Source organism: Streptomyces sp. NPDC002835, from assembly GCF_053591995.1.
The window spans coordinates 111,067-167,573 of record NZ_JBSFUW010000002.1; the positions used below are offsets into that span (position 1 = coordinate 111,067).

The 56,507-nt window shown below is 68.9% G+C and carries 56 protein-coding genes and 1 tRNA gene (2 of these 57 only partly in view); 45 read left to right on the top strand and 12 right to left on the bottom strand.

Annotated features, from left to right (window positions below):
* Positions 1-3,779: the 5' portion of a ricin-type beta-trefoil lectin domain protein gene (locus ACWD01_RS03275; protein WP_451157560.1), read on the bottom strand. Its footprint begins 988 nt before the window's first position; the window shows 3,779 of its 4,767 coding nt (coding positions 1-3,779); the start codon lies at positions 3,777-3,779; its stop codon lies beyond the left edge, outside the window.
* Positions 3,780-4,453: 674 nt separating this feature from the next.
* On the bottom strand, positions 4,454-7,054 hold the full coding sequence (locus tag ACWD01_RS03280) for an NACHT domain-containing protein (protein WP_451157562.1): 2,601 nt from the start codon (positions 7,052-7,054) through the stop codon (positions 4,454-4,456).
* A gap of 350 nt (positions 7,055-7,404) precedes the next feature.
* On the opposite strand from ACWD01_RS03280, the gene ACWD01_RS03285 reads away from it, so the two are divergent.
* Positions 7,405-8,415 carry an NERD domain-containing protein gene (locus ACWD01_RS03285; protein ID WP_451157564.1) on the top strand — a complete coding sequence of 337 codons (1,011 nt, stop codon included), beginning with the start codon at positions 7,405-7,407 and terminating at the stop codon, positions 8,413-8,415.
* Positions 8,416-8,534: 119 nt separating this feature from the next.
* On the top strand, positions 8,535-9,125 hold the full coding sequence (locus ACWD01_RS03290) for a hypothetical protein (protein ID WP_451157566.1): 591 nt from the start codon (positions 8,535-8,537) through the stop codon (positions 9,123-9,125).
* Between the two features lie 214 nt (positions 9,126-9,339).
* Here the strand turns inward: ACWD01_RS03290 and ACWD01_RS03295 are convergent, their stop codons facing one another.
* The 3 genes from ACWD01_RS03295 to ACWD01_RS03305 all read right to left on the bottom strand — a co-directional run bounded on the left by ACWD01_RS03295 (position 9,340) and on the right by ACWD01_RS03305 (position 11,850).
* Complete coding sequence (locus ACWD01_RS03295) at positions 9,340-10,572, bottom strand: outer membrane protein assembly factor BamB family protein (RefSeq protein WP_451157568.1); 1,233 nt, start codon at positions 10,570-10,572, stop codon at positions 9,340-9,342.
* A gap of 223 nt (positions 10,573-10,795) precedes the next feature.
* Positions 10,796-10,993 (bottom strand): DUF397 domain-containing protein, encoded by a 198-nt coding sequence (locus ACWD01_RS03300; RefSeq protein WP_451157570.1) that lies wholly within the window; start codon positions 10,991-10,993, stop codon positions 10,796-10,798.
* Positions 10,990-11,850 (bottom strand): helix-turn-helix domain-containing protein, encoded by an 861-nt coding sequence (locus tag ACWD01_RS03305; protein ID WP_451157874.1) that lies wholly within the window; start codon positions 11,848-11,850, stop codon positions 10,990-10,992. Before ACWD01_RS03305 ends, ACWD01_RS03300 begins: the two co-directional genes overlap by 4 nt.
* Positions 11,851-12,269: 419 nt before the next feature.
* Here ACWD01_RS03305 and ACWD01_RS03310 point away from each other — a divergent pair, with 419 nt between their 5' ends.
* Positions 12,270-12,692: a hypothetical protein gene (locus tag ACWD01_RS03310; protein ID WP_451157876.1), complete on the top strand. Its 423-nt coding sequence runs from the start codon at positions 12,270-12,272 to the stop codon at positions 12,690-12,692.
* Between the two features lie 49 nt (positions 12,693-12,741).
* Positions 12,742-13,179, top strand: coding sequence for an Asp23/Gls24 family envelope stress response protein (locus ACWD01_RS03315; protein ID WP_451157572.1), 438 nt, complete (start codon positions 12,742-12,744; stop codon positions 13,177-13,179).
* A gap of 123 nt (positions 13,180-13,302) precedes the next feature.
* On the opposite strand, the gene ACWD01_RS03320 is transcribed toward ACWD01_RS03315, so the two are convergent.
* On the bottom strand, positions 13,303-14,373 hold the full coding sequence (locus ACWD01_RS03320) for a restriction endonuclease (RefSeq protein ID WP_451157574.1): 1,071 nt from the start codon (positions 14,371-14,373) through the stop codon (positions 13,303-13,305).
* A 370-nt stretch (positions 14,374-14,743) separates the two neighbouring features.
* On the opposite strand from ACWD01_RS03320, the gene ACWD01_RS03325 reads away from it, so the two are divergent.
* Both ACWD01_RS03325 and ACWD01_RS03330 read left to right on the top strand, forming a co-directional pair.
* Positions 14,744-15,955, top strand: a complete 1,212-nt coding sequence (locus tag ACWD01_RS03325) for a Shedu anti-phage system protein SduA domain-containing protein (protein WP_451157576.1) — start codon at positions 14,744-14,746, stop codon at positions 15,953-15,955.
* A complete protein-coding gene (locus ACWD01_RS03330) occupies positions 15,952-16,275 on the top strand; it encodes a hypothetical protein (protein ID WP_451157578.1) in 324 nt (107 codons plus the stop codon). Before ACWD01_RS03325 ends, ACWD01_RS03330 begins: the two co-directional genes overlap by 4 nt.
* Positions 16,276-16,325: 50 nt before the next feature.
* Here the strand turns inward: ACWD01_RS03330 and ACWD01_RS03335 are convergent, their stop codons facing one another.
* The gene (locus ACWD01_RS03335) at positions 16,326-17,726 is read right to left on the bottom strand and encodes a DNA cytosine methyltransferase (RefSeq protein ID WP_451157580.1); all 1,401 of its coding nucleotides are present in this window, start codon (positions 17,724-17,726) and stop codon (positions 16,326-16,328) included.
* 123 nt (positions 17,727-17,849) lie between these two features.
* Between ACWD01_RS03335 and ACWD01_RS03340 the strand changes: the two genes are divergently transcribed.
* Positions 17,850-19,223 (top strand): ATP-binding protein, encoded by a 1,374-nt coding sequence (locus tag ACWD01_RS03340; RefSeq protein WP_451157582.1) that lies wholly within the window; start codon positions 17,850-17,852, stop codon positions 19,221-19,223.
* Positions 19,223-20,134, top strand: coding sequence for an O-methyltransferase (locus tag ACWD01_RS03345; RefSeq protein WP_451157584.1), 912 nt, complete (start codon positions 19,223-19,225; stop codon positions 20,132-20,134). Before ACWD01_RS03340 ends, ACWD01_RS03345 begins: the two co-directional genes overlap by 1 nt.
* A 378-nt stretch (positions 20,135-20,512) precedes the next feature.
* Here ACWD01_RS03345 and ACWD01_RS03350 read toward each other — a convergent pair whose 3' ends face one another.
* From ACWD01_RS03350 to ACWD01_RS03365, 4 genes are all read right to left on the bottom strand, one after another.
* Entirely contained in the window at positions 20,513-20,728 is a 216-nt protein-coding gene (locus ACWD01_RS03350; RefSeq protein ID WP_451157586.1) for a hypothetical protein, read from the bottom strand.
* 57 nt (positions 20,729-20,785) lie between these two features.
* A complete protein-coding gene (locus ACWD01_RS03355; protein ID WP_451157588.1) occupies positions 20,786-21,271 on the bottom strand; it encodes an NUDIX domain-containing protein in 486 nt (161 codons plus the stop codon).
* Between the two features lie 19 nt (positions 21,272-21,290).
* On the bottom strand, positions 21,291-22,505 hold the full coding sequence (locus ACWD01_RS03360; RefSeq protein WP_451157590.1) for a helix-turn-helix domain-containing protein: 1,215 nt from the start codon (positions 22,503-22,505) through the stop codon (positions 21,291-21,293).
* A 235-nt stretch (positions 22,506-22,740) separates the two neighbouring features.
* Positions 22,741-23,109 carry a winged helix-turn-helix domain-containing protein gene (locus tag ACWD01_RS03365; protein ID WP_451157592.1) on the bottom strand — a complete coding sequence of 123 codons (369 nt, stop codon included), beginning with the start codon at positions 23,107-23,109 and terminating at the stop codon, positions 22,741-22,743.
* Positions 23,110-23,255: 146 nt separating this feature from the next.
* Here ACWD01_RS03365 and ACWD01_RS03370 point away from each other — a divergent pair, with 146 nt between their 5' ends.
* From ACWD01_RS03370 to ACWD01_RS03435, 14 genes are all read left to right on the top strand, one after another.
* The gene (locus tag ACWD01_RS03370) at positions 23,256-23,612 is read left to right on the top strand and encodes an SCO3933 family regulatory protein (protein WP_451157594.1); all 357 of its coding nucleotides are present in this window, start codon (positions 23,256-23,258) and stop codon (positions 23,610-23,612) included.
* A gap of 2 nt (positions 23,613-23,614) precedes the next feature.
* On the top strand, positions 23,615-24,973 hold the full coding sequence (locus tag ACWD01_RS03375; protein ID WP_451157596.1) for an FtsK/SpoIIIE domain-containing protein: 1,359 nt from the start codon (positions 23,615-23,617) through the stop codon (positions 24,971-24,973).
* 82 nt (positions 24,974-25,055) lie between these two features.
* Positions 25,056-25,223 carry a hypothetical protein gene (locus tag ACWD01_RS03380; RefSeq protein WP_451157598.1) on the top strand — a complete coding sequence of 56 codons (168 nt, stop codon included), beginning with the start codon at positions 25,056-25,058 and terminating at the stop codon, positions 25,221-25,223.
* Positions 25,224-25,245: 22 nt separating this feature from the next.
* The gene (locus ACWD01_RS03385; RefSeq protein ID WP_451157600.1) at positions 25,246-25,926 is read left to right on the top strand and encodes a DUF2637 domain-containing protein; all 681 of its coding nucleotides are present in this window, start codon (positions 25,246-25,248) and stop codon (positions 25,924-25,926) included.
* Positions 25,927-25,944: 18 nt separating this feature from the next.
* Complete coding sequence (locus ACWD01_RS03390; RefSeq protein WP_451157602.1) at positions 25,945-26,139, top strand: hypothetical protein; 195 nt, start codon at positions 25,945-25,947, stop codon at positions 26,137-26,139.
* 1 nt (position 26,140) lies between these two features.
* Positions 26,141-26,332, top strand: coding sequence for a mobile element transfer protein (locus ACWD01_RS03395; RefSeq protein WP_451157604.1), 192 nt, complete (start codon positions 26,141-26,143; stop codon positions 26,330-26,332).
* Between the two features lie 13 nt (positions 26,333-26,345).
* Positions 26,346-26,540 carry a hypothetical protein gene (locus ACWD01_RS03400; protein WP_451157606.1) on the top strand — a complete coding sequence of 65 codons (195 nt, stop codon included), beginning with the start codon at positions 26,346-26,348 and terminating at the stop codon, positions 26,538-26,540.
* A 15-nt stretch (positions 26,541-26,555) separates the two neighbouring features.
* Positions 26,556-26,867, top strand: coding sequence for a SpdD-like protein (locus ACWD01_RS03405; RefSeq protein ID WP_451157608.1), 312 nt, complete (start codon positions 26,556-26,558; stop codon positions 26,865-26,867).
* 91 nt (positions 26,868-26,958) lie between these two features.
* Positions 26,959-27,141: a hypothetical protein gene (locus tag ACWD01_RS03410; RefSeq protein ID WP_451157610.1), complete on the top strand. Its 183-nt coding sequence runs from the start codon at positions 26,959-26,961 to the stop codon at positions 27,139-27,141.
* A complete protein-coding gene (locus ACWD01_RS03415) occupies positions 27,134-27,832 on the top strand; it encodes a DNA methylase (protein WP_451157612.1) in 699 nt (232 codons plus the stop codon). The genes ACWD01_RS03410 and ACWD01_RS03415 overlap by 8 nt, the downstream gene beginning before the upstream one ends.
* The gene (repSA, locus tag ACWD01_RS03420; protein WP_451157614.1) at positions 27,829-29,208 is read left to right on the top strand and encodes a replication initiator protein RepSA; all 1,380 of its coding nucleotides are present in this window, start codon (positions 27,829-27,831) and stop codon (positions 29,206-29,208) included. The genes ACWD01_RS03415 and repSA overlap by 4 nt, the downstream gene beginning before the upstream one ends.
* 11 nt (positions 29,209-29,219) lie before the next feature.
* The gene (locus tag ACWD01_RS03425; protein WP_307710490.1) at positions 29,220-29,393 is read left to right on the top strand and encodes a helix-turn-helix transcriptional regulator; all 174 of its coding nucleotides are present in this window, start codon (positions 29,220-29,222) and stop codon (positions 29,391-29,393) included.
* The gene (locus ACWD01_RS03430; protein WP_451157616.1) at positions 29,390-30,763 is read left to right on the top strand and encodes a tyrosine-type recombinase/integrase; all 1,374 of its coding nucleotides are present in this window, start codon (positions 29,390-29,392) and stop codon (positions 30,761-30,763) included. Before ACWD01_RS03425 ends, ACWD01_RS03430 begins: the two co-directional genes overlap by 4 nt.
* Before the next feature lie 243 nt (positions 30,764-31,006).
* On the top strand, positions 31,007-31,303 hold the full coding sequence (locus ACWD01_RS03435; protein WP_031077045.1) for a GYD domain-containing protein: 297 nt from the start codon (positions 31,007-31,009) through the stop codon (positions 31,301-31,303).
* Positions 31,304-31,554: 251 nt separating this feature from the next.
* Here ACWD01_RS03435 and ACWD01_RS03440 read toward each other — a convergent pair.
* A tRNA-Arg gene (locus ACWD01_RS03440) sits at positions 31,555-31,626 on the bottom strand.
* Positions 31,627-31,856: 230 nt separating this feature from the next.
* Here ACWD01_RS03440 and ACWD01_RS03445 point away from each other — a divergent pair.
* The 23 genes from ACWD01_RS03445 to atpD all read left to right on the top strand — a co-directional run.
* Positions 31,857-32,348, top strand: coding sequence for a response regulator (locus tag ACWD01_RS03445; protein ID WP_451157878.1), 492 nt, complete (start codon positions 31,857-31,859; stop codon positions 32,346-32,348).
* 125 nt (positions 32,349-32,473) lie between these two features.
* On the top strand, positions 32,474-33,511 hold the full coding sequence (nrtL, locus tag ACWD01_RS03450) for an ArgS-related anticodon-binding protein NrtL (RefSeq protein ID WP_451157618.1): 1,038 nt from the start codon (positions 32,474-32,476) through the stop codon (positions 33,509-33,511).
* 21 nt (positions 33,512-33,532) lie between these two features.
* A complete protein-coding gene (gene lysA, locus ACWD01_RS03455) occupies positions 33,533-34,924 on the top strand; it encodes a diaminopimelate decarboxylase (protein WP_451157620.1) in 1,392 nt (463 codons plus the stop codon).
* 100 nt (positions 34,925-35,024) lie between these two features.
* Positions 35,025-36,314 (top strand): homoserine dehydrogenase, encoded by a 1,290-nt coding sequence (locus ACWD01_RS03460; protein ID WP_451157880.1) that lies wholly within the window; start codon positions 35,025-35,027, stop codon positions 36,312-36,314.
* A gap of 7 nt (positions 36,315-36,321) precedes the next feature.
* Entirely contained in the window at positions 36,322-37,392 is a 1,071-nt protein-coding gene (gene thrC / locus ACWD01_RS03465; protein WP_451157622.1) for a threonine synthase, read from the top strand.
* Between the two features lie 322 nt (positions 37,393-37,714).
* Positions 37,715-38,632 (top strand): homoserine kinase, encoded by a 918-nt coding sequence (thrB, locus tag ACWD01_RS03470; RefSeq protein WP_356892608.1) that lies wholly within the window; start codon positions 37,715-37,717, stop codon positions 38,630-38,632.
* 401 nt (positions 38,633-39,033) lie between these two features.
* Positions 39,034-41,142, top strand: a complete 2,109-nt coding sequence (rho, locus tag ACWD01_RS03475; protein WP_451157624.1) for a transcription termination factor Rho — start codon at positions 39,034-39,036, stop codon at positions 41,140-41,142.
* A 315-nt stretch (positions 41,143-41,457) separates the two neighbouring features.
* A complete protein-coding gene (locus tag ACWD01_RS03480; protein ID WP_451157626.1) occupies positions 41,458-42,585 on the top strand; it encodes an LCP family protein in 1,128 nt (375 codons plus the stop codon).
* Between the two features lie 185 nt (positions 42,586-42,770).
* Positions 42,771-42,989, top strand: coding sequence for a 50S ribosomal protein L31 (gene rpmE, locus ACWD01_RS03485; RefSeq protein ID WP_451157628.1), 219 nt, complete (start codon positions 42,771-42,773; stop codon positions 42,987-42,989).
* A gap of 137 nt (positions 42,990-43,126) precedes the next feature.
* Positions 43,127-44,206, top strand: a complete 1,080-nt coding sequence (gene prfA, locus ACWD01_RS03490) for a peptide chain release factor 1 (RefSeq protein ID WP_451157630.1) — start codon at positions 43,127-43,129, stop codon at positions 44,204-44,206.
* 53 nt (positions 44,207-44,259) lie between these two features.
* Positions 44,260-45,105 (top strand): peptide chain release factor N(5)-glutamine methyltransferase, encoded by an 846-nt coding sequence (gene prmC, locus ACWD01_RS03495; protein WP_451157632.1) that lies wholly within the window; start codon positions 44,260-44,262, stop codon positions 45,103-45,105.
* 40 nt (positions 45,106-45,145) lie between these two features.
* A complete protein-coding gene (locus tag ACWD01_RS03500) occupies positions 45,146-45,793 on the top strand; it encodes an L-threonylcarbamoyladenylate synthase (protein ID WP_451157634.1) in 648 nt (215 codons plus the stop codon).
* Positions 45,790-46,449 carry an arsenate reductase/protein-tyrosine-phosphatase family protein gene (locus tag ACWD01_RS03505; protein ID WP_356892623.1) on the top strand — a complete coding sequence of 220 codons (660 nt, stop codon included), beginning with the start codon at positions 45,790-45,792 and terminating at the stop codon, positions 46,447-46,449. Before ACWD01_RS03500 ends, ACWD01_RS03505 begins: the two co-directional genes overlap by 4 nt.
* Before the next feature lie 227 nt (positions 46,450-46,676).
* Positions 46,677-47,936, top strand: coding sequence for a serine hydroxymethyltransferase (locus tag ACWD01_RS03510; protein WP_451157637.1), 1,260 nt, complete (start codon positions 46,677-46,679; stop codon positions 47,934-47,936).
* A 117-nt stretch (positions 47,937-48,053) separates the two neighbouring features.
* Positions 48,054-49,376 (top strand): MraY family glycosyltransferase, encoded by a 1,323-nt coding sequence (locus ACWD01_RS03515; RefSeq protein ID WP_451157639.1) that lies wholly within the window; start codon positions 48,054-48,056, stop codon positions 49,374-49,376.
* Positions 49,377-49,698: 322 nt separating this feature from the next.
* On the top strand, positions 49,699-50,136 hold the full coding sequence (locus ACWD01_RS03520; RefSeq protein WP_451157641.1) for a hypothetical protein: 438 nt from the start codon (positions 49,699-49,701) through the stop codon (positions 50,134-50,136).
* Between the two features lie 225 nt (positions 50,137-50,361).
* Positions 50,362-51,183, top strand: a complete 822-nt coding sequence (gene atpB / locus ACWD01_RS03525; RefSeq protein WP_356892631.1) for a F0F1 ATP synthase subunit A — start codon at positions 50,362-50,364, stop codon at positions 51,181-51,183.
* 68 nt (positions 51,184-51,251) lie between these two features.
* Positions 51,252-51,476, top strand: a complete 225-nt coding sequence (gene atpE, locus ACWD01_RS03530) for an ATP synthase F0 subunit C (RefSeq protein ID WP_018521144.1) — start codon at positions 51,252-51,254, stop codon at positions 51,474-51,476.
* Positions 51,477-51,515: 39 nt separating this feature from the next.
* Positions 51,516-52,070, top strand: a complete 555-nt coding sequence (locus ACWD01_RS03535) for a F0F1 ATP synthase subunit B (RefSeq protein WP_264247214.1) — start codon at positions 51,516-51,518, stop codon at positions 52,068-52,070.
* Positions 52,067-52,882 (top strand): F0F1 ATP synthase subunit delta, encoded by an 816-nt coding sequence (locus ACWD01_RS03540; protein ID WP_451157644.1) that lies wholly within the window; start codon positions 52,067-52,069, stop codon positions 52,880-52,882. The genes ACWD01_RS03535 and ACWD01_RS03540 overlap by 4 nt, the downstream gene beginning before the upstream one ends.
* 134 nt (positions 52,883-53,016) lie before the next feature.
* Positions 53,017-54,609 (top strand): F0F1 ATP synthase subunit alpha, encoded by a 1,593-nt coding sequence (atpA, locus tag ACWD01_RS03545; protein WP_356892637.1) that lies wholly within the window; start codon positions 53,017-53,019, stop codon positions 54,607-54,609.
* A 21-nt stretch (positions 54,610-54,630) separates the two neighbouring features.
* Positions 54,631-55,548, top strand: coding sequence for a F0F1 ATP synthase subunit gamma (locus ACWD01_RS03550; RefSeq protein WP_356892639.1), 918 nt, complete (start codon positions 54,631-54,633; stop codon positions 55,546-55,548).
* A protein-coding gene (atpD, locus tag ACWD01_RS03555; RefSeq protein ID WP_356892641.1) for a F0F1 ATP synthase subunit beta crosses the window boundary here: on the top strand, positions 55,548-56,507 show its 5' portion. 483 nt of this gene lie beyond the right edge of the window; the window shows 960 of its 1,443 coding nt (coding positions 1-960); its start codon is at positions 55,548-55,550; its stop codon lies beyond the right edge, outside the window. The genes ACWD01_RS03550 and atpD overlap by 1 nt, the downstream gene beginning before the upstream one ends.

The window sequence follows — 56,507 nt, forward strand, 5'->3', positions numbered from 1 at the left end:
ATGAAGTTGGACGCCGCCCAGGCGCAGCCGCTGGCGCTGCCGTGCCAGCAGTCGACGAAGTCCTGGACCAGGACCGCCTTCAGAAGCTGGTAGACGACCGTCTGCTGGATCAGGTCGAGCTTGCTGAAGTACCGGGTGGCCTCCTTCTTCAGACCCGGGAAGGTCTTGCTCTCGAGAAGCAGCGTGTCCTGCGCAGGGCAGCCGGACGCGGAGGCCGGCACCTCGGGGTTGGTGCAGAGGTAGAAGTCGACGGTCGCCGTGAACGTCACGTCGAAGGTGACGGTGCAGCCTTCGAAGCCGATCTCGATGACGCAGTCGTTGAGCTGCTTGGCGTCGGTGACCTTGACGCTGTCCTCGTCGACGACGTACCAGGTGCCGCCGATACCGGTGCCCGCCCCGGCCGAGATCTGCTGGTTGGCCTGCTTCCGCTCGGCGGACTCGGCGGCCTGCTGGGCGGACTCGGCGTACTTCTGGGCGTCCTTCGCGGCCTTTTCGGCCGCGGTGGCTGCCGCGTCGGCGCGGGTGGCTGCCGCGCGGGCGTCCTTGGCTGCCTGTTCGGCCGCGGCCGCGGCGGTGCGGGCCGCTTCGGCGTCCAGCGCGGCCGCGTCGGCGGATGCGCGGGCGTCGGCGGCGTGACCCTCGGCGCGGCCGGCCGCCTGGTCGGCGGCAGCGGCGTCCGCGGTGGCCTTGCGGCCGTACTCGATCGTGCGGGCCAGCGACGCCGATGCCTTCGAGGCTGCCAGGGCGGCGCCGGCGGCGTAGCCGAGAGCCTCCTTGGAGTAGGTGCGGGCGTTCGCCGCGTGCGCGGCGGCGTTGGCCGCGTGCTGGTAGGCGATCTTCATGTCGCCCTTCGCCTGCTGGGCGAGGTCCTTGGCTGCGGCTGCTTCCGCCTGCGCGTTCTTGGCGTGGGCGTCGGCGACGGCCTTCTGCTGCTCGGCGATCGACTTCGATGCCTGCCCGGTCAGCACGACCAGGCTCGCGGCCGAGTCCGTGGTGACGTAGGGGGAGCCGAGCTGGATGGCGTCGTTGGCGGGCTTGGCGACCTGTGCGGCCGCGTTCCCGGCGTCGACGGCGGCCTGGGCGGTGATGTGGGCGAAACCCGCGGCCTTCGCTGCCGCGGCCAGGGCCTTGCCGACCTCTTTGCTTGCCGCGTCCGCGTGGGACTTGGCGGCCTTCGCCTCCTTCTCGGCCTCGTCGGCCAGCTTGACCGCCGCCGCCGCCTCCGCCGAGGCGTGCTCGGAGGCATCGATGGCATCCGCGGCGGCGCTCGTCGCGGTCCGCACCGCGGCGTCCGCCTTCAGCTTCGCCGCCTGCGCCGCGTCCGCGTCGGAACGCGCCCGCTTGGCCGCCGCCTCCGCGCGGGTCGCCGCAGCGTCCGCGTCGGCCGCCGCCTGGGTCGCGGCGTTCGCGGCCGTACGGGCCCGCCCGGCGGCCGCCTCGGCGTCATCCGCGTGCGCTGCTGCGGCGTCTGCAGCCGCCCGTGACTCCTTCGCGTTCGCGTCGGATTCGTGAGCCTGCGCGAACGCTTCCTTGGCCGCGGCCTTCGCGCGCGCGGCGTTCGCCTTCTGCTCGGCGTCCCAGGCGTCGTCCCGCAGGTCGCGCGCCTTGTCGCGGGCCTTCTCGGCGGCGTTCTTCTTCGCGACCGCGGTGCCTTCGGCGGACTCCGCCTTCTCCTTGGCCGACTGCGCCTTGGACGCCTCGGCCTCAGCGGTCTTGCGGTGCTGGGCCGCCTCGGCCTGCTTGGCTGCGGCGGTGGCCTTCTCCGCCTTGGCCGTCTTCTCCTCGGCCTCGGCCGCGAGCCGCTTGGCGTGCGCGTCGGCAGCGGCGGCCTTCGCGTCGGCTTCGGCCTTCAGCGTGACCGCGAGCTTCGCCTCGGCGATCTCCTTGTCCTTCTTGGCGCTGTCCCGGTGCAGCCTGGCCGCGTCCGCCGCGGCCTTTGCCTGCAACTCGGCCTTGTGCGCGGCCTCCTTGCGGAACTCGGCGTTGACCTGGGCGGCCTGAGCGAGCGCGCGCTGGGCGATGGTCTTGCTGTCACCGGCGGCGGCACGGGTGGCGGCCTCGGCGGTCTCGCCGGCCTTCACCATCGCCGTCAGCGCGGCCACCGAGCCCTTGGTGACCTGCGCCTTCTGCTGGCCGACGAGAAGACCACGACCCCGCGGCGCACCAGCGGCATCCGCGACACCGTACGCGGCCTGCTCGGCGGCGTCCGACGTGGTGGCCGACTTCTTGGCGCTCTCCAACTGGGTCCTGAGCGCGGCCAGGTGCTTCTTCGCCGCCGCCTGGGCGGCGGCGATGCTCTTCTTCGCCCGGTCGAACTGCGCCTTCTCCGGGTACGAAAGGCTGTCGGTGCCCTTGTGGCCGGAGGGCTTGATCAGGAACTTCTGCGCACTCGCGTCCTTGCAGTCCCACAGCCGCGCGTCCGTGCTCTTGGTGAACGCGCGCAGATCCAGGCACTTGCCGGTGGACACGCTCTTCAGCGGCGAGGTCGCACGGACGTCGCCCTTCCACGACTGGCCCTTGGACTTGTAGCAGTCCGAGATCTGGATCTTCGTGCCGTTCGCCGACGCGTTCCCCGCCACGTCCAGGCACTTCTGCGAGCCGACGTTGCGCAGGTGGAGGTCGTCCTCACTGCCCTCGAGCGTCCACTGCTGCGCCGCGCCGCCGTTGCAGGTGTAGATCTGGACCGGTGTGCCGTTGGTCTTGCCACCGCCTGCCACATCGAGGCAGCTGCCCTTCGCGCCGGGCACCTCGATCGTCACCTGGCTGTCGCCGATCCAGCCCACACCGCCGGCGGCCCAGTAGTCCTGCCAGCGGGTGTGGTAGTCCGCGAGCCACGACTGGCCGACGATCTGCCCCAGGGTGAACGTGCCGTCCCGCAACGCCTTCGTGGCAGTCGCGCCGGCCGCAAGGATCTGCTGCCGCTGCGTGGCCTGTGCGGCGATCTCCCGCTGCCACTCGGCGGATGCCTGCGCCACCTCCTTGCCGAGCACCCGGTTCGGGTCGATCGGGTCGTGCCACGCGCACGACGCGAAGCGGGCCTTCAGGTCCTCGACCGCGATGCGGAACTCCGGGGTGCCCGTGGCCGGTGCCGTGCGGGGGAAGCCGCCGGAGGCGAGGAAGATGCGGGCGTCATCGGCGAACACCCTGGGAACGAAGAACTGGTTGGGCTCGACCTTCCCGGAGTTCTTCTTCCACAGCTTCCACGCCTCCTGCTCCTTCGGCGTCCCTCCGGTGGCGTACTGCGGGTCGCCGATCGCGAGCGCGGCGGCCTTCGTCTTGTCGTCAGCGGCCGGCGACGGGTCCCAGAACGGGTTGAGAACCCCCAACTCCGGACTGGAGTACGACTGCCACAGCCACGGCAGCAGCCCGGTCCGGTCGTAGATCTCGTTCGCGTCGCGCGGTTCGCCCGGGTAGGACTCCAGGCCGCTCGTGGCACTCGACCATGCGTACCCCTGCTTCTGGACCTTGTCGACCCACTGGTCCTTGCTGGCGCTGTCAGCTCTGTAGGCCTGGTGCAGCGGGGTCTTGTCGCTGAAGATGTCCCGTTCGAGCTTCTCGTGAAGCTGATCGGGCGGCAGCGCGATCACCTCCTGTGCGAGGGCGTACATGCTGGGTCCGCCCGTGCGCAGGGCTTCGCCGGCCAGGCACTGGTCCTCACGCAGCCGTTCGGCCGCCTTGGCGTCATAGCCGTCGTACGAGTCGGCCACCAGGTCCACGGGCAGTTCGGCGCTTCGGGCCGGCGGGCCGGGCTGGACGGCCAGGCCACCGAGGACCGCCAAGGCGGTGACGGATGTGACGGCAGAGGTGAGGGCCGCGGATATTCGGGATCTGGGGTTGAACAACCCTGGTCCAAGTCGCAAAGGATCATCCTTCGTAGCGAGCGAGGGCAGGCGGGGGTGACCGCCCAAGGAGGCGGTGGTGTCGAGCTGTTGAGCCGGGTCAGCCCGCTGTCCCGGCGCGGGGACGGCGGGTGCAGTCAGCGGCGACCAAGGCGGCGTTCACAGTGAGCCGGTATCGCGGCATGACGAAACATCCCTCCCCCACGGCGGCACTGTTCCCCCGGCCGCCTACTGATGTGTGCGTGTCTGGTGGAGTGGTCAAGATCCACCGCGTGCGGGAGCACCATAGACATGGACCAACTGGTCAGTACAAGAGGATATTTCGGCGAAGAGGTCCAATGGCGCGAACATGAGGGCGGTAAGAATGTCGACATCGCGATCCCTCGCCCTGTGTTCATGGTTGGGACAGCCTGTGCGCCAGCTGTGAAGGCGGGTGGGAGGTGCGGTGTCTGTTGGCCGGAAATCGACGGGATGGCCCTCGCTCTCCCCCCGGCTGACCCTCAGCTACCGCACCACCCGGGAATCCTCCGCGACGGCGGCTCGCCGCCCGCCGTGGTGTGCGCGGTCGGGGGGCTGCCGATGTACCCCGCCTCCCACCGCCGGCCCGCCCCGCCTCACGCCCCGTCGCGCTCCACCCGTACCCCCTCCGGCACGCCCCGCACCGGCCCCACGTGCCGGCCCAGCCGAAGCGTGGTCAGCCGGGGGAAGGCGCTGAGCGGGCCGAGGTCCTGGCGGGCGTCGTGGACCAGCAGATACAGGTGCGTCAGGCGGTCCGCGACCAGGCCCTCGACGAGCTCGCCGGGGGTCAGCGGTTCGGCGACCTGGATGCGCTCGCGGCCGCCGAGGCGGCGCAGTTCGGCCATCTCCTCCGGGCCGGTCACCGTGAAGTACAGCTCCTCCGGGTCCAGATGGGCGATCACCTCCTCCGCGTACCGCTCCGTGTCGAACCGCCGCCACGCGCCCGCGAGTTCGGCCCGTACGGCGAGCGAGCGCCGGTCCCGCAGCCGGACCAGGTAGTCGATCGCCGCGTCGTCCCGTACGCCGGCCGCGGTCGCGGCGAGCAGCAGGGCCCGGTCGTCGGAGACCTTTTCCGGGTCCGGCATCAGCTCCAGGGCTATCGGCCCGATCCAGCCCAGTCCGCGCGCACTGTCGAGACTGTCCGGCTGGGCGATGAAACGGGTCCGCTGGCGCACCATCTCCCGCGTCTCCGGGCTCATCTCCGTGGCGTGCTCCAGGCACGCGGAGGCCAGCAGTTTGCAGTACTTGGCCTCCGCCGCCGTCAGCCCCGGCCGGGCGGAGACCAGCTCCTCCATCATCTGCGCGCACTCGTCGGGCCGGGCGAGGGAGACGGCCATGCGGATCACCTCGTCCCAGTCGGAACGGTGCGCGTTGTTGACCAGGAAGCGAATGTCGTGCCGTTCCACGGCCTCCTTGGCGCTCAGATAGTCCTGGAAGGTCCGGTGCACGAAGTCGACCACGCCGGGCGTCGGCATCCGCAGCAGCCCGGTGCGGTGCAGGAGATGGTCGAACAGCTCACCGGACGTGCCCTGCCGCCCGGCGCTGGGGATGGCCGGCAGATAGAGGTCGAGAATGCTGACCGCCGTGGTCCGGTCCACCTCGGTCAGGTCGTTCAGCAGCATCCAGTGCGCCAGCTTCTGCAGCAGCCGTTCCTTGGCCTCGCGGTCGATGACGATGCCGTCCGCGTCGACCTCGCGTTCCGGATCGCGGCGCTCCAGCAGCATCGCCAGCGCCGCCTTGTACAGGGCCTTGCGCCCGCGAGGCAGGATGCCGCTGCGGTCCCGGTTCAGCGCGCAGATCAGGCTGCACATCAGCGGATTGGTGGCCAGCCCGCGCAGTTCCCTGATGAGCCGCACCGAGTGCAGCAGCCGCTGCTCGTAGCGGGGGAGACGGGAGTGGTCCGTACCCGGGTCGGAGGCGGCGGCCGCGTGCCAGGAGCGGATGAACCGCGACACCTGGTCGCGGGTCATCGGCGCGAGCGTCAGCTCCGTGAATCCCTGGGCCGCGAGCCACCGTTCGCGTACGGCCGTCGGCCGGGACGTCACCACCCAGCGGTTGCCGGGGAACGTGCGCTGCAGCGCGTCGATCTGCCCGCGCACCAGCTCGCGCCGCTCGGCGGGCGCCTCGTCGATGCCGTCGATCAGCATCAGCGCCCGCCCGGAGGAGAGCACCCGTACCGCCCAGCCGCTCGGCTCAGACCCGGCCATCGGGTGGTGCGCCGCGGACAGGAACTCGGCCGGAGCGGGCACGTCCTGGTCGGAGAAACGGCGCACCGGCAGGACGAACGGCACCAGCCCGCGCAGCGCAGCCAGCTCGTCCGGCAGCCGGTCGGCGGCGGTCGACACCGCCAGCCACTGCATCAGCGTCGTCTTCCCGGACCCCGCCGTCCCGCGCACCAGCACCTGCGGCTGCCCCGCGAGCGCGTGATCCACCGGCACCGGTACGGGCGGGCGCGGCCCGGAACCGTCGAGCGGCCCCGCCGGCTGGTCCTCGTCGGCGATCTCCGCGCCGAGCCCGATGTACGTCGCGTCCAGCGGCCAGCGCCCCGGGGAGTTGATGAAGTCGACGCCGACGATGGTCACCTGGCTGTAGAGCTGGACCAGGCTCGCCAGATAACCGGACTCGAACCGCGCGTCGACACCGTCGGGCGACGGATGCCGCTCCAGCAGCCGTACGACCTCCTCGATCCGCCGGCTCTGCTCGACCGCCGTCCGCGCCACGAACGTGGACCGCTGCGTGAAGAAGTGCAGGACGTGCACGCTCGCCGTGTCCACCAGCCGGTCGTGGAACCACGACGCGTCCGCCGACAACTCCCGGCAGGCGTCCGGCACATGGCGGCGCAGCCGCCGCGCGAACTCCTCCGGTCCGAGACCGACCGCCTGGACGTCGTCCATGTCCAGCTCGCCCAGCCCGTAGAGGGTCCGTACGACCGCGTCCACGACGGCGTAGTGCTCGTCCTCCGGGTAGCGCTCACGCGGACCGGCCTCCCGCCGTGCGCGGCGCACCAGTTCATCGGTGAGCCTGCGGAGGTCGTCGTGGGAGAGCGCCCGTTTCTCCCCGCCGAAGGACACCAGCCCGGACAGCCGCACGCCCCGCTCGACGAGCCCCGCGCCTGCCCCTTCCCGTACGAACAGCCGCTTGACGAGGGGGGTGACCACGCTCGCCCCGATGCGTAACCCGATGCCGGCAGGATCCATCGTCCCGACCGTAGGGGAGGGCAGAGCGCCGCTCAAGGGGTGCGCCCCGGGGGCCGGTTCGGCGCGTGCGCCCGGCGGCCGCGGTTCGGGCGGTGCGCCCGGGGGCGGTTCGTACCGGCCATGCGCCAGGGGAGCGGTTCCTACCTGCCGTGCGCCCCGTCGCGCCGGGCCATCGGACCACGGCACGTACCCACGGCATAGTCCCAGGTCCTGCCCGGTAACGGCGCCCGTCGACCAGTGCGCCCGCTCTGCGCCCTTCTGCCGGGCGCGTCGGCGGGTGAGCCTGGGACACACGGGGGCCGGTGCCGCCTTACGGCGGCACCGGACAATACCGCGAAGGAGGCAGGGGCATGCTCGAGGAACTGACGGTCACCGCATGGCAGTACTTCGGGCACGACCGGCTGTACGTGAACCTGCCCGACGGCACGCCCATCGGCTGGGCCGACCGCAGGACCGGCGGCATCACCGTCGTCCACGCCCGCTACCGCGACGACGTGACCGACATGCTGGCCCGCCGCGCGCCCGAACTGCTGGCCGGTGCCCTGCCCGAGGTGCGGGTCCACCCGGGGGCGTTCGACGACGAGCCGGACGACATCGGGGGTGCCGCCGCCGCGAGCCGCCCGGTCGCGGGACCGCCGCCCGCCGACCGGGCCCGCAGCACCCCGGACCCGGCCGGGACCGAGCCGCCCGTACGCCCCGGCAGGCGGGACCGGCTGCCCCTGCTGACCCCGGAGAACGACCTCGCCTCCCGCCGCCCCGGCGCGACGCTGCGCGAGAACTCCCCGCCGGCCGGCGCCGGCACGGCCCCCGACTCGGGCCGCCTCGAACGCCTCAGCTCCCGCATCCTGCGCCGCCGCCCCATGCCCGAGTCACGCCGCAAGGAACTCCTCGGCGAACGCAGATCCGGCGCCGAACTCGGCCGCCTCACCCGCCACGGCTGGCGCGTCCTGCACTCCATCCCGCTCGGCGACGGCACGGACATCGACCACCTGCTGATCGGCCCGGGCGGCGTCTTCACCGTCCGTACCGAGTACCACCCGCAGCAGTCCGTACGGGCCGACGACGACACCGTCCGCATCGACGACGGCGACCCGCTCCCGTACATCGCCGAGTGCCGGGCGGAGGCCGCCCTCGTCCGCAAGACCCTGGAGAGCCACTGCGACTTCGCGGTCCGCGTCCAGCCGGTGCTCGTCTTCGTGGACGCGGCGTCCCTCGATGTGGCAGCCACCCAGACCGACGTACGCGTCTACCGCGAACGCCAGGTCTCGGCCCTGGCCCCGCTGTCCGGCGAACTCACCGCCCGCGAGGCGGACCGGCTCTACGACGTGGCGCGCCGGGCGGAGGTGTGGATCGGGGCGTGACCGCGCCCCGCTTCCCACCGGACCGGCAGCATCCGGCAGTCGGCGATCACATCTACCCCGAGGCCGCCGAATTTGGCACTGTGTCCTCGACCGTTCGTGCGAGGCGCAGGGGGATCGGCATGTGGGATCAACTACCGGCACTGGCCGGTGTCGTCGTGGGAGCCGCCGGCTCGTACGTGGCCACCAGCCTCACGGAACGAAGCCGTTGGCGACGGGCCAAGGCCGAACGCTGGGATCAGAAGAGGCTGGACGTCTACGCCTCCTACGCCAACGCGCTGAAGCACCAGCTGAACATCGCCCAGCGGATGGGGGCGGCGAGAGGGTTCCAGCACGCGGTGGACCCGCTGGACCCGGACGAGGGCCTCGCACAGCTCGTCGAGGCCGAGGCGCGCCGAGCGGCGGAGTGGGAGTCCGTGCTGCTCATCGGCGACGCCGAGACCATAGCGGCGGCCCGTCAGTGGCACGAGGCCGTATGGAACGTCGAGTTGTACGCGCGCGGCCAGAAGCACGACCCGGCCGGATGGGAGAAGGCGGTCGGGCGCATGAGCCTGGCCCGCGACGCCTTCTACGCCCTCGCGCGGCGCGACCTCGGCATCACCGGACCGCCGCCGCCGTCCGGCAGCTGGCCGAGAGAGTGGCAGTACGAGGACGATGCGGACGGTGGGGAGGGTGCGGCCGTGGTGGCGTCGGCCGACGGGGTGCGCCGCTGACCGGAACCCGCGGCGGGGCACGTCACCGGACCGCGCCGGCATCACGCCCGTACGGTCCAGGGCCCGCAGCGGCGACCGTCGTGCGCCGCTGCGGGTCGGGGCCGGCCCAGACGTCGCGGCAGTCGTTCGTGCACCGCCACTACGGGTGCGGCGGGGAGCCGCCGGACCCGTGATCTCTGCGCGGCCCCCGCCCCGCGCAGAGGGCCGGACCGGGTCAGACCGCCGGGAGGGCGTACAGCCGCTTGGCGTGCATCGTGATGAGCCGCTTGCCCGCACCGACCACGTACCACTTCTGGATGGCCTTGGTGCCGTCGTTGTACGTCCAGCGCAGCTCGCCCGTCTTCGCGTCGAAGGCGTGGACGCCGCCGTCGTCGTCCAGATTGCTCGCCCCGTACACGGTGTTGCCGACCTTCGTGAACTGCCAGGCGTGGGCCGCCTTCTCCAGTAGCTTGTCGTTGCGCCAGATCTGCTTGCCGGAGGCGGGGTCGACCGCCCACATGTTGCGCAGCCGGTCGGAGACGTACAGCACGCCGTCCAGCACCTGCGGGTCGTTGAAGAAGGTGAAGTCCCCGGTGTTCAGCGTCCAGCGCTCCGCGCCGTCGGCCAGCTCCAGGGCCCGCAACTGCTTCCCGTCGGTCACGATCACCAGACCCTCGTGCACGGCGAAACGCTGGTTGTTGAACTCGTCGATCTTCTTCGTCCACACCTGCTTGCCGGTCGCCGTGTCCCGGACGGTCACGTTCTTGCGGAAGTCCGTGTAGACGAGGCGGTCGCCGGCGACCTGGGCGGTGATGCCGTTGTCGTCCGTGCCCGTGTCGCGCTGCTCGCTCCAGACGACCTTGCCGGAGGTCGTGTCGATCGCGGCGATCACGTTGTTCGGCGTCGTGAAGTCCTTCGCGAGGATGCCGGCGAAGACGTAGACGTGCCGGTCGTCGGCGGCGACGGGGCGCGGCTGGCTGTACTCCTTGCCGAGCCGGCTCCGCCAGGTCTCCTTACCGGTGGCCGGATCGATCCCCACCACGTTGCCGTCGTACTGCGCGCTGGCGAGGTACAGCGTCCCGCCACCGAGGGTCAGCCTCGCGCCGGGCGTGGTGATCCCCTCACGCGACCACTTCTCCTCGCCGGTGACGACGTCCCACGCGACGAGCGGGTCCCCCGACACCAGGGCGAGGTTCCCGACGACCGCGAGGGCGCTGATGCCGGCCAGGTCGTCGTTCACGGTGTCCGCCTGCCACAGCGGCTCGGGCGCCTCACCGGGCGGCGGGGTGGCGAAGTCATCACCCTTGTCCCCGCGCTTGTCCCCGCCCGTGGTCGGGCTGCCCCCGACCGACTCGTCCTCGGGTGCGCACCCCCAAGCCCCCGCCCCGAGCAGCGCCAGTCCAAGCCCGGTCCCGGCCAGCCGCAGCGCTTGCCTGCGCGACACCACGTTCCCGTCGCGTCGTCCCATGTCCGCCCCCGTCTCTCCGTGTCCAGTGCTCCGCCGTCACCCATGGACGCCGTGGACGCGGCCACACTAGCCGCCACTTTTCGGCCGCCTCGGGGGCGGGACGCAACCACGACAGGGCCGTGAACGATCTGTCACACGATGACCGGCCCGGACCGCACGTACGGGAGCCCTGCCGCGCGGTTCGGTGCGGCAGGGCTGGCATGGCGGTGAGGAGCGGGCCGCGTCAGGCGGAGGCGACGAACCCGTCCCAGGCCGCGCGCGACACGGTGAGCACGGGGCGGGTGACGTCCTTGGAGTCCCGTACGTGCACGGCCGCGGTGCCGGCCGCGATCTCGACGCAGTCACCGCCCTCGGCGCCGCTGTAGCTGCTCTTGAACCATGCGAGTTCCGAAGTAGCGGCCGAGGCCTCTGCGTTGGTCATAGCTCTCCCAGCAACTTCTCGACGAACCTCAGGGACTCTCGCGGACTGAGAGCCTGCGACCGGATAATCCCATAGCGCGCGGCGGCAAGCACGGTCTCTTCCCGCTCGGTGAGCAGGCTGCTGCGGCCCTGCACCTCCATGTATACGAACTGGCTGCCGTCCCTCTTGGTGATCACCGTGAACGGCCCGTCGACTCCGGCGTTGTCCTCGCGGTCGAGAGGCATGACCTGGATCTCGACGTTGCGCTTCTCTCCGATGAGGAGAAGGTGCTCCAACTGGCCTCGGCGGACTTCCTTGCCTCCCCACCCCTGGCGCAGCACCGACTCCTCGAGTACGAAGCTCAACAAGGGAGCCGGCCAGCGATTGAAGATCTCCTGACGCGCCAGTCTGGCCGTCACCCGTTGCTCGATGGTCTCCTCGTCGAGCAACGGCCGCCGCATACGCAGAATGGCCCGCATGTACTCCTCGGTCTGGAGCAGACCCTTCATGGCGTGAGTGTCGTAGGAGAGGAGCTCCACAGCCTCGGCCTCCAACCTCGCCGCGTCGCGAAAGAATGCCGGGTACTGGGCGCGGGCGACCTCGCCCTTCAACGCAGAGAGGACGCCGCCGGCGTCCAAGATCTTGTCCGCCTGATCGATGAACTTCGGGGAGGGGATCCGGCGGCCCTGCTCGAACGAGGCGATACTGGATGCCGAGTAGCCCAACTGGGAGCCGAACACTTCTCGTTGCATGCCGACCCGGGTCCGCATCAGCTTCAGCATGCGCCCGAAGGCCTGTACGACGCCCTGCCCGGGATCGTCCTCGGGCCGTGGCCCGGGCACGCGACCCTGCGTGTTGTCTTCGGCCTCGTCCCCGATGCCCGTTGTCGTCCCGTCCGCCACGGCCTCCACCGCCTTCCCTTGCCCGCCCCAACGCGCTCGGTGGATCCAGGTCACGCCGCGCGGCCCGTACACGTACGACTGCGACGCGTACAACACCCGGCCTGCGCCGTTGTGTCACGGTCTCATCACGCTATGCGACGAGCATCGACGGCGCTGCCGAACCCGGAATACGCCACCCACGGGCCTGGGTACCGCAGCCCCACGTACCGCCGGCCCGACGAACACGTACAGAGCCGCCCCGTCGCGGCGTCGCCCCTGGTCACAGGACTGCCGGGGCCGCCACGGTGATGGCTGTGACCGACAAGACCCTTCCCGACGCCACCGCCCCTCCCGAGCCCCTTCACTTCGCGATGCGCTTCACCTCGACACCGCGCGGCGCCCGCCTGGCCCGCCGCATGGCCGAACACCTGCTGGACGCGTGGGGTTTCACGTACGACTCGGAGCCCCACGACACCCTCACCCTGATCGTGGCTGAACTCTGCGCGAATGCGGCCCAACACGGCCGCGTCCCCGGCCGGGACTTCCATCTGCGACTGTCCCTCACCCCCGTCGGCACCGATGCCGCCGCGACCGTACGCGTGGAGGTCACCGACACGAGGACCGAAAAGCTCCCTGCCCTGACCCCACCCACCGGACCCCGAGGACTCGGGCCGCGGCCTCCTCCTCGTCTCCCACCTGTCCGACACCTGGGGCCACCACCCCCGCCCCGACGCGCCCGGCAAGACGGTCTGGGCCCAATGCACCCGTCGTACGCCCACCGTTCTCACAGGTGGAAGCGCCGTGCCTCCCCAGCGGCGGTGGTGAGCCGCCGGCGTTAGCGTGAAAGAAGTGACGCAACCTCTACCTTCACGTGGGAGGGCGACCGTGATGATGGCTGCCGACGACCGGAAACAGCCCGGGGCGAGCGACCCGGGATCGCGGGGCAGGACGACGATCGCCGACGGTGTGGTCGCGAAGATCGCCGGCATGGCCGCCCGGGAAGTCCCAGGCGTCCATGCGATGGGCGGCGGGCTCGCACGGGGCATGGGGGCCATGAGGGAACGCATGCCAGGTACGAGTAAGTCGGTCACCACCGGGGTCAAGGTCGAGGTGGGCGAGAAGCAGAGCGCCGTCGACCTCGAGATCATCGTCGAGTACGGCCCGGCGATCGGCGATGTCGCGGGTGATGTACGCGAGAACGTGATCTCCGCCGTCGAGCGGATGACGGACCTGGAGGTCATTGAAGTCAACATCACAGTCAGCGACGTGCATCTTCCTGACGACGAAGAGGAAGAAGAGGGCGAGTCCGGAAGGCGAGTCGAATAGCCCGAACCTGCGCACACGGCTCCGGAGGCCCTGTGCGTCTCGTGCATTACCCCTAGTCAGAGGCCTGCGATGGATGCAGTGTGCCGCTGCCGTCCACGAATAGGCCGTGAGTCGAAGAGGCGGCTACTCCAGCAGAATCTCTTCGGGGCGCCGGTTCGTGACCGCGGTCTCTCGCACCGTCAGTATGTGCTCAATGCAGGCTTGGATGTCTCCGCCGTGGTCGTCCCGGGCCATGCTCCTGAGCTGCCGAGCCAGGTCCAGCCCGTTGATCAGGACGATCGGGTACTGGTCTTCGACCATCTCCGTCTGTGCAGGCACGGAGTAGGCCCCGGTCGTGACGTACACGCCGATCCAGCCACGTCGAAGCCGCGCGACGACGCGAGCGATCTGCTCAGCAGTCACCAGGTTGTCGAGCTTGACGCACTTGGCCTGCCCCAGGACGACGAGACTGGTGCCGGCCAGTCCGCTGCCGATGTCGAGTCGTCCGACGAAGTCTGCGCCTCCGTCGCCGGACCTTCGGGTCAGCCACCCTTCGACGTAGCTGTTGCCGGCACCGCGCAAGACACGCGCTGCGACCGCGGAGGCGACAGCCTCGAAGTCGTGTTTGCGTCCGTCGAAGTGCTTGTAGATCAGCTCCAGGTCCTTGGCCTCGGTCGTGCCCGGCGTGGGCCGCTGCTCGGGCACCTTGGTCACCTTGGCGCGAGCAACGCGCCGGCGAAGCCTGGGCAGCGCCGAGTGTCCGTGTTTGACCCACTCGCGCCAGGCCCGTGGGGCGGGTTCGAGCGTGGTCGCGTCGCTCACCGACTTGTCCCTGCGGGAGTCGATCCACTCCCACGCGACCTTGTCGTCTTCGTCCGTGAGGTCGATGAGAGCGATGTCGTAGACATAGTTCGTGAACGTCGTGTGCTCGCTGCCGCCCCACTGCACTAGTCGCTCGGCCCGTTCGATGATGCCCAGCCCACAGAACTCGACGTGCCCTTTGACCTTGCCGTTGCGCGAGACCGCGCGGAACAGCAGCAACGGGATGGCGCTGGCTCGCTCCTCCGGCGTGGGCCCCTGGTGTCCGGCGAAGGCATCCAGCAGGGCGGCATTGCCGTTGGTCTTTCCCGGTTCGACGGTGGTGGTGGCCTTGTGGTCGCCGAAGTAGCGCACGTGTCCGTTGTCCATGTCGAACGCGTCGTGCTGACCACCCACGTGTACCCCCCAGCAGCACCGGCCTGACAATCTTCGATGACAGTAGTGGCTGGCACTGACACGAGGGCCGTGCCAGGCCATGCGCTTGGGAAGCTGCGATCATTTCCGGGTGGCCTCGACCACTGACCTGGGCGAATGGCCGGGCTGTGGCCTCGTTGATACGGCCTCACTCACCGCTGTTCCCCCTGCTTCTCCACCCAACTGGCGCGTTGTGGTGCACCGGGTGGTCAGCACTTTGCCTGTTAGCCCCGGGAGCGTCGGTGATCGCTACTGTCCCGCCAGGCGGCATCGTGGTGATGCCACTCCGCCGGCCGCCAACTCCCCGACTTCACCGAGTGTGATTGTCAGTGCACGGTTCTAGGGTGCCCGCATGGCAAAGTATCGATCCGGCTTCACTCTCTGGAGCATGGTCAAGTCGGCGCAGGAACTCACCGAACACGCGACCGTACGGGAACGCATCGAGGCGGTGCTGCGCATCATGGGCGGCCTCGGCGGTACGTACGGCAAGGGAAGACCCTTGGTAGAAGCCTTGGAGGATGTAGCTCAAGAAGCCATCCTTCATGGAGACTTCGATCTCGCCCAGCGCTTCCAGCGCTTCGGCGCGTACGCCGGAGGCGAACTGTTCCTTGAGATCCTCGAGAACTATTACGACGAGGACGCACGGAAGCGCAGCGAGGAAGGGATGCGGCGGATGATCGCCATGGGCGCCGACCGAGCGGTCGCCGCTTTGGAGGTCATGTGCCGCGACAAGCCCGATGCGACCATTGGTGACGCCCGTGACCTCTTTCGCGGGATCGCTCAATCCGCCGACTACCTGGGCCTCGGCACCGGTGAGGGCGGGATCCAGCTCTCCACCCGGGAGGCGAGGCGACTCCAGCAGTACGGGCACATGGAGATAGTCCTCCGAAACTTGCCCCGCCCCGCGTCCGCCGAGACCGCGCGGATGATGAGTGATGTCCTCTCCAATGTCGACGCGGGACTGCTGGCCCAGCTGCTCGAACTACGGGCCAGGGAAGCTGGCCTGGCTGCCCTGCGTGCCGCCGTGGAGGACCCGAACAGCTCTGAAAGCGCCCTGCACGCCTGTCTGAAGAGCCAAGAATGGATCTTCGGCGGGGCCTACGTGACCGAGTTGGCCCGCAGGCAGTACACCCCGGACACCATCCTCGACATCCCTCTGCTGCGTGGCGACGGCTCCCTACACGTGGTGGAACTCAAGCGCGCCAACATTAAGAACCTTGCCATCCGGCTCAACGGCCACCTCATGCTGGGCGCCCCGGCGCATCACGCGGTCTCCCAAGCGCAGAACTACCTCCGAACCATGGACGAGAATCGCCCAAACATTCTGGCCGAGCACGGCGTTGACACCCGCCGGGCCTCGGCGACGGTCGTAATCGGGCACTCGCGCTACGTGACCGGGGACGTCACACCCCAAGAGATCGCGGAGACGCTGCGGACCTACAACACGCATGCGGCCCGCATAGAAGTGATCACATACGAGACCCTGCTGGAGTCGGCGTCCCGAATGCTGGCCCTTTCGTCGGCGCGGCAGGACTCCGACTCCGATGAGGAGACCGCCGTATGACCGTCACCCCGCCGGCGATCGAGTCGCTCCTGGCCCGCCTGTGCGGCGGCCAAATTACCGACAAGGACTACGTCGGCTACTTCATGAACGAGTGCGGAGAGGAACTTGTTTTCGCCCAACGCATGGGCGAGAAGACCGCCCGGCTCTGGCATAGCGATGCGGACTGGAAGTTGTACCGCGTAGGCGACCACTCGATTCGGCTCGACGGTCCGATGAACGGGATGATCACTGTCGACGGCCTGATCATCCACCGCGCGGAGGCGACATGGCTGTCATCCTGCCTGGCAGCCTCCCGCCACCTGCGCCAGGGGCGCGCCTGACGACTCCCCTGAATCGCAGATGCACGAACTTGTGCAGCCGGGCAAAAGTGCTAGCTCGCAACCCACAGCTCGGCCGGTTCGTCGGCTTCTTGCCTTCTGACGCTCGCTCGCGCTCGTTGGGCCGGAATCTCTTCCGGCAGTGCCCTGAAAAGTGGGGCGGCTTCTCCCATAGATACCTGAAGAAGAGAGTCGCTGCCAAGGCGAATCTCGGATCGTCCACGCACGGGAGATGCCCCTAGCGCTTGGGCTATGCACCGGCCTGCTGCGCGAGCCAAGAGTGGGGGTACGGAATTTCCGATCTGGCGGTGGCCGTGCCAGTTAGTTCGATGGAAGCCGAACCAGTCAGGAAAGGAATGCAATCGAGCTGCTTCCCGGACAGTGATGACTCGGTCTCTAACTGGATGCAGAGGCCGGGGTGAAGTGAAGGCCCCACGTTCCCTTCCTGTTCCAGCCCGCAAGGTTCTCGATTGGCCGGCGAGAGATAGCCGATAAAATCGGCTAACGGGTTCGACCGAGCCCTGTGCTGTACGGGAGAACCGCCGCACTGATTCTATGCTATGAGCTGAAAGCCGCGAATTGGCCAGGATTGAGGTATCCCATACCCGAGGGCGTGACAGATCTGCAGGATCCTTCCTGCTGTCTTCCATATATTCGGCATAGGTGGAGCTGTCCAAACCCCAAGAGGCCCGAGGGAATTCTGAAATTGGCGCTCTGTCGGTGTCCATCAGCCCGGCGTTATCTGAGGCGTCGGGGAGCCGCGCAAATGATTCAGCGACCGTGACGAGATCTGGGTGCGTAGTCAAAGGGGCCACCTCAACATCGAGGGCGCCCATGATGACGACGCGTTTGCGGTTCTGTGGGACACCGTAGTGCGCCGCATTTACTGACCTATCGAAACCAGAAACGCGGTAGCCAGCAGACCGTAGTCGCGTGAGAGCAGCCTCGCGCACGGCGGAGTATCTGTCCTGCAACAGCCCTGGGACATTTTCAAGACAGAAGGCGCGAGGGCGCACTTCTACAACAATTCGAACAAACTCTAGAAGGAGGTCGTTCCGCTCGTCATGTTGATTGCGGTGCCCCATCGTCGAGAACCCCTGACAGGACGGGCCCCCAATGATTACGTCAACTGCGCCATCCCAAGCGGGGCCTGACCTGTGGTGCAAGCGCCAGCCTCGGTGCGCAGCGCTGATGATCTCCTCACGTCCTATGTTCTTGACGTCTCGACAGAGCACTTCGGTTAGGGGGAAGTTGTAGCTGTGTGCTGCAGCGTGCACTGGGTCGTACTCGACCGCAGCCAGCACATCGAATCCTGCCTGCTCAAAGCCCAGAGAGAGCCCACCCACCCCCGCGAACAGGTCGATCGCTACCAGCCGGCGCCGGCTCCTTGTCTGTCTCATGTCCCCACCCAGTGTAGCTAGTTGGCCGCTTCGCCCCGCCTGACGATCGCACATACGCGTCCTTGTGCGCTAGCTGAACGGGCGACTAGCATGCGGTTTCGTCGTGGCGTGCCGCGGGGGGCGGCGTGGTGTTGCCATCATGTGCAGACGCCCGCGTCGTAACTCTGGGGGAGCAACGTGACCGACACTTCTTCCGCCTCTACTCGTGTCGAGGCGAGCCCTGAGAAGCGGTTCTTCATTGCCATGCTGGTCAAGGACATTGAGCTGCTGCCAGCGATTCTGGACTTGGTCGACAACAGTGTGGATGGTGCCCGTCGCCTGCGGGGCGATGGTACGTATGATGGGCTTCAAGTCCGACTGACGGTTAGCGCCGATCGTTTTGAGATCGAAGATAATTGCGGCGGTATCCCGTTGGACGTGGCGCGCAATTACGCCTTTCGCTTCGGTCGTCCGGAGTCTGTGAAAGGCACGCCAGGGTCTGTGGGCCAATTTGGCGTCGGAATGAAGCGCGCCCTCTTTAAGTTGGGCGGGCACTTCAGGGTAGATTCAAAGTCTGACGGCAGTGACTTTTCTCTGTCTGTAGACGTTGACGAGTGGGCGCAGCATACATCACCCGACTGGACGTTTACTCTGAGCCACGTTGACGAGGATTACAAGCCGGCTCGTGATGAGCTCCCTGGAACTCGAATCATCGTGTCTAAATTGCATGACACGGTGGCGGAGGATTTCGCGTCATCACAGACGATCGGCAATCTACGCTATCAACTGCGATTGCGTCACCGCGAAGCCATGGACCGCGGAATGCGCATAGTTCTCCAAGGTGAAGCGGTTACGCCTTTCGTTCCTCAGTTGCAGCAAAGCGAAGTGGTTCGACCGCTGTTCAGGCAACTCACTGTCAGCGAAGATCAGAAGGCTGTAAACGTAAAGATCTATGCTGGCGTCTCCGAGGCTGCGGGGCCTGAGGAAGACGATCAGGCGGAGGAATTTCCTCGTGAGCGAGATGCGGGCTGGTACGTCTTCTGCAACAACCGACTCCTGATCGCTGCTGATCGAACGACGCTGACAGGGTGGGGTGACGGCCTTCCGGTCTATCACCCTCAGTATCGTCGTTTTAGGGGTTACGTTTTCATTGATTCTGCGTATAACGAGCTCCTGCCTTGGAATACTACCAAGACTGGTGTCGACCAAGACTCTCGCGTGTGGCGCAGGATTGCATCTGAGGTTAAGCAAGCGGGCCACGAAGTGGTTCAGATGCTGAATCGCGTGAAGTCTGAACGCCAGAATGCAGAGATGCCGGACGACCGTCCGATTGCACAGGCCCTTTCACGTGCGCCTGCTGTTCGCCTTCGGGATATCCGGCCATCGGCTCGTTTTGCTTATCCGGCTCCTAGGGAACCTGCTCTTCGGCCGAACATGCGGAAGATACAGTACTCGGTGGACAAGAAGAGGTATGACGCTGTAGCTGATGCACTGAACACCTCGGCGGTTGCAGAGGTAGGCAGGCAGACATTTGATTTCTTTTACAGGAATCAAGTCGGGGAGGATGACTGATGCCTGCCATTGACTATCAGCTGCGACCATCGAAGGCTGTTCAAAGACATATGATCGTCGACATCTGTCGTCGTCTGACGGCGATGGCGAGGGTCGAGGAGTACCAGTACATAGGCTTCGGTGCTCTAGAGTTCGTCGACTTTCATCTGATGCATCGGGCTCTGAATATCAGCGAGATGATATCAATCGAAGCTGATGTCCCCTCGATAGAGCGGTATCTCTTTAATCGGCCTTTCAAGACTGTTCAAGTGTTGCCCGGTCGCGCCAGCGCGGTTCTGCCCGACCTGAACTGGGAAAGGCTCAGTATCGTCTGGCTCGATTACACCCAGCGCCTCGATGAGGAGGTCATACACGACGTAACCCTCCTGTGTGGCCGGCTGCAACCTGGGAGTGCGCTGTTTGTCACGCTCAACGCCCACCCGGAAGGGCAGATCGCTCAGCGCCGTGAGGCGTTGGTCAAGTTCGTGGGTGAGGAACGGATACCCGCGAACGTTACGGACGAGTCGCTGGCTGTATGGGGCCTTGCGGAAACGCAACGGACGATCCTGAGCGATCTCATAACTGCTGCTCTCCGGGATCGTCAAATTAGTGCCGACTGGCGACAAGTTGTTGACATCCAATACGCTGATGGCGCAAAAATGCAGACATTTGGGGGAGTGGTTGTAGGGCCAGGAACAAGCGTCGGTTTTGACAGTTGTCGCTTCAAAGAACTCGATTTTGTGCGCTTCGCCGGGGATGAGCCTTACAAAATTCGGGTGCCAGTTCTGACGGCGAAGGAGCGGCGAGCTCTTGAGGAGCAAATTCCATTGCCTACGGGGGATGAACTCAAAGTTCCATGGCTCCCGGCCCGGGATGCTCAAGACTTCCTTCGACTCTATAGGTACATGAAGGCAGAACATGTGAACGGGTAACCTGAGCATGCGCTGCGGGTAGTCGGTGGAGCGGCTTTGGGCGGGAGCTGCCATGGGGCGAGAGATCGGGGCCCGTAAGCTTGCCGCGACTCGGGCAGTCTGTGGACCTGCCCGCTAAAGCCCGATGTGGGCCCCGATCTTCGAGGCTCGCCCCATGGTGGCTGCCTAAAGCCGCGGAGCCGACCCCCAGCCACATCGGGGTTCACCCCCATCAACTCTTCGCCTTGGCGTGCGGCCGGCGGCCGGGCCAGAGCGGGGCGAAGACAGGAGCGCGGCCCGAGTCGCCGGGCCGCGCGACGCCGCGCTGTGCGCGGCGGATGCGCCTTGATGAAGTAGAGAAACTCTTACCGCGCAGCGCTCGATCGCTGACGTTGGGTCTCAGCTGCGGGCAGGAAGAGTCCGACCACGCCTCGCCGCTCTCAGCAGTGCATGCGCCACTTGCTCGGCATCGTCGGGGGTCAGGAGAATCTCCTGCGTCCAAAGCACCGACAATCGAACGGTGCCGTCGAGGAGGTTGGTGGCCACGTCTACCTCCACGCCGTTGCCCGTGACGTCGGTGACGGCTAGGTCCCCGTCGCTGCTGTAGGCGCTCATGGTCACGAGGATGCAAGAAGACGAACGACGGGGCAGCGAATATCCCGACCTCTGTTATCAGGCGGCTTGGCTTTCGGGCTTCTGGCCGTGTTCGAGGTACACCGGTGCTGCGTCGTCCCGGGCCTCTGTGGCCGCGAGGATGCGTCGGGCCAATCGCGGGATGGTCCGCTCGCTGATCTCGGCCGGTGCGACGAACGCGAAGCTCTTCAGCTCGTCGGCCTGCAAGGTGATCTTTGCCAGGCTCTCAGGCGTGAGCTGCCCACCATCGAAGAGGTAAAGGACCTTGTCGCCCTCTGCCTTGCTCGGCGCCCAGTCGACGGCTAGCAGGCGTCCGAGCGGCGGGGTGATCCCTAGCTCTTCCTGGACTTCGCGGATCACAGCGTGCAATGGCGACTCGCCGGTCTCGACGTACCCGCCCGGGATCTCCCAGTAGTCCTTGTAGGTCGGCTCCACCATGAGGACCCGCCCGGTGCCATCAAAGAAGAGCGCACCCGCGGCCATGCGCGGATGCGCCATCTTCGCTTCGTGTGCGTTCGTTGCCATGCAGCCGAGCGTACCCAGTTCAGACCACATGGAGCCGGCCGGCCAGGCCCGCCAGAGTGCGGCTCGGCCGGCCACGCTGGTTTCGAACCCATGTGAGCACGAGCTCGCGCGCGAGGTAGTGGCTCCGAACCTGCTCGGGCGCCCAGCTCTCGGCTTCGAGGATCTTGGCAAGCGCGTCATCCATCCGGTTGTGCGCGCTGAGGGCTCGGGCCATTTCGAGGTTGTGGCGCGTACGGCGCTCGGTCGGCAGGGCACTGGTGTCGATCTGCGGACCCTGGTCTACCGCTACCTGCATGTCTCCCAGTTCCGCAGCGGTGGCGACCCTGTGAATTGCGACGTTCGTGGGGCCGAAGGCGGTCCAGACGTGGTTGGCGTCGCGCCCGAGTTGCCGCGCTGCCTGGTCGGCCTCGTCGAGGAAGGTCTGAGTCGTTGCGCGATCCTCTGCGCGAGCCGCGGCCATCGATCCCGCGAGGAACAGGGTGCCGTAGATCGACAGGAACTCGGGAGTGGCCTGGGCGAGTCCCGGTCGCAGGTACTCTCCCGCGTCGCCGACGAGCTGCACGGCGGCATCGAACCGGCCGTTCGACAGCAGGCAGTGAGCCACGGACCGGAACAGGGAGCCGGTCACGACGCTGTTGCCGGACTGCTGGGCTGCTGTCAGGCCTCGGTCGGCCGCGATCCAGGCAAGATCGGTTTCGCCGAGCTTGGTCAGCACCATGGCGGCACCCTGGTAGGTCATCGCCGTCAGTTCGTGTGCCTGCTCGCGTTCATGGCCGGCATACGCCTGGGCAGCGATGAACGCGTCCGCGAGCAGAAGAGGCAGACGCCTGGTGGCGAAGCCGTATCGGGAGTCCTGGTAGGCGTCCCAGACTTCGGCGACATTGCTGCGCAACTCGTTGAGCGGGGTCGGTTCGCCCTCGGTGGTGACTCCCAAAAGGGGTGTGAGCTGGCGGTAGTTCATGAGCGCTGAGCGCAGGGCCGGCACAGTCCGGGTGCCGCTGTCGGCCGTCCAGTCCATGAGTGTCGGCTCGGCGAGAAGGTCGCCAAGTGTCACGTCCAAGGCGTCGGCGAGCGACTTGATCACCGAGAGCCGGTCCAGCTCCAACCGATTGTTCTCGGCTTTGCTCAGCCAGTCCACGGATCGACCGACGAGGCCGGCCAACACTTCCTGGGACATCCCGCGCCTGCGGCGATACCAAGCAACACGTTCGCCGATCGTCAGATTCGTCGTCATTCCTCGCATGGAAAGAAGCGTCACCCTGTCTCTCGATGCGACCCCGGAGAGATTTTCCGGGGTGCTGCGCCGGTCCAGTCCTAGCGTTGTTGACACCCCGAGGGGCTGTCAGATCGAACTCACGACGAAGGGGCCACGATGGCGCTGACCCCGGCCGAAGTGGTGGAACTGATCGGTGATGTCAGGGCACTTGGAGAGGAGGTGGCCGATCTTGCGAAACGCGCTGACGCGGTGGTCAACCGTCTTGCGGCTGCTTGCGAACCAGCTGCTCAAGCTGGTCCATCCGTTCCGCAAGGCGGCGTACGTCCCGACGAACCTCTGCCAGGTACTCGGTGATCTGCTCGAACTCCGGGCTGCGCTTGGCCGGGCGGTCCTCGCCCGGGAGGCTGGCGAAGCTGCCTTTCCCCTGGTGGGAGTACGCGTAGCCGTCCTCACGGAGCCGGGAGATCGCTTGCCGGGCGACAGTGCGAGAAACGCCATGCTCGGCCATCAGCTCCGTCTCTGACGGCAGCTTCTCTCCTGGGGCTAGAACTCCGTCCCGGATCCGCCGCTTGAAGTCGTCGGCGATCTCCAGGTACCTCGCACGCCCGGTGAACTCGGCCATAGCCCCTCTCAGTGGTTGTCGCACTAAGTGGAGCACACGCGACAGACAAGAGTCGAGAAGCACTTGACGTACTAAGTGTGTTAAGTGCAGTCTCGTAACAGGTCGACGTACTAAGTACGTCAAGTTGATTGAAGGAGCACACACATATGCGTCAGATCCCCGTCGACACCACCGGCGCCGTAGTGATGGTGGCCCAGCCGCCGCAGCCGAAGATCGCCAACCGCCAGACCGGAGAGGTCGCCACCGACCGCGACACCGGTGCACCGCTGATGACGATCGACGTCATGTTCGTGATGAACGGCAACGCCGAGATCCTGAGCCTGACCGTTCCGGAGACCGGGTTCACCGGCGAGCTGACCACCGGCACCCCGGTCGGCCTCACCGGTGTCGTCGCCCGGCCGTGGGAGAACGAGTTCAACGGCCAGAAGCGGCACGGCATCAGCTTCCGCGCGATCGCCGTCACCTCCCTGACAACCGACGCCGGCAAGCCGAAGGCGGCCTGATCGTGACCGGGACAGCGATCGGCCTGCTGGCCGTCGTCGGGCTGGCGCTGCTGCTCAAGTGGCGCCGCCCCGCCTGGTACTGGCTCGCCTTCGGCATCGCCCTCGCGGCCCTGCGGGTACTGGTCCGGTACTCCTCTGTCATGGACGCCTGCGGGCTCACGGTCCCGCCGTCCCGGTGGCGGTTGGCCTGGGCTCGTATCGCCCGCCGGCCGGTTCCGAACCCGCGGCCGCCGCGGATCCTGAGCCTGCGCCCGACCCGTACCGGGCTGGTGCTGAGGCTGGGGCTTCGGCCCGGTCAGGACGCCTTCGACTTCGCCGCCTCCACGGACCGGCTGCGGCACTCGTTCACCATGCAGGGCGTCTCCTCGCGCGAGATCCGCTCGGGCGTGGTCGAACTGCGGATGACCGGCTACGACGTCCTCGCCCGGGTCCAGATGCCCGCCAAGGTCGAGCGTGTGCCGATGCGTGTCCCCGTGGCGCTGCGCGAGGACGGTGCCGTGCACTGCCGCGACTACCGCACCTGCCCGCACGCCCTGACGGTTGGCGCCACGAAGTCCGGCAAGTCCGTCTACCAGCGCAACCTGGTCGCCGAACTCGCCCCCCAGGACGTGGCCTTGGTGGGCATCGACTGCAAACAGGGTGTGGAGCTGTTCCCGCTGGCGCGCCGGTTCTCCGCGCTGGCCGACAACCCCGACACCGCCGCCGAACTCCTCGACGCGCTCGTCACGCACATGGAGGGCGTCTACCAACTGATCCGCGCCGAGCAGCGCATCACCGCCGACGTGCCGGATGCGGAGATCGCCGCCGACATCTGGGACCTCCCGGCTCATCTGCGGCCCGTCCCGATCGTGGTCCTCGTGGACGAGGTCGCGGAACTCGCACTGTCGCCCACGAAGGCGGACGAACCGCGTCGGGACCGCATCATCACCGCCCTGGTACGCCTCGCCCAGCTCGGCCGCGCTGCCGGCATCTATCTGGAGATCTGTGGGCAGCGCTTCGGCTCCGAACTCGGCAAGGGCATCACCATGCTCCGCGCCCAGCTCACCGCCCGCACCGCCCACCGCGTCAACGACGAGACCAGCGCGAATATGGCCTTCGGCGACATCGCCCCCGACGCCGTCCTGGCCGCCATCTCCATCCCGACCGACACACCCGGCCTCGCCGTCACCGGCGACTCGACCGGCGGCTGGGCCCGCATCCGCACCCCGCACACCTCGATGCGCCAGGCCGTCAACGCCTGCAACCGGCACGCCCACCGCACCCCCGAGCTGCCCGGCCTCGCCGCCTTCCGGCCTGAACTGCCGCCCACGGTCTCACTCGTCAAGATCCCGGCCCAGGCAGAGGCACCCGCCTCCGCCTGAGACCCGCCCCGCATCCCGGTCGGCGCGACCGCCTCGCGTCAACTCCCTACCCCCGCCATGCCTGAAACCGAAAGGAACGCCCATGGCCACCCGCAAGCCCCGGCCGAAGAAGTGCCCGGACTGCAAGGGCGCTGGCGAGACCGCCGAAACCGTTCGCGTCGGCTCCGCCCGCAAGTCCCGCGAGACCACCGACCGACAGGCCGCGTTCTGCCTGACCTGCTTCGGCTCCGGCCACGCACCGACCACCTGACACCCCAAGAGGAGGTGAAGACATGACCCGCAAGCTGCGCGTCGAAGCCGTCCTGGTGCAAGCCGTGATCGCCGGGGCCCTGTCCTTCGCCCACCTGCACGACCTCGCCGCCGCTGCCGGACAGACCGGATGGAAGGCATGGGCCTACCCCGTCTCCGTCGACCTGCTCCTGGTCGCCGCCTGGCGACGGCTGCGCAACGACGGACCCTCCCGGCTCGCCTGGTGCTGGTTCCTGATCGCCCTGGTCGCCTCGCTCGGCGCGAACGTCGCCACCGCCGGATTCCTCGACCTCCAGCACCCACCCGCCTGGCTGCGCTTCGGCATCGCCGGCTGGCCCGCCCTCGCCTTCCTCGGCGGCACCCTCCTCGCCCACTCACACGCCGCAAACGACCACAAGTCCGCCCCCGAGCCGACGCCCGAGCCGGTCGAGGTTGTGCCTGCCGAATCGGAGGTCACATCCGAGGCGGTTTCCGTCGCCGAGCCAGAGCCCGCCCCGGCCCTGCCTGCGGCATCCGAGCCCGCTCCCGCCCCGGCCCCGCCCGCCCCCGCTCCGCCGGTCCCGGCCGCGCTGGTCGACCACGCCCGCAAGGTCGCCGACGACCACAAGGCCCGGACCGGGACCCCGATCGACACCGACACCCTGCGCGCCCGCCTCGGCGTCCCCGCCCCGATGGCCGACGCCATCGCCGCCCAACTCGCCTGACCTCGAAGGGAGAAACCCGTGACCCGTGACCCCGCCGACCTAACCGCCGCCGACTACCTCGACAGCGCCCGCGAGATGACCGCCGCTGACCGGCCCTACCTCGCCCACCTGCTCGCCGAGGAAGCCGCCCAGCTCACCACCGACCCGGCCACCGCCGCCGGTATCCGCGCCACCTACCCCGACCCGACGACCACCCGAACGGAGAGCGACTGACATGCCCGCCCGCGACCACTTCCACTCCGTCATGCGGATCGGCCCCGTACAGATCGGCACCCACCGCGACCGGCACGGCCGCACCAAGCACGCCGCCGTCTGCACCGCCGACCGCTGCGGCTGGTCCGCCGACTACTCCAGCTCCTCTGCAGCCCAGCTCGCCGCCCGCACCCACCGCTGCCGCATCGCCTGACAGGAGACCACCGATGAACGTCGAACTCCCGCTCATCCTCGTCATCGCCGTCTTCGGCTACTTCGGCATCCGCCTCTTCCGCCCGCCGACCTGGCTGATCGTCGTGCTCCTCCTCGGCGGCTTCCTCCTCGCCGACACCTTCCTGGCTCCCGCCATCGAGTCCGGCACCCGCACGGGCGTCGATGCCGTCAACGGCACCCAGAAGTAACCGAAAGGAACCGCCATGCTCCGACCGAAGATCCCCACCATGCCGACCCCGACCGGCATCGTCACCCCGCCCGCCGTCCAGCCGACCGCGATCGTCCAGCACACCCCCGCCCCGGTCCCCGTCGCCCCGGCGGCAGCGGCACGGCCCACGGTCCAGCTCACGCCCGGCACCGCGCTCGCCCTCGTCGGTGGCGGCACCGCCGTCGTCCTGGTCGTCGGCGCGGTCCTGGTCTCGATGCTCCTGGCGGTCGCCGTCACCGCGGCCTCGGTCGCCGTCTGCGCGCTCGTCGTCCGTTCGCTCATTGCCTCCGAGCACAAGCGCCGCTGACCGGCCCCCGGGGCGGTCTCAACCGCCAAGTCTCGCCCGCCCCGGAAGCCGTGCCCCAACCCATCGCAAAGGACAAGAAGGGACACCCATCATGGCCCAGCCCACCACCACGCCCGCGCGGGTCTGCTCGAACTGCGACGGCTTCCCCACCGTCCGCGTCACCCTCGGCGGCCGCGACCGACACGGCAACCTGCGCACCATCACCGTCCACTGCCCGGCCTGCCACGGCACCGGCACCCGTCCGACCCGTGTCCGGGAGGTGGCCCGTGTCTGACACCACCCGCCGCGCTCTGGACCTGTTCTCCTGCTCCGGCGGCGCCGCCGTGGGCTACCACCGGGCCGGCTTCGACGTGGACGGCTGCGACATCGCAGAACGCCCCCGGTACCCCTTCCCCTACCACCGCGGCGACGCCCTCGACCTGCTCGCCCGACTCCTCACGACCGGCGACATCGAGCGGTACGCCCTCGTCCACGCCTCCCCGCCCTGCCAGGCAGGCTGCACCCTCACCGCCGGCACCAACAAGGCGCGCGGCTGGGGCCGGAGCCACGTCCAGCTCATCCCCGCACTGCGCACCCTCCTGGACGCCACCGGCCTGCCGTATGTGATCGAGCAGCCCAACGGGCAGGCCCCCGTACGCAAGGACCTGACCCTGTGCGGGGAAAGCTTCGGCCTCGGCGTCCTACGTCACCGCGTCTTCGAACTCGGCCGCTGGGCCACCGCGCAGCCGCCCCACCCTCGGCACCGGGGCTACGTGCGGGGCTACCGCCACGGCACCTATCGCACCGGCCCCTACGTCGCCGCGTACGGCAACGGCGGCGGCAAGGCCACCGTGCCCGAGATGCAGCACGCCATGGACATCACCTGGACCGACGTCCGCGAAGAACTCACCGAAGCCATCCCGCCGGCCTTCACCCACTGGATCGGCACCGCGTTCCGCACCGCCCGCCAAGAGGTGATCGCGTGAGCGACACCGCCACCGCGGCGGGCCTGGACCCGGCCACCCTGGACGACGTCCTCCGGGTGGCCGGGTCCCCCGGCTTCGACCGCTGGAAAGACCAGATCCACCGCACCGGCGGCTGCTCCGACCCCATCCACCTCACCGGCTGGACCCTCGCCAAAGACAAGACCACCGGCGAGACCCTGCGCCGCTACTCCACCGACACCGAGCCGGACGGACGGCTCCGCGTCGCCTGCGGCAACCGCCGCGCCTCCCGCTGCCCCACCTGCGCCTACACCTACGCCGGAGACACCTACCACCTCATCCGCGCAGGCTTGGCAGGGGATGAGTCCAAGGACATCCCGGCGACTGTGCGGGATCACCCGCGAGTCTTCGCCACTCTCACCGCACCCTCGTTCGGGCCCGTGCACAACCGGCCCGACCGTGGCGTCTGCCGCTGCGGCACCCGCCATGCGGAGGACGACCCCGCCCTGGGCACCGCCCTCGACCCGGCCACCTACGACTACGCGGGCACGGTCCTGTTCAACAACCACGCCGGACAGCTCTGGCAGCGCTTCACCACACGGCTCCGCCGCGAGATCGCCGCCCGCGCCGGACTCACCCAACGCGAACTCAAAGACGTGCTGCGCCTCTCCTACGGCAAGGTCGCCGAGTTCCAGAAACGGGGCGCAATCCACTTCCACGCCGTGATCCGCCTCGACGGCCCGGACGGTCCCGACACCGCTCCGCCGTCCTGGGCCACGGTGCAGCTGCTCGACGACTCCATCCGCGCCGCCGTTGCCCACTCCTACACCTCGATCACCGTCCCCGCCGCCGCGGACCAGCCCTGCCGGCCTTTCCGCTGGGGCCGACAGCTCGACATCCGACCGGTCAAGGCCTTCGGCGACGGCTCCGACATCACCGAGCAGGCCGTCGCCTCCTACGTCGCCAAGTACGCCACCAAGGCGGCCGAGTCCACCGGCAGTCTCGACCGCCGCATCGGGAACCGGGAAGTACTCGACCTCCTGGACGTGCCCGACCACCCCCGCCGCCTCATCGAAGCCTGCCTCGACCTCGCACCCCTCTACCCCGACCGCAAGCTCGACGCCTGGGCTCACATGCTCGGCTTCCGCGGCCACTTCTCCACCAAATCCCGCCGCTACTCCACCACCCTCGGCGCGCTGCGCCAGATCCGCGCCGACTACCGCGCCGCCCAGGATCACGACGCGCTCGGCGACCCGGACACCGTCCTCGTCCTCGCCTCCTGGGAGTACGCCGGACACGGCCACACCCCCGGTGAGTCCGCCCTCGCCGCCACCATCGCCCGCGACATCCAACTCAACCGCGAAACCGCCCGCGAAGCCCTGCACGACCAACTCGCCCTGGAAGGGAGCCTGACGTGAAAGACGAGCTGATGACGGTTCCGCAGATTCTCGCGGAGCTGGGTGGCGTTTCCCGCCGGACCTTCTACCGCTGGCGTGAGCTGGGGCAGGGGCCCGCGGCATTCAAACTGCCCAACGGCGAACTACGCGTCTGGCGAAGCGATTTCAGCGCTTGGCTCCGCAATCTGGAGGGCGCTGCCGCGTGAACTCGCTCGACGTCAAGATCTGGGGTGTTCGAAAGAGGAACACCCAAAAGCCGTCATACGACGTGCGCTGGTCAGTGGCCGGCCGGGTCTTCTCGGAGTCCTTCAGGACCAAAGGGCTCGCCGACAACTACCGCTCCAAGCTGATGCGGGCGGCGCGAGACGGCGAGGAATTCGGTACGGAATCCGGGCTCCCGGGCTCCATGGCTGAGAAGAAGTCGGCCTTGACCTGGTACGCCTTCGCACTGCAATACCTCGCCATGAAATGGCCGCATGCTGCGCCGAACACGCGCGACGGAATCAACGAATCCCTTACGTCTGTGACGGTCGCTCTGCTCGATGACCGGCCTGGGCGCCCCTCCGATGCACTACTGCGGAAGACGCTGAGGAACTGGGCCTTCGTCCTTCCCGGCCCCGACGAGCGCGAGCTACCGACAGAGATCGGCAACGTTCTGCACTGGGTTGCCAAAGCTTCGCGGCCGCTTTCAGACCTGGCCGACCCGGTGATCGGGCGGGCCGTTCTCGACTCGCTCAAGCTCAAGTTGGACGGCACCGCGGCGGCTGCCGAGACTGTGCGCCGGAAGCGCCGAACCCTTGTCAACGCAGTGCACTATGCAGTGGACCTGGGGGAGTTCCCGGAGAACCCCCTTACGTCGATTCGGTGGCAGAAGCCCAAGGTGTCGAGCGAGGTCGACCCACGGGTCGTAGCCAACCCTGAGCAGGCGCGGTCTCTGCTCCATGCCGTCTCGTACGTCGGTGGCTACCGACGCGCCCGTGGGCGGCGGCTCGTGGGCCTGTTCGCCGGGATGTACTTCGGTGGCTTCCGCCCGGCTGAGGTGGTGGGCCTGGCTGAGCCAGACCTGACGCTGCCGACTGTCGGATGGGGCTCGGCGCTTCTGCATCGGACGCGTCCGAGCGTGGGCAAGCAGTGGACCGACTCCGGCGAGAGCCACGACGACCGCGGATTGAAGAACCGCCCGAACGAGGACGTCCGGCGGGTGCCCATCCCTCCCCAGCTCGTCGCAATCTTCCGTGAGCACATCGACACCTTCGGGACCGCCGACGACGGCCGGCTGTTCTTCAGCGAGAACGGGGGAGTGGTCTCCTCCTCGACCTACTACCGGGCGTGGCAGGAAGCTCGGATGCTCGCGCTCCCGCCGGCCGCGGTCGCCTCGCCCCTCGCGCGGCGTCCGTACGACCTTCGACACTCCGCTCTCTCCACATGGCTGAACGCCGGAGTGGACGCCACCGAGGTGGCCGAGCGCGCCGGCAACAGCGTGGAGGTCCTTCTCAGCCGATACGCCAAGTGCCTCGACGGCCGCCAAGAGGTCGCCAACCGCCGTATTGAGGATCTGTTGCGCGAGTACGAGTGATCGCAGACGTCGGTAGCTCTTATGCCCTCGGACTTGTCCGGGGGCATCGCCATGCCTTGGCCGAGAACGGCGTTCCTGTCCTCAGGAATTCCGCGCCGGTGGCTTCGGGGTTCGTGTCCGGGCATGGCCATGAAGCCAGGCCGGCCTTTATCACTCGTTCAGATGCGCCCCTCATGCGCATTACGCGCATGGTGCCCAGAGTTGATCACGACTTGTTGCGTCTACTTTCAGGGGTAAAGGATCATGCCGACGTTTGTTGCGCTGCTGAACTGGACCGACCAGGGAGTCCGCGGCTACAAGGACACCCCGCAACGCGCTGAAGCCTTCACGGCAGCGGCGCAGAAGCTCGGGGTGAAGGTCCTGAACCTCTTCTGGACCGTCGGCCCGTACGACATCGTGGCTGTCGTAGAGGCGCCCGACGACGAGACTGCCACCGCAGTGCTCCTACAGGTCGGCGCGTTGGGCAACGTCCGTAGCACGACCCTGCGAGCCTTCGGCCGGGAGGAGATGGACCGCATCATCGCCAAGGCCACTGGCTGAGGGACTTCCGCGTTGAGGATCTCTTGGTACGAGTGACACGCTCAGCGCGGTACGGATCGAGGCCCCTGGACCTGTCCGGGGCCTTCGCCGTTTCCGGGCATGACCTGCGCCGATGCCTCAAGATCCTGTCCACGAATAGTCCACGGACCCCGACATACGCCCGCTCCGAGCGGCATACGGCTGCACACGCAAGAAGACCCCGGCCTCAGCGTTTCCGCTGGTGACGGGGTCTTTGGGCACCTCATGCAGGGTGCCCCCGGCAGGATTCGAACCTGCGCACACGGCTCCGGAGGCCGTTGCTCTATCCCCTGAGCTACGGGGGCGTGCGCCGCGCTGTTGCGTGGCGACGGGTAGAACCCTACCAGCTCCCGAAGGGTCTCCGTGAACAGGTATTTAGAGCCATCGGGCAGGTCCTGAGGGGTGGTCGAACGGTGATCGACTGGCGAGTGGCCAGTGATCCACGGAGGCCAAGGAACCCCCCGTACGCGATCACCCCCGCCCTGCGCCCCCGTGGTGCCTCAGCGTGCCCCCGCTTCGCCCGCACGGGGCGGAAGTGGGGAAAACCCGGACGCGGCGCGGGCGGCGGACCTACTCTCGAGTTGTGTCCGGCGCGTCCGGCCGAGTGCTCGTTGTCGATGACAACCGGGTGATTCGGCAGCTGATCAGGGTCAACCTCGAGCTGGAGGGCTTCGAGGTCGTGACCGCGGCCGATGGTGCCGAGTGTCTGGAAGTCGTGCATCAGGTGCAGCCCGACGTCATCACGCTCGACGTCGTCATGCCCCGCCTCGACGGTCTTCGGACCGCCGCCCTGCTGCGGGACGATCCGCGGACCAGCCACATCCCCCTCGCGATCATCAGCGCCTGTACGCAGTGCGAGGTCGACAGCGGCGTCGAGGCCGGCGTGGACGCCTTTCTTGCCAAGCCCTTCGAGCCGGCTGAGCTCGTGCGGATCGTGCGGCAGCTGGCGCACCCGGAAGCCGGGGAGGACCCGCCGTCCGTAGACGGCAGGCATGAGGCCGGGCGGGCGGGGAGTGCGACGGGCTGACGGCCCCGTCGACGGCCCCTGTCCCTGTCTGCCCCGCCCCGAGCCCACCCGCGCCCGAAACCCGCGTTGCCCGCATCGCGAAACCGGTTCGCGAAGTGCCCCCCTTCCTCCCATACGCTTGTCCCGTGACCCCCGCCGAGCTCTCCCGTACCGTGCGGCACGCCGTGTGCCGTGCCGTGGAGGACGGTGTGCTGCGCGTCGACGCCCTCGACCACGTTCCCGACCGCGTGAAGATCGAGCGGCCCCGGCCCGGCGGGCGCGGGGACTACGCCACCGGGATCGCGCTGCGCCTCGCGAGCCGGGCCGGGCGGCCCGCGCCGGAGGTGGCCGAGGCGATCCGGCAGCGCGTCGCGGACGAGCCCGGCATCGCGTGCGTCGAGGTCACCGGGCCCGGGTTTCTGAACTTCACGCTCCACGGCAGTGCGCAGGACGAGCTCGTACGGAAGGTCCTGCGCGAAGGGCCCGGCTACGGCGCCCCCCGCCGGCCCGGCGGGCCGTTCGCGCACTCCGGCGAGCTGCGCGCCCGCGTCTGGGCCGACGCCCTCGCGCGGCTGGGCGCCGAGCCCGGCCCGGGGGAGACCGTACGGGTCGTGCCCGCCGCCGACCAGGGCCTCTGCGAGCGCCTCGGTACCGACGCCGCCCGCTGGGCGCTGCTCGCCGCCGCCGCGCACGACAGGCCCAAGGCCGGGGACCTGCTCACGCAGCACGAGCGCAATCCCCTCTTCCGCGTGCGCTACGCCCACGCCCGCACCCGCGCCCTCACCCGTAACGCCACCGCGCTCGGCTTCAGCTCGTCCCCCGACGAGCCCGCCGACGCCCCCGACCCCAGCACCACCGCAGAGCCCGCCGAGACCCCCACCGCTGCCGCAGAGTCCGCCGAGGCCCCCAGCCTCACGGCTCTCACCACCCCCCTCACCGCCGCCCTCGCCGACCACCCCGCCGTCGTCGCCGACGCCGCGCGCCTGCGGGCGCCCGACCGGCTCGTCCGGCAGCTGGAGGTCACGGCGGACCACGTCCTCTCCTTCCAGCGCTCCGTGCTGCCCGTCGGGGACGAGAAACCCACGGCCGCCCACCGTGCCCGGCTGGCCCTCGCCGAAGCCGCCGGGACGGTGCTCGCCGGTGGCCTGTCCCTGCTCGGCATCAGCGCGCCCGAATACCTGTGATGTGAGAGAGAACCGATTCCGATGAGCCGATCCGCACACCCCGCCGGCCCCCGCCACGCCGACGTCGTCACCGAGGGCCACTACACCGCCCCGCCCGCCGACCTGAACGTCCTCGACCCCAAGGTGTGGGCCGACACCGTCAGCCGTGACGACGACGGCGTCGTCACCGTCGGCGGGATCCAAGTGACCCGGCTGGCCGAGGAGTTCGGCACGCCGGCGTACTTCCTCGACGAGGCCGACTTCCGTGCCCGCTGCCGCGCCTGGGCCGACGCCTTCGGCAAGGACGCGGACGTGTTCTACGCGGGGAAGGCGTTCCTGTCCCGCGCGGTCGTCCGGTGGCTGAAGGAGGAGGGGCTCAATCTCGACGTCTGCTCGGGCGGCGAGCTGATCACCGCCCTGGACGCCGGGATGCCCGCGGAGCGCATCGCCTTCCACGGCAACAACAAGTCGGTGGCGGAGATCCGCCGCGCGGTCGAGGCCGGGGTCGGGCGGATCGTGCTCGACTCGTTCCAGGAGATCGTCCGCGTCGCGCACATCGCGCAGGAGCTGGGCCGGCGGCAGAAGGTCCAGATCCGGGTCACCGTCGGGGTCGAGGCGCACACCCACGAGTTCATCGCCACCGCCCACGAGGACCAGAAGTTCGGCCTCGCGCTGGCCGGCGGGCAGGCGGCGGAGGCCGTGCGGCGCGCGCTGCGGCTCGACGGTCTGGAGCTCATCGGCATCCACTCGCACATCGGCTCGCAGATCTTCGACATGGCCGGTTTCGAGGTCTCGGCCCGCCGCGTCGTCCAGCTGCTGGCCGAGATCCGGGACGAGCACGGTGTCGAGCTGCCCGAGATCGACCTCGGCGGCGGCCTCGGCATCGCCTACACCTCGGAGGACGACCCGCGCGAGCCGCACGAGATCGCCAAGTCGCTCACCGAGATCGTCACCCGTGAGTGCGAGTCGGCGAGCCTGCGCACGCCCCGCATCTCCGTCGAGCCGGGCCGGGCCATCGTCGGCCCGACGGCCTTCACGCTGTACGAGGTCGGCACGGTCAAGCCGCTCGAAGGGCTGCGGACGTACGTGAGCGTCGACGGCGGCATGTCGGACAACATCCGCACCGCGCTGTACGACGCCGAGTACAGCGTCGCCCTGGTGTCGAGGACCTCCGACGCCGCTCCCATGCTCAGCCGGGTCGTCGGCAAGCACTGTGAGAGTGGCGACATCGTGGTCAAGGACGCGTTCCTGCCGGCCGATCTCGCGCCCGGTGATCTGATCGCCGTGCCGGCCACCGGCGCGTACTGCCGTTCCATGGCCAGCAACTACAACCACGCACTTCGCCCGCCTGTCGTCGCCGTCGCGAACGGTGAGGCACGGGTGATCGTCCGGCGTGAGACGGAGGAAGATCTCCTGCGGCTCGACGTCGGATAGTTGAGACAGATGTCTCGTATCGCGGACGAGGTATAGAAACTCTCGTCCGGTAAGTGAGACTGGTCCCCATCGTAGAAGTGATGAGAAGCGAGGTCGGATGATGCGTACGCGTCCGCTGAAGGTGGCGCTGCTGGGCTGTGGAGTGGTCGGCTCAGAGGTGGCGCGCATCATGACGACGCACGCCGACGACCTCGCCGCGCGGATCGGCGCCCCGGTGGAGCTCGCCGGGGTCGCCGTGCGCCGCCCCTCCAAGGTGCGTGAGGGCATCGACCCGGAGCTGGTCACCACGGACGCCACGGCGCTCGTGAAACGCGGGGACATCGACGTCGTCGTCGAGGTCATCGGCGGTATCGAGCCGGCCCGGACCCTCATCACCACCGCGTTCGAGCACGGCGCCTCCGTGGTCTCCGCCAACAAGGCGCTGCTCGCGGAGGACGGGGCGACCCTCTACGCCGCGGCCGAGCAGCACGGCCGCGACCTGTACTTCGAGGCCGCCGTCGCCGGTGCGATCCCGCTGATCAGGCCGCTGCGCGAGTCCCTCGCCGGCGACAAGGTCAACCGCGTGCTCGGCATCGTCAACGGCACGACCAACTTCATCCTCGACCGGATGGACAGCTCCGGCGCCGGCTACACGGAGGCGCTGGACGAGGCGACCGCCCTCGGTTACGCGGAGGCCGACCCGACCGCCGACGTCGAGGGCTTCGACGCCGCCGCCAAGGCCGCCATCCTCGCCGGGATCGCCTTCCACACCCGCGTACGGCTCGACGACGTCCACCGCGAGGGCCTGACCGAGGTCACGGCCGCCGACATGGCGTCCGCGCGGCGCATGGGCTGCACCGTCAAGCTGCTCGCGATCTGCGAGCGGGCGGCGGACGGGCAGTCGGTGACCGCCCGCGTGCACCCCGCGATGATCCCGCTCAGCCACCCCCTGGCCTCCGTCCGCGAGGCGTACAACGCGGTCTTCGTCGAGGCCGAGGCCGCCGGCCAGCTGATGTTCTACGGCCCCGGCGCCGGCGGTGCGCCGACCGCGTCGGCCGTGCTCGGCGACCTCGTCGCCGTGTGCCGCAACAAGCTCGCCGAGGCCACGGGGCCCGGCGAGTCCGCGTACACGCAGCTGCCCGTCAGCCCCATGGGCGACGTGGTGACGCGATACCACATCAGCCTCGACGTGGCCGACAAGCCGGGCGTTCTCGCCCAGGTCGCGACGGTCTTCGCCGAGCACGGCGTATCCATCGATACGGTGCGCCAGCAGGGCAAGGACGGCGAGGCCTCTCTCGTCGTCGTCACCCACCGCGCGCCCGACGCGGCCCTCTCCGGGACCGTCGAGGCGCTGCGCAAGCTCGACACCGTGCGCGGTGTCGCCAGCATCATGCGTGTTGAAGGGGAGTAAGGGACCCATGACCACCAACGGCACCCACCAGTGGCGCGGCATCATCGAGGAGTACCGGGACCGTCTCCCGGTCACGGACACGACGCCGGTCGTCACGCTCCGCGAGGGTGGGACGCCGCTCGTCCCGGCGCAGGTCCTCTCCGAGCGCACGGGCTGCGAAGTACACCTCAAGGTCGAGGGCGCCAACCCCACCGGGTCCTTCAAGGACCGCGGGATGACCATGGCGATCACCAAGGCCAAGGAGGAGGGCGCGCAGGCCGTCATCTGCGCCTCCACCGGCAACACGTCCGCCTCGGCCGCCGCGTACGCGGTCCGCGCCGGGATGGTCTGCGCCGTCCTCGTGCCGCAGGGCAAGATCGCGCTCGGCAAGATGGGCCAGGCCCTGGTCTACGGCTCGAAGATCCTCCAGGTCGACGGAAACTTCGACGACTGCCTCAACCTGGCCCGCAGTCTTTCCGAGAACTACCCGGTGGCGCTGGTCAATTCGGTCAACCCGTACCGGATCGAGGGCCAGAAGACCGCGTCCTTCGAGATCGTCGACGCGCTCGGCGACGCCCCCGACATCCATGTGCTGCCCGTCGGCAACGCCGGCAACATCACGGCGTACTGGAAGGGGTACAAGGAGTATGCGGCGGACGGCATGTCCTCCCGTACGCCCCGGATGTGGGGCTTCCAGGCGTCCGGCTCCGCGCCGATCGTGCGCGGCGAGATCGTCAAGGACCCGTCGACGATCGCCACCGCGATCCGGATCGGCAACCCGGCCTCCTGGACGCAGGCGCTCGCCGCGCGCGAGGAGTCGGGCGGCTTCATCGACGAGGTGACGGACCGTGAGATCCTGCGCGCCTACCGGCTGTTGGCGTCCCAGGAGGGCGTCTTCGTCGAGCCCGCCTCCGCCGCGTCCGTCGCCGGTCTGCTGAAGGCGGTCGAGCAGGGCAAGGTCGACCGCGGCCAGAAGATCGTGTGCACGGTCACGGGCAACGGCCTCAAGGACCCCGACTGGGCGGTCGCCGGAGCGCCCCAGCCGGTCACCGTCCCGGTCGACGCCGCGGCGGCGGCCGAGCGCCTCGGCCTGGCGTAACGGTCCTGCGGCCGGTCGCCCACCGGGAAGTGCGCCGCTCGCCCACCGGGAAACGCCCCGGTCGGACACCGGGAAGTGCGCAACCCGGGCAACGCCACACGTAGGGGCACAGGAGGCTCGCGACACGCATCGTGCGCCTCCTGTGCGCCCTATGTCGCAGGTGAACTTTCCTTCGATAGGGTGTACCCGAACCCGGCCCGGCCGCATATGCGCGGTGTCGTTGCCGTCGCGGTGTTTCCGCCGCCGAGGCCCACGGGTATCCCTGCCTCTCGAACCCATCTTGTACATCCCGCAGTTCAGAACCAAGGAGAGTCGTCGAGCGATGGCCGGTCCAGCGTTCCGCGCCGCCGCCGTCCGGGTGCGCGTCCCCGCAACCAGCGCCAACCTCGGTCCGGGCTTCGACGCCCTCGGGCTGTCGCTCGGTCTGTACGACGACGTGGTCGTCCGGGTCGCGGACTCCGGTCTGCACATCGACATCGCCGGTGAGGGCGCGTCGACCCTGCCCCGCGACGAGAACCACCTGCTCGTACGGGCGCTGCGCACGGCGTTCGACCTGCTCGGCGGGCAGCCGCGCGGCCTCGAGGTCGTCTGCGCCAACCGCATTCCGCACGGCCGCGGCCTCGGCTCCTCCTCCGCCGCCATCTGCGCCGGCATCGTCGCCGCGCGCGCCGTGACGATAGGCGGCGACGCGAAGCTCGACGACGCGGCACTGCTCGAGCTCGCCACCGAGATCGAGGGGCACCCGGACAACGTCGCGGCCTGCCTGCTCGGCGGTTTCACCCTCGCCTGGACCGAATCGGGAGCGGCGCGCGCGATCAGGATGGATCCCGCCGACTCCGTCGTTCCGGTGGTCTTCGTCCCCAGCAATCCGGTGCTCACCGAGACGGCCCGCGGACTGCTGCCGCGCACCGTCCCGCATGTCGACGCCGCCGCCAACGCCGGCCGGGCCGCCCTCCTCGTCGAGGCCCTGACCAGGCGTCCCGAACTGCTGCTGCCCGCCACGGAGGACCGTCTCCACCAGGAGTACCGGGCCCCGGCGATGCCGCAGAGCGTCGATCTGGTGAACCGACTGCGCGCCGACGGCATCCCCGCGGTCATCTCCGGCGCGGGCCCCACGGTGCTCGCGCTGGCCGAGGACAGTGCGGCCGACAAGGTCGCACGGCTGGCGGGCGAGGGCTGGGCGGCCAACCGGCTCGCCTTCGACGCCGCGGGTGCGAGCGTGCTGCCGCTCGCGCCCTGAAGGGACACACCATCGCCACGATTGCCGGTGAGAGAGAGGGGGAATGTTTGTTGGAGCCGGTAGTGTTAACCTCAAGTCAGCAGCCGTCGTCTACGCGACGCGGTGCTTTGCGTCCCCCATCGGGACCACCATTCTTCCGGGAGCCTCCCCAACTGCCTGAGCAGCCTGCCTGAGCAGTTTCGAGCACGCTCCGGAACCGGCACGACACCCCTCGCTTTTCCAGGAGTGGGCCGAGCAGGGGGACCTCGAGCCGGGCCTTGCACGTATGCATGTATCTCTCCGCCGTCAATTTCCCGGCGGGACCACCGCTCCGGCACGGTCCACACCCAGGACCAACAGCCGGACAGCACAACCGGTCGCCGAGCCAGAAGGCCGACGTCCGCTCCAGGGAAGGACCCTTCGTGAGCGACACCACCGATCTGATGGGCGTGAGTGCCGACAACAACGTCGACAACACAGCGTCCGCCGCAGGTGCTGCCTCCGGCACCACCTCACGGCGCCGCCGCTCCGGCACCGGCCTCGACGGCATGGTCCTGGCCGAGCTGCAGCAGGTCGCGTCCGGCCTCGGCATCAGGGGCACCGCGCGTATGCGCAAGAGCCAGCTGATCGAGGTCATCAAGGAGACGCAGGCCGCAGGGACCTCCCCGGCGAAGAGCGCCGAAGAGGGCACCGACGCCGCGGCCAAGCCGAAGCGCCGCGCCACCTCCAAGGCCCGTACGGGTGACGAAGCCGCTGCTCCCGCCGCCGAGAAGGCGCAGCCCGCCGAGAAGGCCGGCAAGTCCGACAAGGCCGAGAAGGCCGTCGCGCAGCAGCAGATCGACATTCCGGGACAGCCGGCCGGAGGCCCCTCCCAGGCCGCGGGCTCTGGGGGAGACGACCAGCCGGCCGGTGAGCGCCGCCGTCGTCGCGCCACCGCGCAGGCGGGCAGCCCCGACGCCCGTACCGAGACCCGTGGCAACACCGCCGTCGACGTCAAGACCGATGTCAAGGCGGACGTGAAGACCGACACCAGGGCCGACGCGCAGCCCGAGGCCAACGCCGAGACCGCCGTCGACACCGCAGAGGGCCGCCGCGACCGCGGTCAGCGCGGGGACCGCGGCGAGCGTGGCGACCGCGGGGACCGTGGCGAGCGCGGTGAGCGCCGTGAGCGCCAGCGTGACCGCCGGGGCAAGGGCGACGACCAGCAGCAGCAGGGCGGCGGCGGCCAGCGCCAGCAGCGCCAGGGCGGGCCGCAGAACACGGGCCCGCAGGACGACTTCGACGAGGACGGTAGCGGCCGTCGTGGCCGTCGCGGCCGCTACCGCGACCGCCGTGGCCGCCGTGGCCGTGACGACTTCCAGGCCGGCGAGCCGCAGGTCTCCGACGACGACGTCCTGATCCCGGTCGCGGGCATCCTGGACATCCTCGACAACTACGCGTTCATCCGGACCTCCGGCTACCTGCCCGGCCCGAACGACGTGTACGTCTCCCTCGCCCAGGTCCGCAAGAACGGCCTGCGCAAGGGCGACCACGTCACCGGCGCCGTGCGCCAGCCGAAGGACGGCGAGCGCCGCGAGAAGTTCAACGCGCTGGTGCGCCTGGACTCGCAGAACGGCATGGCGCCCGACTCGGGCCGCGGCCGCCCCGAGTTCAACAAGCTGACCCCGCTGTACCCGCAGGACCGGCTGCGCCTCGAGAGCGACCCGGGCGTGCTGACGACCCGGATCATCGACCTCGTGTCGCCGATCGGCAAGGGCCAGCGAGGCCTGATCGTGGCCCCGCCGAAGACCGGCAAGACCATGATCATGCAGGCGGTCGCCAACGCGATCACCACCAACAACCCCGAGTGCCACCTGATGGTCGTCCTGGTCGACGAGCGTCCGGAAGAGGTCACCGACATGCAGCGGTCGGTGAAGGGCGAGGTCATCTCCTCGACCTTCGACCGTCCCGCCGAGGACCACACCACCGTCGCCGAGCTGGCCATCGAGCGGGCCAAGCGCCTCGTCGAGCTGGGTCACGACGTGGTCGTCCTGCTGGACTCGATCACCCGCCTCGGCCGTGCGTACAACCTGGCGGCCCCGGCCTCCGGCCGCATCCTGTCCGGTGGTGTCGACTCGACCGCGCTCTACCCGCCGAAGCGCTTCTTCGGCGCCGCGCGCAACATCGAGGACGGCGGCTCGCTGACCATCCTGGCCACCGCGCTGGTCGACACCGGCTCGCGGATGGACGAGGTGATCTTCGAGGAGTTCAAGGGCACCGGCAACATGGAGCTCAAGCTCGACCGGAAGCTCGCCGACAAGCGCATCTTCCCGGCGGTGGACGTCGACGCGTCCGGCACCCGTAAGGAAGAGATCCTGCTCGGCAGCGACGAGCTCGCCGTCACCTGGAAGCTGCGCCGTGTGCTGCACGCACTCGACCAGCAGCAGGCGATCGAGCTGCTGCTCGACAAGATGAAGCAGACGAAGTCGAACGGCGAGTTCCTGCTGCAGATCCAGAAGACGACTCCGTCCGCCGGCAACGGCAACGACTGAGAGAGCTTCACCACAGCCGTCGGGCCCCGAGAGGGCCCGGCGCGGGCTCCCGGGGCCACCGGCTCCACCGGCTGAAGACGCTGGTGGGGCGGGGGAACCGGAGCCGGGGAACGGTCCGTCGGGCCCACCGTGCGTTGCGCGGTGGGCCTGACGCGTTTCTCAAGGTCCTCTCATCCGGCCGTGCGACGCTTCTCGCTGCTCCGACGTGCGGACGACCTTCGACACCGGACGACCTTCGACGTCCGGGCGTCCACCGCCGAACCGCGCCTGAGCACCGCCGGCGCGGGTAACCGAGTAGTGAGAGCCGAGGAGAGCATGAGCGAGCAGAGCAGCGGCGGCCGAATACGCGGCCGCGGGAAGCCCGCCAAGGCGCGCCGGGCATGGACGTTCGTCGCCTGGATCGCGGCCGCCCTGGTGGTCGTCGGCGGCTCCGGGCTGGGTCTGCTCTGGTTCAAGCTCAACGGGAACCTGCAGGGCGTCGACATCAACCGCGTCCTCGGCGAGGACCGGCCGAAGAACGTCGACAACGGCTCCATGGACATCCTCGTCCTCGGCTCCGACTCGCGGGCCGGCGCGAACTCCGAGTACGGCGCCGACGAGGGCGCCGCCCGCTCCGACACCGCGATGGTCGTCCACGTGTACCAGGGCCACAAGACGGCGAGCGTCGTCTCCGTACCGCGCGACACCTTGATCGAGCGGCCCGTGTGCACGGACCGTGAGGGCGCAGAAGTCCCGGGTGAGCGGCGGGCGATGTTCAACACCGCGTACGAGGTCGGCGGCCCCGCCTGCGCCGTCAAGACCGTCGAGGCGATGTCGGGCATCCGCATGGACCACTACATCGAGGTCGACTTCACCGGCTTCACGCAGCTCGTCGACGAGCTCGGCGGCGTCGACATCACCACGACCCGGCCGATCAACGACAGCAAGAGCCGGCTCGACCTGCCGCCCGGCACCCACACCCTGGACGGCGAGCAGGCCCTCGGTCTCGTCCGCACCCGGGGGAGCGTCGGCGACGGCAGCGACCTGGGGCGCATCCAGCTCCAGCAGGCGTTCATGAAGGCGTTCATCGAGCAGGTCAAGGACGTCGGGGTGTTCAGCAGCCCGAAGAAGCTCCTCGACCTCTCCGACGCGGCCACGAAGGCGATCACGCCCGACTCCGAGCTGGACTCGGTGAACGAGCTGATGGGCTTCGCCAGGGGGCTGGGCTCCCTCGGCGCCGAGGACGTCCACATGGTCACCATGCCGGTGCGCTACGACCTCGACGACCCGAACCGGGTCGTCCCCGTCGAGAGCGGCGCCCGCCAGGTGTGGAGCGCGCTCAAGCAGGACCGGCCGATCCCGGCCTCCGCGCTCACGGACTCGGCGGGCGACAAGGGCGACGCCGCGTCCGTCGTCGGGACCGCCGGCCGCACCGCGGGGCAGGGAGCCGGGCAGGGTTCGTAGGCCGGGGGAGCGGGAGGGCGCCGCCAGGGCCCAGGTCGTACCCACTCCGGCCGCGAGGAATACTCCCGCCCCCACCCCGGTTTTGGGAGATACGGCCTGTCCTGGCAGACTGGTACGTCGGCCCCGGTTCACGTACGAGCATCCCGCACGTACGACCCGGCGCCCTCCCGAAACTAGGAGACACCTTGAAGCGCGACATCCACCCCGAGTACGTCGAGACCCAGGTCAGCTGCACCTGCGGTGCGTCGTTCACCACCCGCAGCACCATCGAGAGCGGCAGCGTCCGCGCCGAGGTCTGTTCCGAGTGCCACCCGTTCTACACGGGCAAGCAGAAGATCCTCGACACCGGTGGCCGTGTGGCCCGCTTCGAGGCCCGCTTCGGCAAGGCTGCCGGCAACAAGTAGCGAGCCACTGCGCCGGTCTTTGGCCGCCCTCTCCCGGGTGGCCGAGACCGGCGCTTTGTCCGTTCTGCGCACCCACTCCGCGCAGTCACCGCAGCCATACCGCAGCCACCCTTCGCGTACGAAACCAGGAGCCCCCGATGTTCGAGGCGGTCGAGGAACTGATCGGCGAGCACGCCGATCTGGAGAACAAGCTCGCCGACCCTTCGGTCCACGCCGACCAGGGGAACGCGCGCAAGCTCAACAAGCGTTACGCGGAGCTGACCCCGATCGTCGGCACGTACCGCTCCTGGAAGCAGACCGGTGACGACATCGCCACGGCGCGTGAATTCGCCCAGACCGACCCGGACTTCGCCGCCGAGGTGAAGGAGCTGGAGAAGGAGCGCGAGGCGCTCACCGAGAAGCTGCGGCTGCTGCTCGTGCCGCGCGACCCCAGCGACGACAAGGACGTCATCCTCGAGGTCAAGGCCGGCGCGGGCGGCGACGAGTCCGCCCTGTTCGCCGGTGACCTGCTGCGGATGTATCTGCGCTACGCGGAGCGCGTCGGCTGGAAGACCGAGATCATCGACGCGACCGAGTCCGAGCTCGGCGGCTACAAGGACGTCCAGGTCGCGGTCAAGACCAAGGGCGGCCAGGGTGCCACCGAGCCCGGACAGGGCGTCTGGGCACGGCTGAAGTACGAGGGCGGGGTGCACCGCGTCCAGCGGGTGCCCGCCACCGAGTCCCAGGGCCGTATCCACACCTCCGCGGCCGGTGTGCTCGTCACGCCGGAGGCCGAGGAGATCGACGTCGAGATCCACGCCAACGACCTGCGCGTGGACGTCTACCGCTCGTCGGGCCCCGGCGGCCAGTCCGTCAACACCACCGACTCCGCCGTCCGCATCACGCACCTGCCGACCGGCATCGTCGCCTCTTGCCAGAACGAGAAGAGCCAGCTCCAGAACAAGGAGCAGGCCATGCGTATTCTGCGTTCCAGGCTGCTCGCCGCGGCCCAGGAGGAGGCCGAGTCCAAGGCCGCGGACGCCCGCCGCAGCCAGGTACGGACGGTCGACCGGTCGGAGAAGATCCGGACGTACAACTTCCCGGAAAACCGGATCTCGGACCACCGGGTCGGTTTCAAGGCGTACAACTTGGACCAGGTGCTCGACGGGGAGCTGGACGCCGTGATCCAGGCGTGCGTCGACGCGGACTCCGCCGCCAAGCTCGCGGCCGCGCAGTAGCGCGCGACGGGTCTGCACACGGTCCGCACGAGCGTCACAGGAAGGGTAGGCGCGTGAACCTGTTGCTTGCCGAGGTGGCCCAGGCCACCCAGCGGCTGGCCGACGCCGGCGTGCCGTCTCCGCGTTTCGACGCGGAGGAGCTCGCCGCGTTCGTGCACGGCGTGAAGCGTGGAGAGCTCCACAACGTCAAGGACGCGGACTTCGACGCCCGCTACTGGGAGGCCGTCGCCCGCCGCGAGGCCCGTGAGCCGCTCCAGCACATCACCGGCCGTGCCTTCTTCCGCTACCTGGAACTCCAGGTCGGCCCCGGCGTCTTCGTCCCCCGCCCCGAGACCGAGTCGGTCGTGGGCTGGGCGATAGAGGCCGTACGCGCCATGGACGTCGTGGAGCCGCTCATCGTCGACCTGTGCTCCGGCTCCGGCGCCATCGCGCTCGCCATGGCCCAGGAGGTCCCGCGCTCGCGCGTGCACGCCGTGGAGCTGTCGGAGGACGCCCTGAAGTGGACCCGGAAGAACGCCGAGGGGTCCAGGGTCGTCGTCCACCAGGGCGACGCCCTCACGGCGCTGCCCGAGCTCGACGGCCAGGTCGACCTGGTGATCTCCAACCCGCCGTACATCCCGCTCACCGAGTGGGAGTACGTCGCGCCCGAGGCCCGCGACCACGACCCGCAGATGGCCCTGTTCTCCGGCGAGGACGGCCTGGACACCATCCGCGGCATCGAACGCACCGCGCACCGGCTGCTGAGGCCCGGCGGTCTCGTCGTCATCGAGCACGCCGACACCCAGGGCGGCCAGGTGCCGTGGATCTTCAACGAGGAATCCGGCTGGGCGGACGCGGCCGACCACCCCGACCTGAACAAGCGGCCGCGGTTCGCCACCGCCCGCAAGGCCATGCCATGACCAAGCACTTGACGAAGTACGTGTACGAGGAGGCCCGCTGATGGCTCGGCGATACGACTGCAACGATGCGACGGATCGCACCACCGGCCTGCGCGAGGCCGCGTCGGCCGTCCGCCGCGGCGAGCTCGTCGTGCTGCCCACCGACACGGTGTACGGGATCGGCGCCGACGCCTTCACCTCCGAGGCCGTCGCCGACCTGCTCGACGCCAAGGGGCGCGGCCGCAACATGCCCACCCCCGTCCTCATCGGCTCCCCGAACACCCTGCACGGGCTGGTCACCGACTTCTCCGAGCAGGCGTGGGAGCTCGTCGACGCCTTCTGGCCCGGCGCGCTGACCCTGGTCGCCAAGCACCAGCCGTCGCTGCAGTGGGACCTCGGCGACACCCGCGGCACCGTCGCGATCCGGATGCCGCTGCACCCCGTCGCGATCGAACTCCTCACCGAGGTCGGCCCGATGGCCGTCTCCAGCGCCAACCTGACGGGACACCCCTCGCCCGAGGACTGCGACGCCGCGCAGGAGATGCTCGGCGACTCCGTCTCCGTCTACCTCGACGGCGGTCCCACCCCCGGCATCGTGCCGTCGTCGATCGTCGACGTCACCGGCAAGGTCCCGGTGCTGCTGCGGGAGGGAGCCCTCTCCGCGGACGAGCTGCGCAAGGTGGTACCAGACCTCGAGGTGGCCAATTGACCGCCCCGCAGGGGCGTGGCATAGCGGAAACCAGCAGTACGGGCAGTACGGCGTCGACCTTCCGCATCCTCCACGTCAGCACCGGCAACGTCTGCCGCTCGCCGATCACCGAGCGGCTGACCCGCCATGCCCTGAGCGACCGCCTCGGCGATCCCCTCACGGGCGGTCTGATCGTGGAGAGCGCCGGCACGTGGGGCCACGAGGGCGCCCCGATGGAGGCCAACGCCGAGGTCGTCCTCGCCGACTTCGGCGCGGACGCGACGGGGTTCGTGGGGCGCGAGCTCCTCGACGAGCACGTCATCCGCGCGGACCTGGTCCTCACGGCGACCCGCGACCACCGGGCGCAGGTCATCTCCATGGGCCACTCGGCGGGCCTGCGGACCTTCACGCTCAAGGAGTTCACCCGCCTCGTCCGCGCCATAGACCCGGCGACGCTCCCCGATCCCCGGGACGAGGGCGTAGTCGAACGCGCCCGTGCGCTGGTGCGGGCCGCGGCGGCGCTACGCGGGTGGCTTCTGGCGCCCAGCCCCGACGCGGACGAGGTCTTCGATCCGTACGGGGCGCCGATCACGTTCTTCCGCTCGATCGGCGACGAGATCCACCAGGCCCTGGACCCGGTCGTCACCGCCCTGACGGGCGTCCCGACCCGCCGCTGACGCCCCCGCCGTCCGCCGGTCTCGCCGGGGCGCTGCCCCCGGGGCCCCCGCGCCTCAATCGCCGGCGAGGCTGGAGTTGCCCCAGCCGGCGGGGCCGGATGTGCCCGGCAACTCAAGCCCTGCCCGCCCGCCGCGCGGCGGACCCGTTCGCGCGCATACACCGCGCGCCCCGCCCCGCCCGGTCCTACATTGGAGTGGCCGCACAGGCCCGAGGACCCGGAGCCGTCATGTCCGTAACACCTCCACGTGAAGCGCCCGCCCACGCCCCCGCCCTCGACGCGCTGCGCCGCCAGGACCCCCAGATCGCGGACATCCTCTTCGGCGAGGCGCAGCGGCAGGCCACCACGCTGCAGCTGATCGCCGCGGAGAACTTCACCTCGCCCGCGGTCCTCGCCGCCCTCGGCTCGCCGCTCGCGAACAAGTACGCGGAGGGCTATCCCGGCGCCCGCCACCACGGCGGCTGCGAGCTCGTCGACGCCGCCGAGCGCATCGCGATCGAGCGGGCCACCGCGCTCTTCGGCGCGGCCCACGCGAACGTGCAGCCCCACTCCGGCTCGTCCGCCGTCCTCGCGGCGTACGCCGCCCTGCTGCGCCCCGGTGACACCGTGCTCGCCATGGGGCTGCCGTACGGCGGTCACCTCACCCACGGCTCGCCCGCGAACTTCTCCGGCCGCTGGTTCGACTTCGTCGGGTACGGCGTCGACGCCGAGTCCGGGCTGATCGACTACGACCAGGTGCGCGTCCTGGCCCGCCGGCACCGGCCGAAGGCGATCGTCTGCGGGTCGATCTCGTACCCGCGGCACCCGGACTACGAGCGGTTCCGCGACATCGCGGACGAGGCCGGCGCGTATCTGATCGCGGACGCCGCGCATCCGATCGGACTGGTCGCCGGCGGCGCCGCGCCGAATCCGGTGCCGTACGCGGATGTGGTGTGCGCCACTACGCACAAGGTGCTGCGCGGTCCGCGGGGCGGGATGATCCTGTGCGGTGCGGAGCTGGCGGAGCGCATCGACCGGGCGGTGTTCCCGTTCACGCAGGGCGGCGCCCAGATGCACACGATCGCCGCGAAGGCCGTCGCGTTCGGCGAGGCGGCGACGCCGGCGTTCACCGCGTACGCGCACCAGGTGGTCGCCAACGCGCGGGAGCTGGCGGCGGCCCTCGCGGCCGAGGGGCTGACCGTCCTGACGGACGGCACGGACACCCACATCATCGGCGCCGACCCGGCACCACTGGGCGTCGAGGGCAGGGCGGCCCGCGGCCGGCTGGCCGCGGCGGGCATGGTGCTCGACACCTGTGCGCTGCCGTACGGGGACGGCCGCGGCATCCGGCTGGGCACCGCCGCGGTGACCACGCAGGGTATGGGCCGCCCGGCGATGGGCCGGATCGCGGCCCTGTTCACGGCGGCGCTGCGGGACGAATCCGCGGCGCGCGACATCCGCGCGAAGGTGGCGGAACTGGTCGCGGGACACCCGCCGTTTCCCGGGTAGCCGCATTGGTGTGCTCTTCCTGTGCAACCATCGCGGGCCGGCGCATGTCCTCAAGCATGTGGCCACCACAGCTAAGGTGTGGGGCTGAGATGGCCAGCGATTCCTGTGGGGCAGCCCGTGCGTGATTACCTGCTGACGCTATGTGTCACGGCCGCGGTGACGTATCTGCTCACCGGGCCGGTGAGGAAGTTCGCCATCGCCAGTGGCGCGATGCCGGAGATCCGTGCGCGCGACGTGCACCGCGAACCGACGCCGAGGCTCGGCGGGATCGCGATGTTCTTCGGTCTGTGCGCCGGACTGCTGGTCGCGGACCATCTGGAGAACCTGAACAGCGTCTTCGAGCTGTCGAACGAACCGAGGGCTCTGCTGTCCGGCGCCGCCCTGATCTGGATCATCGGCGTCCTGGACGACAAGTTCGAGATCGACGCCCTGATCAAGCTGGGCGGCCAGATGATCGCCGCCGGCGTCATGGTGGTCCAGGGTCTGACGATCCTGTGGATCCCGGTGCCCGGCGTGGGCACGGTCTCGCTGACGAGCTGGCAGGGGACGCTCCTCACGGTCGCCCTGGTCGTCATCACCATCAACGCGGTCAACTTCGTCGACGGCCTGGACGGTCTCGCGGCGGGCATGGTGTGCATCGCCGCGGCGGCGTTCTTCATCTACGCGTACCGGATCTGGGTCAGTTACGGCATCGAGGCCGCCGCCCCCGCCAGCCTGTTCACCGCGATCCTGATGGGCATGTGCCTGGGCTTCCTGCCCCACAACATGCATCCCGCGCGGATCTTCATGGGCGACTCGGGCTCGATGCTCATCGGCCTGGTGCTCGCCGCGGCGGCGATCTCGGTGACGGGCCAGGTCGACATGGACGCCATGCGGATCCACGAGGGCGGCACGCGCGAGGCGACGCACGCGGCGCTGCCGGTCTTCATCCCGCTGCTGCTGCCATTCACGATCATCGCCATCCCGGTCGCGGACCTGCTGCTGGCGATCGTCCGCCGTACCTGGAAGGGCCAGTCGCCGTTCGCCGCGGACCGCGGTCATCTGCACCACCGGCTCCTGGAGATCGGCCACTCACACAGCCGGGCCGTACTGATCATGTACTTCTGGTCGGCGCTGATCGCCTTCGGCGTCGTGGCGTACTCGGTGCACTCGGTGATCTGGATCGTGTTCGTCGTCGTCGGGCTGAGCGCGGTCGGCCTCGTGCTGCTGCTCCTGCCGCGCTTCACCCCGCGCGCCCCCGGCTGGGCGGAGAACTTCGTCCCGCCCCGCTACCGTCGCAGCCGCCGGGCGCGGCAGGCGGCCGAGCAGCCCGAGGCGGCGTCCGGCGCGGAGGAGCCGCGGGTGCCGGTCGGGGTGGGCGTCAGCGGTGTCAACGGCGCGACGGCCGTCGGAGTGCGCTCCCGCTTCCCTGACCGGGACCGCGCGGGCTCCCGCCGCTGATCCGCGGCCGGCCCGCCCGTACCCCCAAAGAGGCACGTCCGTCGCGGTTGGCTGACGCGGAGCGGACAGAACGTCGCATTACCACGCGAAACCCTGGGCTGTCGTGCACACACGGGCGCGTTCACTCTCATGTGTGAGAGTTGGCACACCACTGGGTAAAGACCTCATCAAATAGTTTGTGATACCGTTCACGAGACCCGGAGACAGCGCCGAAGGGCCGTAGTGCGACGGTCCGTTGGCCCCCGAGGCCCATCTCGGGACCGGGCATACGCTCGTCCATGACGACACCACTTTGCCCCCACCAGCAAGCGGAGATGCCGCCATGCCGTCCACCGACGCACGCACCCTTGTTCATGCCGCCGTACCCACCGCAGCCGCCGGCGCTGTTGCCGCCGTCGTCAGCGCCGTGGTCGCGGGTGGCAAGGGCGCGATCGGGGCGATCGTGGCCACGCTGGTGGTGATCCTCTTCATGGGCATCGGGCTGTACGTCCTGCAGCGCGTGGCGAAGTCGCTGCCGCAGCTGTTCCAGGCGATGGGTCTGATGCTCTATACGGCGCAGTTGCTGTTGCTGTTCATCTTTGTTGCGATGTTCAAGAACACGACGTTGTTCAACCCCAAGGCCTTTGCCATCACGCTGGTCGCACTGACCCTCGTCTGGATCGGTGCGCAGACCCGCGCACACATGAAGGCCAAGATCCTTTACGTCGAACCCGACTCCTCGACCGGCGGCAAGCCCGGAAACAAGGGGCCGTCGTCGTGAGGGGTAGGGCCGGTATAAGGGCGAGTTCGGGATCCTGCTATCGTCCGGTGCCAACTGCGGCATCGCGGGCGCGGGCATCTGAGCTGACGCCTGCTTATTCGCGAGGCTTGATGCCCCACTGCCGCCCCACCATTCGAAACACCAGTCCAGTGCCGACCCGCGGCTGTGTGCCGCGCCGACACAACGAGGTTGCCGTACCTATGCGCCACGCTGAAGGAGCCCGCGGTGAGTGCTGACCCGACGCAGGTGCTCGCCTTCGAGACCGACTGCCACATCTTTGACGGTTGTGGCTTTCCGGCACCGGGCCTGCACTCGTTCCTGTTCGAGCCGCTCTGGGGCGACGGGGACAGCAATCTGTACTTCAACAAGACGATGCTTCTGGCGCTCCTGGGCTCCGTCATCATCGTCGGGTTTTTCTGGGCTGCCTTCCGCAACCCGAAGGTCGTCCCGGGCAAGCTGCAGATGGTCGCCGAGTCCGGTTACGACTTCATCCGCCGCGGTGTCGTCTACGAGACGATCGGCAAGCGTGAGGGCGAGAAGTACGTCCCCTTCGTGGTCGCGCTGTTCTTCTTCGTCTGGATGATGAACCTCTGGTCGATCATTCCGGTTGCGCAGTTCCCGGTGACGTCGATCATCGCGTACCCGATGGTGCTGGCCCTGCTGGTCTACATCACCTGGGTCAGCCTCACGTTCAAGCGCCACGGTTTTGTCGGAGCGTTCAAGAACTTCACCGGCTTCGACAAGTCGCTCGGCCCCGTGGCTTACCTGGCCGCGACGATCGAACTCTTCTCGAACCTCCTGGTCCGTCCCTTCACGCACGCCGTGCGACTCTTCGCGAACATGTTCGCGGGTCACACTCTGCTGCTGCTCTTCACGATCGCCAGCTGGTACCTGCTGAACGGCATCGGGATCGCCTACGCCGGCGTCTCGTTCGTGATGGTCATTGTGATGACGGCCTTCGAGCTCTTCATCCAGGCAGTTCAGGCCTATGTCTTCGTGCTCCTGACCTGCACCTACATCCAGGGCGCGCTCGCCGAGCACCACTGAGCCCCCTCGCTGTCCCAATCGTCCGGTGGCCAACCCCCGCCGGTCCGTAAAGAGAAGGAAGAACTGGCATGTCCCAGACCCTTGCTGCCGTCACTGGTGACCTCGGCTCCGTCGGCTACGGCCTCGCGGCCATCGGCCCCGGCGTCGGCGTCGGCATCATCTTCGGTAACGGCACCCAGGCGCTCGCCCGTCAGCCCGAAGCTGCCGGTCTGATCCGCGCCAACCAGATTCTCGGCTTCGCCTTCTGTGAGGCCCTCGCCCTCATCGGTCTGGTCATGCCGTTCGTCTACTAGGACGAACTGCGACCAGTCGAACCGACGAAAGGCACTGATGTGAACCCCATGGTTCAGCTCGCGGCCGAGGGAGCGGAAAATCCGCTCATCCCGCCGATTCCCGAGCTCGTCATCGGCCTGATCGCCTTTGTCATCGTCTTCGGCTTCCTCGCCAAGAAGCTTCTCCCGAACATCAACAAGGTTCTGGAAGAGCGTCGCGAGGCGATCGAAGGCGGTATCGAGAAGGCCGATGCGGCCAAGACCGAGGCCGAGAGCGTCCTTGAGCAGTACAAGGCGCAGCTCGCCGAGGCCCGTCACGAGGCCGCTCGGCTGCGCCAGGAGGCGACCGAGCAGGGCACCGCGATCATCCAGGAGATGAAGGCGGAAGGCCAGCGGCAGCGTGAGGAAATCATCGCGGCCGGCCACGCCCAGATCGAGGCCGACCGCAAGGCCGCGGCCGCGGCGCTGCGTCAGGACGTGGGCAAGCTCGCCACCGACCTGGCCGGCAAGCTGGTCGGCGAGTCCCTCGAGGACCACGCCCGCCAGAGCCGCACCATCGACCGCTTCCTCGACTCGCTCGAGGACGGCGCTTCGAAGGCTGAGGCAACCCGATGAACGGAGCCAGCCGCGAGGCGCTGGCCGCCGCGCACGAGTCCCTCGACGCGCTGACCGACAACACGTCGGTCGACGTGGCGAAGCTCGCCGGTGAGCTGGCTGCCGTCACCACGCTGCTCGACCGTGAGGTGTCCCTGCGACGGGTCCTCACGGACCCGGCGCAGGCCGCCCAGGCCAAGGCCGAGCTGGCCGGACGCATCTTCGCCGGTCAGGTCGGCGGCGAGACCGCCGACCTGCTGAAGAGCATGGTCCGGTCCCGCTGGTCGCAGTCGCGCGACCTGGTCGACTCGCTCGAGGAGCTGGCGAACACCGCAGACCTCACGGCGGCCCAGCAGACCGGTGCGCTCGACAACGTCGAGGACGAGCTGTTCCGCTTCGGCCGGATCCTTTCGTCCAGCACCGAGCTGCGGTCGGCACTGACCAACCGGTCGGCCACGGTGGCCGCCAAGGGCGAGCTGCTGCGCAGCCTGCTCGGCGGCAAGGCCGACCCGGTCACCGAGCGTCTGATCGTCCGTCTCGTCACACAGCCGCGGGGACGTAGCCTGGAGTCGGGACTCGACTCCCTGTCCAAGCTCGCCGCGGCGCGGCGGGACCGGATGGTCGCCGTCGTCACCTCGGCGGTGCCGCTCTCCGAGGCGCAGAAGCAGCGTCTCGGAGCGGGTCTGGCGCGGATTTACGGCCGTGACATGCACCTCAACCTCGAAGTGGACCCGACGGTCCTCGGCGGGATCACGGTGCGGGTCGGCGACGAGATCATCAACGGCACCGTCGCGGAGCGTCTCGAAGAGGCGACCCGCCGGATGGCCGGCTGACGCGCGCAGCGCACCAAAAGAACGCAAGACCAGCGGCCCGGTTGGGCCGTGCAGAGAATGCAGAAGATTCCTGGGGGTCGGCCCCCAGACCCCCAAAGAAACTTCGGGCCCAACAAGGAGAGCAGGGAACCCAGATGGCGGAGCTCACGATCCGGCCGGAGGAGATCCGGGACGCGCTGGAGAACTTTGTCCAGTCGTACCAGCCGGACGCGGCCTCGCGCGAGGAGGTCGGCACGGTCAGCCTGGCCGGCGACGGTATCGCGAAGGTCGAGGGTCTTCCCTCGGCCATGGCGAACGAGCTGCTGAAGTTCGAGGACGGCACCCTCGGTCTCGCCCTCAACCTCGAGGAGCGCGAGATCGGCGCGATCGTCCTCGGCGAGTTCAACGGTATCGAGGAGGGTCAGCCGGTCACCCGCACCGGTGAGGTCCTCTCGGTCGGTGTCGGCGAGGGTTACCTCGGCCGTGTCGTCGACCCCCTCGGCAACCCGATCGACGGTCTCGGCGAGATCGCGACCGACGGTCGTCGCGCCCTCGAGCTGCAGGCCCCGGGCGTCATGGCCCGTAAGTCGGTGCACGAGCCGATGCAGACCGGTTACAAGGCCGTCGACGCCATGGTGCCGATCGGCCGCGGCCAGCGTCAGCTGGTCATCGGCGACCGCCAGACGGGCAAGACCGCCCTGGCCGTCGACACGATCATCAACCAGCGCGACAACTGGCGTTCCGGCGACCCGAAGAAGCAGGTCCGCTGCATCTACGTCGCCATCGGCCAGAAGGGCTCGACCATCGCGTCCGTGCGCGGCGCCCTGGAAGAGGCCGGCGCGCTCGAGTACACGACGATCGTCGCCGCCCCGGCGTCCGACCCGGCCGGCTTCAAGTACCTCGCCCCGTACACCGGCTCGGCCATCGGCCAGCACTGGATGTACGACGGCAAGCACGTCCTCATCATCTTCGACGACCTCTCGAAGCAGGCCGACGCCTACCGCGCCGTGTCCCTGCTGCTGCGCCGCCCGCCGGGCCGTGAGGCCTACCCGGGTGACGTCTTCTACCTGCACTCGCGTCTGCTGGAGCGCTGCGCCAAGCTCTCCGACGACATGGGCGCCGGTTCGATGACGGGTCTGCCCATCGTCGAGACCAAGGCGAACGACGTGTCGGCGTTCATCCCGACCAACGTCATCTCCATCACCGACGGTCAGTGCTTCCTGGAGTCCGACCTGTTCAACGCCGGTCAGCGGCCGGCCCTGAACGTCGGTATCTCGGTCTCCCGTGTGGGTGGTTCCGCCCAGCACAAGGCCATGAAGCAGGTCTCCGGCCGTCTGCGCGTGGACCTCGCCCAGTACCGCGAGCTGGAGGCGTTCGCCGCCTTCGGTTCCGACCTGGACGCGGCCTCCAAGGCTCAGATGGAGCGCGGCAAGCGCATGGTCGAGCTGCTGAAGCAGGGCCAGTACCAGCCGATGCCCGTCGAGGAGCAGGTCGTCTCCGTCTGGGCCGGTACCACCGGCAAGATGGACGACGTCCCGGTCGCCGACATCCGTCGCTTCGAGTCGGAGCTGCTGGAGCACCTGCGCCGTGAGCGCAAGGAGCTGCTGACCAGCATCGCCGAGGGCGGCAAGATGTCGGACGACACCCTCCAGTCCGTCGCTGACGCCATCGCCGCGTTCAAGAAGCAGTTCGAGACCTCGGACGGCAAGCTTCTGGGCGAGGACGCTCCGGTCAGCACCGCCAAGTAGACGACGGAAGGGACCTGACTCATGGGAGCCCAGCTCCGGGTCTACAAGCGTCGCATCAAATCCGTCACCGCGACCAAGAAGATCACCAAGGCGATGGAGATGATCGCCGCCTCGCGCATCGTCAAGGCGCAGCGCCAGGTGGCGGCCTCCACGCCGTACGCGACCGAGCTCACCCGTGCGGTGACCGCGGTGGCGACGGGGTCGACGACGAATCACGCCCTGACCACAGAGGCGGAGAACCCGACGCGGGCCGCGATCCTGCTCATCACGAGCGACCGCGGTCTGGCCGGCGGCTACTCCGCCAACGCCCTCAAGGCGGCCGAGCAGCTCACCGAGCGGCTCCGCGGCGAGGGCAAGGAGATCGACGCCTACATCGTCGGTCGCAAGGGTGTGTCGTACTACGGCTTCCGTGAGCGCAAGGTCACGGAGTCGTGGACGGGCTTCACCGACAACCCGACGTACGCGGACGCCAAGATGGTCGCGGCCCCGCTGATCGCGGCGATCGAGAAGGACACGGCCGAGGGTGGTGTGGACGAGCTCCACATCGTCTTCACCGAGTTCGTCTCGATGCTGACGCAGACACCGGTGCAGAACCGGCTGCTGCCCCTCAGCCTCGAGCAGGCGAAGGAGGAGACAGCCAAGAAGGACGAGATCCTTCCGCTGTTCGACTTCGAGCCGTCGGCCGAGGACGTCCTCGACGCCCTCCTGCCGCGCTACGTCGAGAGCCGGATCTACAACGCGCTGCTCCAGGCGGCTGCTTCCAAGCACGCCGCCACCCGCCGCGCGATGAAGTCGGCGACCGACAACGCCGGAGAGCTCATCAAGAGTCTCGGCCGGCTTGCCAACGCGGCCCGCCAGGCCGAAATCACCCAGGAAATCAGCGAGATCGTCGGTGGAGCCAGCGCCCTGGCCGACGCGACCGCGGGGAGTGACAAGTAATGACGACGACAGTTGAGACGGCCGCTGCCACGGGCCGCGTCGCCCGGGTCATCGGCCCGGTCGTCGACGTGGAGTTCCCCGTCGACGCAATGCCGGAGATCTACAACGCGCTGACCGTCCAGGTCGCCGACCCGGCCCTGGAGGGCGCGCTCAAGACGCTGACCCTCGAGGTCGCCCAGCACCTGGGCGACGGTGTGGTCCGTGCGATCTCGATGCAGCCCACCGACGGTCTGGTCCGCCAGGCCCCGGTGACCGACACGGGCAACGGCATCACCGTTCCCGTCGGTGACTTCACCAAGGGCAAGGTGTTCAACACGCTCGGTGAGGTGCTGAACGTCCCCGAGGAGAACGGCAACGCCACCGAGCGCTGGCCGATCCACCGCAAGGCCCCGAGCTTCGACCAGCTCGAGTCCAAGACCGAGATGTTCGAGACCGGCGTCAAGGTCATCGACCTTCTCACCCCGTACGTCAAGGGTGGAAAGATCGGTCTGTTCGGTGGTGCCGGTGTCGGCAAGACCGTGCTGATCCAGGAAATGATCTACCGCGTCGCCAACCTCCACGAGGGTGTGTCGGTGTTCGCGGGTGTCGGTGAGCGTACCCGTGAGGGCAACGACCTCATCGAGGAGATGAGCGAGTCGGGCGTCATCGACAAGACCGCTCTGGTCTTCGGTCAGATGGACGAGCCCCCGGGCACCCGTCTCCGTGTCGCCCTGGCCGGTCTGACCATGGCGGAGTACTTCCGCGATGTGCAGAAGCAGGACGTGCTCTTCTTCATCGACAACATCTTCCGGTACACCCAGGCCGGCTCCGAGGTGTCCACCCTGCTCGGCCGTATGCCGTCCGCGGTGGGTTACCAGCCGAACCTGGCCGACGAGATGGGTCTGCTGCAGGAGCGCATCACCTCGACGCGTGGCCACTCGATCACCTCGATGCAGGCGATCTACGTCCCCGCGGACGAC

What these genes read in the sequence shown, in the direction of transcription:
- ACWD01_RS03280 (WP_451157562.1), bottom strand. Translation starts at nt 7,054, where the DNA reads ATGGATCCTGCCGGCATCGGGTTACGCATCGGGGCGAGCGTGGTCACC.
- ACWD01_RS03285 (WP_451157564.1), top strand. Translation starts at nt 7,405, where the DNA reads ATGCTCGAGGAACTGACGGTCACCGCATGGCAGTACTTCGGGCACGAC.
- ACWD01_RS03290 (WP_451157566.1), top strand. Translation starts at nt 8,535, where the DNA reads ATGTGGGATCAACTACCGGCACTGGCCGGTGTCGTCGTGGGAGCCGCC.
- ACWD01_RS03295 (WP_451157568.1), bottom strand. Translation starts at nt 10,572, where the DNA reads ATGGGACGACGCGACGGGAACGTGGTGTCGCGCAGGCAAGCGCTGCGG.
- ACWD01_RS03300 (WP_451157570.1), bottom strand. Translation starts at nt 10,993, where the DNA reads ATGACCAACGCAGAGGCCTCGGCCGCTACTTCGGAACTCGCATGGTTC.
- ACWD01_RS03310 (WP_451157876.1), top strand. Translation starts at nt 12,270, where the DNA reads ATGGCCGAACACCTGCTGGACGCGTGGGGTTTCACGTACGACTCGGAG.
- ACWD01_RS03315 (WP_451157572.1), top strand. Translation starts at nt 12,742, where the DNA reads ATGATGGCTGCCGACGACCGGAAACAGCCCGGGGCGAGCGACCCGGGA.
- ACWD01_RS03325 (WP_451157576.1), top strand. Translation starts at nt 14,744, where the DNA reads ATGGCAAAGTATCGATCCGGCTTCACTCTCTGGAGCATGGTCAAGTCG.
- ACWD01_RS03330 (WP_451157578.1), top strand. Translation starts at nt 15,952, where the DNA reads ATGACCGTCACCCCGCCGGCGATCGAGTCGCTCCTGGCCCGCCTGTGC.
- ACWD01_RS03335 (WP_451157580.1), bottom strand. Translation starts at nt 17,726, where the DNA reads ATGTGCGATCGTCAGGCGGGGCGAAGCGGCCAACTAGCTACACTGGGT.
- ACWD01_RS03345 (WP_451157584.1), top strand. Translation starts at nt 19,223, where the DNA reads ATGCCTGCCATTGACTATCAGCTGCGACCATCGAAGGCTGTTCAAAGA.
- ACWD01_RS03350 (WP_451157586.1), bottom strand. Translation starts at nt 20,728, where the DNA reads ATGAGCGCCTACAGCAGCGACGGGGACCTAGCCGTCACCGACGTCACG.
- ACWD01_RS03355 (WP_451157588.1), bottom strand. Translation starts at nt 21,271, where the DNA reads ATGGCAACGAACGCACACGAAGCGAAGATGGCGCATCCGCGCATGGCC.
- ACWD01_RS03360 (WP_451157590.1), bottom strand. Translation starts at nt 22,505, where the DNA reads ATGACGACGAATCTGACGATCGGCGAACGTGTTGCTTGGTATCGCCGC.
- ACWD01_RS03365 (WP_451157592.1), bottom strand. Translation starts at nt 23,109, where the DNA reads ATGGCCGAGTTCACCGGGCGTGCGAGGTACCTGGAGATCGCCGACGAC.
- ACWD01_RS03370 (WP_451157594.1), top strand. Translation starts at nt 23,256, where the DNA reads ATGCGTCAGATCCCCGTCGACACCACCGGCGCCGTAGTGATGGTGGCC.
- ACWD01_RS03380 (WP_451157598.1), top strand. Translation starts at nt 25,056, where the DNA reads ATGGCCACCCGCAAGCCCCGGCCGAAGAAGTGCCCGGACTGCAAGGGC.
- ACWD01_RS03385 (WP_451157600.1), top strand. Translation starts at nt 25,246, where the DNA reads ATGACCCGCAAGCTGCGCGTCGAAGCCGTCCTGGTGCAAGCCGTGATC.
- ACWD01_RS03395 (WP_451157604.1), top strand. Translation starts at nt 26,141, where the DNA reads ATGCCCGCCCGCGACCACTTCCACTCCGTCATGCGGATCGGCCCCGTA.
- ACWD01_RS03400 (WP_451157606.1), top strand. Translation starts at nt 26,346, where the DNA reads ATGAACGTCGAACTCCCGCTCATCCTCGTCATCGCCGTCTTCGGCTAC.
- ACWD01_RS03405 (WP_451157608.1), top strand. Translation starts at nt 26,556, where the DNA reads ATGCTCCGACCGAAGATCCCCACCATGCCGACCCCGACCGGCATCGTC.
- ACWD01_RS03410 (WP_451157610.1), top strand. Translation starts at nt 26,959, where the DNA reads ATGGCCCAGCCCACCACCACGCCCGCGCGGGTCTGCTCGAACTGCGAC.
- ACWD01_RS03425 (WP_307710490.1), top strand. Translation starts at nt 29,220, where the DNA reads ATGACGGTTCCGCAGATTCTCGCGGAGCTGGGTGGCGTTTCCCGCCGG.
- ACWD01_RS03435 (WP_031077045.1), top strand. Translation starts at nt 31,007, where the DNA reads ATGCCGACGTTTGTTGCGCTGCTGAACTGGACCGACCAGGGAGTCCGC.
- lysA (WP_451157620.1), top strand. Translation starts at nt 33,533, where the DNA reads ATGAGCCGATCCGCACACCCCGCCGGCCCCCGCCACGCCGACGTCGTC.
- ACWD01_RS03460 (WP_451157880.1), top strand. Translation starts at nt 35,025, where the DNA reads ATGCGTACGCGTCCGCTGAAGGTGGCGCTGCTGGGCTGTGGAGTGGTC.
- thrC (WP_451157622.1), top strand. Translation starts at nt 36,322, where the DNA reads ATGACCACCAACGGCACCCACCAGTGGCGCGGCATCATCGAGGAGTAC.
- thrB (WP_356892608.1), top strand. Translation starts at nt 37,715, where the DNA reads ATGGCCGGTCCAGCGTTCCGCGCCGCCGCCGTCCGGGTGCGCGTCCCC.
- ACWD01_RS03480 (WP_451157626.1), top strand. Translation starts at nt 41,458, where the DNA reads ATGAGCGAGCAGAGCAGCGGCGGCCGAATACGCGGCCGCGGGAAGCCC.
- prfA (WP_451157630.1), top strand. Translation starts at nt 43,127, where the DNA reads ATGTTCGAGGCGGTCGAGGAACTGATCGGCGAGCACGCCGATCTGGAG.
- ACWD01_RS03500 (WP_451157634.1), top strand. Translation starts at nt 45,146, where the DNA reads ATGGCTCGGCGATACGACTGCAACGATGCGACGGATCGCACCACCGGC.
- ACWD01_RS03510 (WP_451157637.1), top strand. Translation starts at nt 46,677, where the DNA reads ATGTCCGTAACACCTCCACGTGAAGCGCCCGCCCACGCCCCCGCCCTC.
- ACWD01_RS03520 (WP_451157641.1), top strand. Translation starts at nt 49,699, where the DNA reads ATGCCGTCCACCGACGCACGCACCCTTGTTCATGCCGCCGTACCCACC.
- atpE (WP_018521144.1), top strand. Translation starts at nt 51,252, where the DNA reads ATGTCCCAGACCCTTGCTGCCGTCACTGGTGACCTCGGCTCCGTCGGC.
- ACWD01_RS03540 (WP_451157644.1), top strand. Translation starts at nt 52,067, where the DNA reads ATGAACGGAGCCAGCCGCGAGGCGCTGGCCGCCGCGCACGAGTCCCTC.
- atpA (WP_356892637.1), top strand. Translation starts at nt 53,017, where the DNA reads ATGGCGGAGCTCACGATCCGGCCGGAGGAGATCCGGGACGCGCTGGAG.
- ACWD01_RS03550 (WP_356892639.1), top strand. Translation starts at nt 54,631, where the DNA reads ATGGGAGCCCAGCTCCGGGTCTACAAGCGTCGCATCAAATCCGTCACC.